At 40.6% G+C, this 43,266-nt stretch carries 42 protein-coding genes (1 of these 42 cut by a window edge); 22 read left to right on the forward strand and 20 right to left on the reverse strand.

Features of this window, described 5'->3' with window-relative positions:
• From IWX76_RS17770 to IWX76_RS17800, 7 genes are all read right to left on the reverse strand, one after another.
• A protein-coding gene (locus IWX76_RS17770) for a 3-keto-disaccharide hydrolase (RefSeq protein ID WP_196861383.1) crosses the window boundary here: on the reverse strand, positions 1-524 show its 5' portion. 169 nt of this gene lie to the left of the window's left edge; only the first 524 of its 693 coding nucleotides appear in the window; it begins with the start codon at positions 522-524; its stop codon lies off the left edge, out of view.
• 10 nt (positions 525-534) lie between these two features.
• The gene (locus IWX76_RS17775; protein WP_196861384.1) at positions 535-1,992 is read right to left on the reverse strand and encodes a Gfo/Idh/MocA family protein; all 1,458 of its coding nucleotides are present in this window, start codon (positions 1,990-1,992) and stop codon (positions 535-537) included.
• A 35-nt stretch (positions 1,993-2,027) separates the two neighbouring features.
• Entirely contained in the window at positions 2,028-2,417 is a 390-nt protein-coding gene (locus IWX76_RS17780) for a c-type cytochrome (protein WP_196861385.1), read from the reverse strand.
• A 72-nt stretch (positions 2,418-2,489) separates the two neighbouring features.
• A complete protein-coding gene (locus IWX76_RS17785; RefSeq protein ID WP_196861386.1) occupies positions 2,490-3,548 on the reverse strand; it encodes a sugar phosphate isomerase/epimerase family protein in 1,059 nt (352 codons plus the stop codon).
• Between the two features lie 3 nt (positions 3,549-3,551).
• Positions 3,552-4,709, reverse strand: a complete 1,158-nt coding sequence (locus IWX76_RS17790; RefSeq protein WP_196861387.1) for a Gfo/Idh/MocA family protein — start codon at positions 4,707-4,709, stop codon at positions 3,552-3,554.
• On the reverse strand, positions 4,709-6,412 hold the full coding sequence (locus tag IWX76_RS17795) for a GMC oxidoreductase (RefSeq protein ID WP_196861388.1): 1,704 nt from the start codon (positions 6,410-6,412) through the stop codon (positions 4,709-4,711). Before IWX76_RS17795 ends, IWX76_RS17790 begins: the two co-directional genes overlap by 1 nt.
• 17 nt (positions 6,413-6,429) lie before the next feature.
• Positions 6,430-7,098 carry a gluconate 2-dehydrogenase subunit 3 family protein gene (locus IWX76_RS17800; protein WP_196861389.1) on the reverse strand — a complete coding sequence of 223 codons (669 nt, stop codon included), beginning with the start codon at positions 7,096-7,098 and terminating at the stop codon, positions 6,430-6,432.
• A gap of 170 nt (positions 7,099-7,268) precedes the next feature.
• Between IWX76_RS17800 and IWX76_RS17805 the strand changes: the two genes are divergently transcribed.
• On the forward strand, positions 7,269-8,219 hold the full coding sequence (locus IWX76_RS17805) for an NAD-dependent epimerase/dehydratase family protein (RefSeq protein ID WP_196861390.1): 951 nt from the start codon (positions 7,269-7,271) through the stop codon (positions 8,217-8,219).
• A gap of 17 nt (positions 8,220-8,236) precedes the next feature.
• The gene (locus tag IWX76_RS17810) at positions 8,237-8,962 is read left to right on the forward strand and encodes a YebC/PmpR family DNA-binding transcriptional regulator (protein ID WP_196861391.1); all 726 of its coding nucleotides are present in this window, start codon (positions 8,237-8,239) and stop codon (positions 8,960-8,962) included.
• A 5-nt stretch (positions 8,963-8,967) separates the two neighbouring features.
• On the opposite strand, the gene IWX76_RS17815 is transcribed toward IWX76_RS17810, so the two are convergent.
• Together IWX76_RS17815 and IWX76_RS17820 are read right to left on the reverse strand one after the other, a co-directional pair.
• Positions 8,968-9,750 carry an alpha/beta hydrolase-fold protein gene (locus tag IWX76_RS17815; protein WP_196861392.1) on the reverse strand — a complete coding sequence of 261 codons (783 nt, stop codon included), beginning with the start codon at positions 9,748-9,750 and terminating at the stop codon, positions 8,968-8,970.
• A 110-nt stretch (positions 9,751-9,860) separates the two neighbouring features.
• On the reverse strand, positions 9,861-10,520 hold the full coding sequence (locus IWX76_RS17820; protein ID WP_196861393.1) for a GDSL-type esterase/lipase family protein: 660 nt from the start codon (positions 10,518-10,520) through the stop codon (positions 9,861-9,863).
• Between the two features lie 156 nt (positions 10,521-10,676).
• Between IWX76_RS17820 and IWX76_RS17825 the strand changes: the two genes are divergently transcribed.
• The gene (locus IWX76_RS17825; protein ID WP_196861394.1) at positions 10,677-11,528 is read left to right on the forward strand and encodes an alpha/beta fold hydrolase; all 852 of its coding nucleotides are present in this window, start codon (positions 10,677-10,679) and stop codon (positions 11,526-11,528) included.
• 165 nt (positions 11,529-11,693) lie between these two features.
• Here the strand turns inward: IWX76_RS17825 and trhO are convergent, their stop codons facing one another.
• Both trhO and IWX76_RS17835 read right to left on the reverse strand, forming a co-directional pair.
• Positions 11,694-12,626, reverse strand: a complete 933-nt coding sequence (gene trhO / locus IWX76_RS17830) for an oxygen-dependent tRNA uridine(34) hydroxylase TrhO (RefSeq protein WP_196861395.1) — start codon at positions 12,624-12,626, stop codon at positions 11,694-11,696.
• 78 nt (positions 12,627-12,704) lie between these two features.
• Positions 12,705-15,149: a DUF5686 and carboxypeptidase regulatory-like domain-containing protein gene (locus tag IWX76_RS17835; RefSeq protein WP_196861396.1), complete on the reverse strand. Its 2,445-nt coding sequence runs from the start codon at positions 15,147-15,149 to the stop codon at positions 12,705-12,707.
• A 96-nt stretch (positions 15,150-15,245) separates the two neighbouring features.
• On the opposite strand from IWX76_RS17835, the gene kbl reads away from it, so the two are divergent.
• The 6 genes from kbl (at position 15,246) to IWX76_RS17865 (ending at position 20,596) form a co-directional block, all read left to right on the forward strand.
• On the forward strand, positions 15,246-16,433 hold the full coding sequence (kbl, locus tag IWX76_RS17840) for a glycine C-acetyltransferase (RefSeq protein WP_196861397.1): 1,188 nt from the start codon (positions 15,246-15,248) through the stop codon (positions 16,431-16,433).
• A 15-nt stretch (positions 16,434-16,448) separates the two neighbouring features.
• A complete protein-coding gene (gene pheS, locus IWX76_RS17845) occupies positions 16,449-17,486 on the forward strand; it encodes a phenylalanine--tRNA ligase subunit alpha (protein WP_196861398.1) in 1,038 nt (345 codons plus the stop codon).
• Entirely contained in the window at positions 17,486-17,890 is a 405-nt protein-coding gene (locus IWX76_RS17850) for a hypothetical protein (RefSeq protein ID WP_196861399.1), read from the forward strand. Before pheS ends, IWX76_RS17850 begins: the two co-directional genes overlap by 1 nt.
• A complete protein-coding gene (locus tag IWX76_RS17855) occupies positions 17,890-18,465 on the forward strand; it encodes a TetR/AcrR family transcriptional regulator (RefSeq protein WP_196861400.1) in 576 nt (191 codons plus the stop codon). Before IWX76_RS17850 ends, IWX76_RS17855 begins: the two co-directional genes overlap by 1 nt.
• 311 nt (positions 18,466-18,776) lie before the next feature.
• Positions 18,777-20,195 carry a 23S rRNA (uracil(1939)-C(5))-methyltransferase RlmD gene (rlmD, locus tag IWX76_RS17860; RefSeq protein WP_196861401.1) on the forward strand — a complete coding sequence of 473 codons (1,419 nt, stop codon included), beginning with the start codon at positions 18,777-18,779 and terminating at the stop codon, positions 20,193-20,195.
• A 2-nt stretch (positions 20,196-20,197) separates the two neighbouring features.
• Entirely contained in the window at positions 20,198-20,596 is a 399-nt protein-coding gene (locus IWX76_RS17865; protein WP_196861402.1) for a hypothetical protein, read from the forward strand.
• Positions 20,597-20,650: 54 nt separating this feature from the next.
• Here IWX76_RS17865 and IWX76_RS17870 read toward each other — a convergent pair whose 3' ends face one another.
• Positions 20,651-21,361, reverse strand: coding sequence for a head GIN domain-containing protein (locus tag IWX76_RS17870; protein ID WP_196861403.1), 711 nt, complete (start codon positions 21,359-21,361; stop codon positions 20,651-20,653).
• A 125-nt stretch (positions 21,362-21,486) separates the two neighbouring features.
• Here IWX76_RS17870 and IWX76_RS17875 point away from each other — a divergent pair, with 125 nt between their 5' ends.
• The 4 genes from IWX76_RS17875 to hemH are packed head-to-tail and all read left to right on the forward strand — an operon-like array spanning position 21,487 to position 26,323.
• The gene (locus tag IWX76_RS17875) at positions 21,487-21,996 is read left to right on the forward strand and encodes a phosphoribosyltransferase family protein (RefSeq protein ID WP_196861426.1); all 510 of its coding nucleotides are present in this window, start codon (positions 21,487-21,489) and stop codon (positions 21,994-21,996) included.
• 55 nt (positions 21,997-22,051) lie between these two features.
• Positions 22,052-22,900, forward strand: a complete 849-nt coding sequence (locus IWX76_RS17880; RefSeq protein WP_196861404.1) for a 4-hydroxy-3-methylbut-2-enyl diphosphate reductase — start codon at positions 22,052-22,054, stop codon at positions 22,898-22,900.
• A 16-nt stretch (positions 22,901-22,916) separates the two neighbouring features.
• Positions 22,917-25,298 carry a TonB-dependent receptor gene (locus tag IWX76_RS17885; RefSeq protein ID WP_196861405.1) on the forward strand — a complete coding sequence of 794 codons (2,382 nt, stop codon included), beginning with the start codon at positions 22,917-22,919 and terminating at the stop codon, positions 25,296-25,298.
• A 2-nt stretch (positions 25,299-25,300) separates the two neighbouring features.
• A complete protein-coding gene (gene hemH, locus IWX76_RS17890) occupies positions 25,301-26,323 on the forward strand; it encodes a ferrochelatase (RefSeq protein WP_196861406.1) in 1,023 nt (340 codons plus the stop codon).
• Here hemH and IWX76_RS17895 read toward each other — a convergent pair.
• On the reverse strand, positions 26,311-27,528 hold the full coding sequence (locus IWX76_RS17895; RefSeq protein ID WP_196861407.1) for a 3-deoxy-D-manno-octulosonic acid transferase: 1,218 nt from the start codon (positions 27,526-27,528) through the stop codon (positions 26,311-26,313). The two genes, hemH and IWX76_RS17895, sit on opposite strands and share 13 nt — an antisense overlap.
• A gap of 142 nt (positions 27,529-27,670) precedes the next feature.
• On the opposite strand from IWX76_RS17895, the gene IWX76_RS17900 reads away from it, so the two are divergent.
• From IWX76_RS17900 to rfbB, 5 genes are read left to right on the forward strand one after another with little or no spacing between them, the layout of a single operon-like run.
• Positions 27,671-28,981 (forward strand): UDP-glucose dehydrogenase family protein, encoded by a 1,311-nt coding sequence (locus IWX76_RS17900; protein WP_196861408.1) that lies wholly within the window; start codon positions 27,671-27,673, stop codon positions 28,979-28,981.
• Positions 28,981-29,970: a UDP-glucuronic acid decarboxylase family protein gene (locus IWX76_RS17905; RefSeq protein WP_196861409.1), complete on the forward strand. Its 990-nt coding sequence runs from the start codon at positions 28,981-28,983 to the stop codon at positions 29,968-29,970. The genes IWX76_RS17900 and IWX76_RS17905 overlap by 1 nt, the downstream gene beginning before the upstream one ends.
• A 2-nt stretch (positions 29,971-29,972) precedes the next feature.
• A complete protein-coding gene (gene galE / locus IWX76_RS17910) occupies positions 29,973-30,995 on the forward strand; it encodes a UDP-glucose 4-epimerase GalE (protein ID WP_196861410.1) in 1,023 nt (340 codons plus the stop codon).
• The gene (locus tag IWX76_RS17915; RefSeq protein ID WP_196861411.1) at positions 30,996-31,568 is read left to right on the forward strand and encodes a hypothetical protein; all 573 of its coding nucleotides are present in this window, start codon (positions 30,996-30,998) and stop codon (positions 31,566-31,568) included.
• Positions 31,565-32,617, forward strand: coding sequence for a dTDP-glucose 4,6-dehydratase (rfbB, locus tag IWX76_RS17920; protein WP_196861412.1), 1,053 nt, complete (start codon positions 31,565-31,567; stop codon positions 32,615-32,617). The genes IWX76_RS17915 and rfbB overlap by 4 nt, the downstream gene beginning before the upstream one ends.
• Positions 32,618-32,680: 63 nt before the next feature.
• Here the strand turns inward: rfbB and IWX76_RS17925 are convergent, their stop codons facing one another.
• Both IWX76_RS17925 and IWX76_RS17930 read right to left on the reverse strand, forming a co-directional pair.
• Positions 32,681-33,913, reverse strand: coding sequence for an ABC transporter permease (locus tag IWX76_RS17925; protein ID WP_196861413.1), 1,233 nt, complete (start codon positions 33,911-33,913; stop codon positions 32,681-32,683).
• A 99-nt stretch (positions 33,914-34,012) separates the two neighbouring features.
• The gene (locus tag IWX76_RS17930) at positions 34,013-34,366 is read right to left on the reverse strand and encodes a HesB/IscA family protein (RefSeq protein ID WP_196861414.1); all 354 of its coding nucleotides are present in this window, start codon (positions 34,364-34,366) and stop codon (positions 34,013-34,015) included.
• A gap of 118 nt (positions 34,367-34,484) precedes the next feature.
• Here IWX76_RS17930 and IWX76_RS17935 point away from each other — a divergent pair, with 118 nt between their 5' ends.
• Together IWX76_RS17935 and dnaA are read left to right on the forward strand one after the other, a co-directional pair.
• Positions 34,485-36,035, forward strand: a complete 1,551-nt coding sequence (locus IWX76_RS17935; RefSeq protein WP_334642144.1) for an acyl-CoA mutase large subunit family protein — start codon at positions 34,485-34,487, stop codon at positions 36,033-36,035.
• A gap of 194 nt (positions 36,036-36,229) precedes the next feature.
• On the forward strand, positions 36,230-37,660 hold the full coding sequence (gene dnaA, locus IWX76_RS17940; RefSeq protein WP_196861415.1) for a chromosomal replication initiator protein DnaA: 1,431 nt from the start codon (positions 36,230-36,232) through the stop codon (positions 37,658-37,660).
• An 8-nt stretch (positions 37,661-37,668) separates the two neighbouring features.
• Here dnaA and IWX76_RS17945 read toward each other — a convergent pair whose 3' ends face one another.
• From IWX76_RS17945 to IWX76_RS17960, 4 genes are all read right to left on the reverse strand, one after another.
• Positions 37,669-38,217: an NUDIX hydrolase gene (locus IWX76_RS17945; protein ID WP_196861416.1), complete on the reverse strand. Its 549-nt coding sequence runs from the start codon at positions 38,215-38,217 to the stop codon at positions 37,669-37,671.
• Positions 38,217-38,999: a TPM domain-containing protein gene (locus IWX76_RS17950; RefSeq protein WP_196861417.1), complete on the reverse strand. Its 783-nt coding sequence runs from the start codon at positions 38,997-38,999 to the stop codon at positions 38,217-38,219. Before IWX76_RS17950 ends, IWX76_RS17945 begins: the two co-directional genes overlap by 1 nt.
• The gene (locus tag IWX76_RS17955; RefSeq protein ID WP_196861418.1) at positions 38,999-39,445 is read right to left on the reverse strand and encodes a TPM domain-containing protein; all 447 of its coding nucleotides are present in this window, start codon (positions 39,443-39,445) and stop codon (positions 38,999-39,001) included. The genes IWX76_RS17950 and IWX76_RS17955 overlap by 1 nt, the downstream gene beginning before the upstream one ends.
• A 75-nt stretch (positions 39,446-39,520) precedes the next feature.
• Positions 39,521-40,102 (reverse strand): LemA family protein, encoded by a 582-nt coding sequence (locus IWX76_RS17960; protein WP_196861419.1) that lies wholly within the window; start codon positions 40,100-40,102, stop codon positions 39,521-39,523.
• Between the two features lie 86 nt (positions 40,103-40,188).
• Between IWX76_RS17960 and IWX76_RS17965 the strand changes: the two genes are divergently transcribed.
• Both IWX76_RS17965 and IWX76_RS17970 read left to right on the forward strand, forming a co-directional pair.
• Positions 40,189-41,730, forward strand: a complete 1,542-nt coding sequence (locus tag IWX76_RS17965) for an NAD(P)/FAD-dependent oxidoreductase (RefSeq protein WP_196861420.1) — start codon at positions 40,189-40,191, stop codon at positions 41,728-41,730.
• 112 nt (positions 41,731-41,842) lie between these two features.
• Complete coding sequence (locus tag IWX76_RS17970; RefSeq protein WP_196861421.1) at positions 41,843-42,202, forward strand: CoA-binding protein; 360 nt, start codon at positions 41,843-41,845, stop codon at positions 42,200-42,202.
• An 839-nt stretch (positions 42,203-43,041) separates the two neighbouring features.
• On the opposite strand, the gene IWX76_RS18110 is transcribed toward IWX76_RS17970, so the two are convergent.
• On the reverse strand, positions 43,042-43,266 hold a 225-nt coding region (locus tag IWX76_RS18110), incomplete at its 5' end, for a hypothetical protein (protein ID WP_334642145.1).

Genomic DNA, 43,266 nt, shown 5'->3' on the forward strand with positions numbered 1-43,266 from the left:
TCGTTCAGTCTGAATTCCAACTGACCATTGTTACTGATCACGTCAACCTTATTCCATTCGCCTACAGGTTTTACCGGTTCGCTGCTGCTTTTGATCAAATCATATAAATCGCCTGAGCGGTGTTTGTTAATTTGACCATCTTTATGACCTTCATTATCCAATACCTGCATTTCTAGTCCGGTACTGTATGGCTGGTTATACTTTTTAGCATCTTCATGTACAAAAAGCAGTATTCCACTGTTGGCTTTTGGCGCTACTTTCCATTCCAGCTTTAAGTGGAAATTACTGTACTCTTTATCAGTTACAAGGTCACCATCGTCATTTTGTTTAGCTGTTGGATCTAGATGTAGGGCACCATCTTCCACTTTCCAGCCGGCACCAACGGTAGTTTTACCGTAGCTGTGCCAACCTGTAGTTGTTTTTCCATCAAAAAGTTTCGTCCAGCCTTTGTCGTTTTGTTGTGCTCTTGTCGAACAACCGCTAACTACAGTTAGTATAAGTGCTGAAAATATATAATTCTTCATTTTATTTTGGTTAAGCCCCTAAAGTCCATCCTTTACGGTATTCACGTTTAACATACTGGTTAACATCATCAAGATTCGTAATTCTCATGTTGTCGTTATCCCACAATAGTTTAATGTTTCTGCCTGGATAAGTAATTTTACCCGATTGATCCTTACGCTGTACATCAACACCCCTTATAGCCAGGTTGGCCATCAATAATGCTTCTGTTAAAGGACCGGCAATTTCAAAAGGAGAGCTTAGTTGTTGTTTGCCAAAACCGGCAATACTGGCTTCTACCCATTGTGCATAATGGCCATCGGCTCCGCCTTTAACCCTTGCCAATCTTTCCGGAACTTTAATGTCGTTATTGCGGCTCAAAGGAAGTAAACGTGGGTTAGCACTATAAGTACTCGCCATCATTTTCCCTTTTGTACCGATAAATAAAGTGCCATTTCCACCGTCGCCGAAAACTTCATTTGCTTCCAGTTCTTCTGGTCTTTCCGGCTGTATACCTCCATCCATCCAGTGTACGACTACATCTCCCTGGGTTTTATCTGTTTTTGGGAATTTTAAAGTTACATGACTAGAAGGAGGACAACTATCCGGGAAATAACCTCGTTTAAATTCATCAACATATACAGAACCTACACTAGCCTCCACTTCACTGGCATATTTTAGGTTTAACACACTGAAAGGTGCCTCTAGCAAGTGACATCCCATATCGCCTAATGCTCCGGTTCCATAATCCCACCAGCCTCGCCAGTTGAAAGGAACCAATTTATCTACATAATCTTTATAGGGTGCTGTACCTAACCAAAGGTCCCAGTCTAATTCTTTCGGTACAGGTGCTTTGTTGGCAGACCATGGAATTCCTTGTGGCCATACGGGTCTGTCGGTCCATGCATAAACTGTATGAACGTCACCGATCAAACCTGCATCATACCATTCCCTCATTTGGCGGGGTCCATCGTTTGATGCACCTTGGTTTCCCATTTGGGTAACTACTTTATATTTTTGAGCTGCGGCTGTTAAAGCCCTGGCCTCATAAATATCATGGGTAAGTGGTTTTTGAACATATACATGTTTACCCAATTGCATGGCTGCAAGGGTAGTAATAGCATGGTTATGATCTGGTGTAGATACAGAAACCGCATCAAAGTTCTTACTTTCCTTATCAAACATTTCACGCCAGTCTTTATAAAACTTAGCTTTAGGAAATGCTTTTACAGAAGCTGCCGCCCTGCGGGTATCCACATCACAAAGAAACCCAATGTCTGCTTTTCCACTTTTAAAGAAACTTGCAATATCAGACTGCCCTTTTCCGCCGACACCAACGCCTGCAACTATCAAGCGATCACTAGGTGCTAAAAATCCTTTTCCGCCTAAAACATGACGGGGTACAATCATAAATGCTGCCGAAGCAACGGCCGCAGATTTAATAAAAGATCTTCTGCTTGCTGCGTTTTTATCTATACCTGGTTTTTCCATAACTTATATTTGGTTTAAGTTGATTAATCAGTGATTTATTCTTTAAGTGATAAAATGTATCTTGCCATTTCTTTGGCATCATCTGGAGCTATAGTCGGGTGGGGTGTCATAGGAACTTCTCCCCATACGCCTTGTCCACCACTAATGATTTTATCGGCCAGGTAATCCACGTTTTTGTCGTTCATTTCGTATTTCTTTGCCACTTCGACATACGCTGGGCCAACAACTTTCTGTGTTTTATTATGGCAACCAATACAGTCAGAAGTAGCTATTAATTTCTCTCCTGGCAACATTGGGGTGCTTGAAGCAGCTGGAGTTGTAGATTCTGTTGCTGCGCTGCTATCTTCGTTGGTTTTTGAGGAATCCCCTCCACACGAAGCCATCGCTAATGTTAAGCAGCTTAATATTAATAATGTCTTTTTCATTTTTATGTTGTTTTTTTAACGGTAATGAAGCTTTAAGATCAACAATCGTTGCAACCACTTCATTACCCTGTTTTAATTTGTTATGCCTAAAATGGTATTGTTAAAATCGTCATTTCCACCCGAAGCGGCAAAGTCGTCAAAAGCACGTGCTGTAACCGGAATAATGTGGTTTTTTATAAATTCCACACCTTCTTTTGCGCCCGTATTGGAATCTTTTATGCAGCATTCCCATTCCATTACTGCCCATCCTTTAAAATCATACTGGCTTAATTTGCTGAAGATCGTTTTAAAATCTACCTGCCCATCACCAGGTGAGCGATAGCGACCAGCGCGGTTGGCCCAGCTTTGGTAACCACCAAATGTTCCTTGTTTACCTGTTGGGTTAAATTCAGCATCCTTTACATGGAAAGCCTTGATGCGCTCATGATAAAAATCTATATATTGTATATAGTCTAATTGTTGTAGTACAAAATGCGAAGGGTCATAAAGCAGACAAGCACGAGGGTGGTTATTTACTTTTTCCAGGAACATCTCGTAAGTTTCACCGTCAAATAGATCTTCTCCCGGGTGGATTTCATAACACACGTCAACACCATTGGCGTCAAACTCGTTCAAGATTGGTAACCAGCGTTTTGCAAGTTCAGTAAAACCTGCTTCAACTAGTCCTTCCGGACGTTGTGGCCAAGGGTGGAACATATGCCAAAGTAAGGAACCACTAAAAGTAGCATGTGCATTTAAACCTAAGTTTTTAGAAGCCTGAGCGGCATATTTCATTTGTTGAACGGCCCATTCTGTTCTAGCCTTTGGGTTGTTGCGGTAAGCCTCTGGTGCAAAAGCATCAAAAGCAAGGTCGTATGCCGGGTTAACGGCAACAAGCTGTCCTTGTAAATGGGTAGAAAGTTCTGTGATTTCCAATCCAAACGATGCTACTTTTCCTTTCAGTTCTTCAGCGTAGGTTACGCTTTCTGCTGCTTGTTTAAGGTCGATAAAACGACTATCCGTTGTAGGCACTTGGATGCCTTTAAAACCCAGGTCGGCAGCCCACTGGCAAATCCCTTCCAGTGTGTTGAAAGGGGCCTCATCATTAATAAATTGCGCTAAAAATACTGCTGGTCCTTTGATTGTCGTCATTTGTTATATTTTAAAGTCAAACCACTTCTGATCTGATTGGCCTGAAGCCACTACATTTTCAATAAAAGCCATTCCCCTAACTCCATCACTGACGTCTGGAAAATCCAGCATTTCGGCAGTAGGTGTCTCGCCGGTTAAACGTGCATTTAAAGTTAAAGCAAAGTTTCTGTAAATATTAGCAAAAGCTTCCAAATATCCTTCCGGGTGACCGGCAGGCGTTCTGCTGTTATGCGATGCAAAAGAAGATAAATAGCCGTTTCCAGTTCTGTAGATTTGTGAAGGAGCATCATGCCATTTCACAATTAAGGTATTAGGCTCTTCCTGGTGCCATTCCAGTCCACCGGTTTCGCCATATACTTTAATGGTTAACGCATTTTCTTCTCCGGCTGCAATTTGCGAGGCCATCAAGATACCATTTGCTCCATTGTTAAACTTTAACAACACGTTGCCATCATCATCTAACTGGCGGCCATCTACCACCCGATTTAGATCTGCACATAGTTGTGTGATTTCCAGTGAAGAAATATATTCGGCAAGTTGAGCAGCATGAGTGCCAATATCACCCATACAACCGCTAATCCCACTTTTGCTCGGGTCTGTTCTCCAGGCCGCTTGTTGGTTACCTTCATTTTCTGAAGGCTGACAAAGCCAGCCCTGTGGATATTCAACACAGACCTTTCTAATTTTACCAAATTTACCTTCTTTTACCATTTGACGAGCCTGTTTTACCATCGGGTAGCCAGAGTAGGTATGTGTTAAACATACCATCAAACCGGTTTCTTTGGCTTTAGCTTCCAGTTTCTTAGCTTCTTCAAGTGTCAAGGTCATAGGCTTATCGATCACTACGTGAAAGCCATTTTCGAGTGCCAGCATGGCTGGTTCGAAATGTGCAAAGTTGGGCGTAACAATACTAACAAAATGCATACGCTTTTCGGCAGGTAAGTTACGTTCGGCTTCAATCATTTCTTGATAACTTCCATAGGCCCTGTCTTCAGGTAAAAACAAGTCGCGGCCAGATGCCTTAGCCGTTTCCGGATTAGAACTCAAAGCGCCACAGCTAAGTTCTATGAGTCCATCAATATTTGCTGCAATACGATGAACGGCGCCGATGAAAGCATTCCTTCCACCGCCGATCATGCCCATCCTAATTTTTTCTACCATTAAATGTTTTGTTTTTTTAACTCACTTACTGCGAAATCACATGCTCTGGCTGTAAGGGCCATATAAGTTAATGAAGGATTTTGACAAGCTGCAGACGGCATACAAGAACCATCTGTAACGAATACGTTTTTAACTTCATGCATTTGGTTCCATTTGTTTAACACCGAGTTTTTAGGATCGTTACCCATTCTGGCTGTACCCATCTCGTGGATCGCCATTCCTGGAGTTGAACCATTATCATAAGTATATACGTCTTTTATGCCTGCTGCCTCCAACATTTCTGCTGCATCGTTCATCATGTCGACGCGCATTTTTTGCTCATTATCTTTAAACTCACAATCAATGGCTAAAACATGTTGACCCCATTTATCTTTTTTAGTCTTGTCTATATAAACACGGTTTTCGTAATAAGGTAAAGATTCACCAAACCCACCTAATCCCATGTTCCATGCTCCCGGAACGGTCATTTGATCTTTAAATTCGCCTCCAAAAGCCATCTCTGCAACATCAGCATGCCAATTTCCTCTGCTTGCACCGCCTTGGTACCCGAATCCTCTTACATAATCACGTTTATCGTTACCTATATTTCTATATCTTGGTACATATATACCATTGGCTCTTTTGCCGTAAACATATTTATCATCAAAACCTTCAGCTCTGCCTGAAGCACCGCAACGGAAATGGTGATCCATTAAGTTATGACCAAGTTGTCCGCTTCCATTTCCTAAACCATCAGGAAACTCATCTGAAGTAGAGTTTAACAATAAGAAAGTTGAACCTAATGTAGAACCGTTTACGAAAACTATTTTAGCATAGAACTCAATGTTTTCATTAGTTTCTGAATCGATAACCAATACACCTGTTGCTTTCTGGCTTTCCTTATCATATAATATCTGATTAACCAAAGAGAAAGGACGTACAGTTAAGTTTCCTGTAGCCATAGCAGCAGGTAGGGTAGAAGACTGTGTGCTGAAATATGCGCCAAAAGGACAACCTCTGCTACACAAGTTACGGTATTGGCATTTTCCACGACCACCGTGCGCAACAGTTAAATTAGCGGTACGGCCCATGGTGATCAGGCGTGATCGGTTCCATTTTTCTTCTACACGCTTCTTAACCGATTTTTCAACACAGTTCATCTCCATTGCAGGTAGGAAATGTCCATCAGGAAAGTGTGGAAAGTTTTCTACAGACCCACTAATTCCTGCAAACTTCTCTACATAGTCATACCATGGCTCTATTTCTTTATATCGGATTGGCCAGTCGTTACCATGTCCATCTTTTAAATTTTCTTCAAAGTTCAAATCACTTAAGCGGTAGCTTTGACGGCCCCACATCAATGATTTTCCACCTACATGAAATCCACGATACCAGTCAAAACGTTTTACCTCGGTGTATGGGCAATCTATATCATCTACCCAAAAGCTTTCATTGTACTCTTGATAAGGATAATCCCTTTTTTGAACAGGGTGTCTTTCTTTTTGCGCTTCCGTCAAGCGGCCGCGGTGTTCAAACTCCCATGGCTTTTTCATTGCCGTGGTATAGTCTTTTATATGCTCAACGTTTCTGCCTCTTTCCAGCATTAAAACCTTCAGGCCTTTTTCAGTCAATTCTTTTGCAGCCCAGCCTCCACTAATCCCTGATCCGATAACGATGGCATCATATGTATTCTGTGCTGTTGCTTTAGTATTTAAGTTACTCATGTTTCTTTTCTAATTAATTATGCCCAAACTTTCTGACCTGGTTTCAAATCTACACAACCGTCATAACGACCGGGTATGTCAACATATGCATAGGCTTTTGTCTGGCCAGTTTCTGAGGTAAAATAACCCAATAAAGTTAAATCGCGCATGATGGCGAAAAAGTAAGGTTTGCTTGGTTTTGCTTCCTTAGCATTCATTGGCCTGCCTGCTTCTTCTTTTTCAGATTTTTTTACAATCTTATTTTCTTCCGCAATACGTGTTGCTTCAATTTCATCCCGCTCTTTTTTCTGGGCCGCAACGGTTTCATCCCTTACTTTTCCAAGTAATTGTTCGCGTTCTTTTACGCTCATTTCCAGAAATGATTTATTGAATTCTTTCTTAGAACGATCTTCTAAATCATCAAGTCCTTTAACAAATGCTTTTTGTGCATCTTCAGGATAACAGTCTTTCACCATCATCGGAATCCAAGGTCCCACTCCGGCAGCTTTTGCTCCTGGCGTAGAGGTAGTTGGGACGATAATATCGGCGATTTCAGTAATTAATTTTTCGTGATGGGATGAAAATAAGTTCTTGTTGTCTTTGTTGCCAGAAGAACTACATCCTTCCAGAAACACACCAATTGTGGTGGCAGAAAGTGCTCCTCCAAGTAAAAAAGCAACACTTTTGACTGCATCTCTTCTGTCCATATAAGTTAAATTTGGGGTTTTATATTGGGTGTTAATATTGTTTTAATCTTCTAAAATAATAAAAAGCCATTGCAAAGTGTACAATTCACACAAAATGATTTCAATTTATATTGATTTTGTTACCTAAAAAAATATCCCTCATTTTTTTACCTTTGGCAAAATCTATTTAAATGACGGAAAGAATTGTAGTATTAGGGTCTAACGGGCAAATTGGTACAGAACTAGTTACTGCTTTAAGAAGATCATATGGTGAAAATAATGTGGTGGCCTGTGATATTAGAAGACCAGATTATGATATTAAAAATGCAGGGCCCTTTGAATTTGTCAATGTACTCGAAAAAGACACCCTAAACACCATTTTTAAAAAATATAAGCCCACACAGGTTTATCTACTCGCCGCTTTATTATCGGCAACTGGCGAACAAAACCCAAAATTAGCCTGGGATTTAAATATGAATGGGCTGTTAAATATTCTGGATTTAGCGTTAGTCTATAAAACGGCCAAAGTTTACTGGCCAAGCTCTATTGCAGTATTTGGACCAGGCTCTCCGAAAGAACATACGCCGCAATTTTGTGTGATGGATCCAAACACCGTATACGGTATCAGTAAACTTGCAGGTGAGCGCTGGTGTGAGTACTACCATCAAAAATACGGCTTGGATGTTCGTAGTATTCGTTACCCAGGCATAATAAGCTGGAAAGCAGCACCAGGTGGAGGTACGACAGACTATGCCATTCACATTTTTCACGAAGCGCTGAAAAAACAAAGTTACTCGTCTTTTTTAAGTGCAGATACAGAACTGCCTATGATGTATATGGATGATGCCGTACGCGGTACCATTGAATTAATGGATGCTGAATCCAGTAAACTGAATATTCGTTCCAGTTATAATTTTGCAGGCGTTAGTTTTACTCCAGAAGTGCTTGCTGCGGAAATCAAGAAACATATTCCAGATTTTAAATTATCTTACACGGAGCATGACCCGCGTCAAAATATTGCTAATGGCTGGCCAAAATCGATCGACGACAGCTATGCGGTAAACGATTGGGCTTGGAAGCCAAAGTTTGATCTGGCTACGATGACTGCAGATATGCTGGAGAATTTAAAAAATACAAAGTAATATAACTTTATACCACAATGGGAAGAGCATTTGAGTTTAGAAAAGAAAGAAAGTTTAAACGTTGGGCTAAAATGGCCGTTCAGTTTACTCGTATCGGTAAAGAAATTGTAATGGCTGTGAAGGACGGTGGTCCTCACCCGGAAACAAATTCGCGACTACGTACTGCTATTCAAAACGGTAAGGCAGTTAATATGCCTAAAGACCGTATTGACGCGGCCATAAAAAGGGCAGCCAATAAAGATGAGAATGGTTATGAGGAGTTCGTTTATGAAGGTTACGCTCAACACGGTGTTGCTGTTTTAATAGAAACTGCTACCGATAATACCAACAGAACGGTGGCTAACGTACGTAGTTATTTCAATAAAACAGGCGGTACATTAGGGAAAACAGGCTCTTTAGATTTTATCTTCAACAGGAAATCGATCTTTAGGTTTTTACCTGGAGAAAGAGACCTGGAAGAATTGGAGTTTGACCTGATTGATGCCGGGCTGGAAGAACTGTACCTGGAAGCAGATGAAGAAGGACACGATATTGCGGTGGTACAAACAGCATTCGAAGATTTTGGGAAAATGCAAAAAGCCCTGGAAGATCTTGGGGTAGAAGTAAAAAGTGCGAAACTAGAACGCATATCTTTATCGACTAAATCGGTAACAGAAGAAGAGGCGGCGGATGTGTTTAAACTTATAGATAAATTAGAGGAAGATGATGATGTACAAGCTGTATATCATAATATGGAAGACTAAATTGGTTATTTCCTGTGAGAAAATAACCAAGGTAATAACTGTGGTTCAGCGAAAGCTGAATCCCAGCTATTATGATTGTCTTCTGCATACAAGGTAAACTTTACCTCTTTACCAATGATCTTTAAATGGTCTGCAATTTCCTTAGATAATTCCGGACTTACCACATCATCTTTCCCACCATGGAAAATCCAAAGAGGTACATGTCTGTATTTTTTTACGTTTCCAATATTATCACCTCCGCAGATGGCAAAAGCAGCTGCAAATGTTTTCGGCCTGCGTCGTAATAGGTCATAAGTTCCCATGCCTCCCATCGATAAACCACCCACATATACCTGTTTACGGTCAACATAAGACTTCTTTAAAAAACTATTTGTCATACCGATTAAGGCTTGCATAGCAACAGTAGGTTTACTTCCCTTTTTAAAGGCAAAACTGTTTTTGCCAGTCTGACCAGGAACACGCTCCACAGCTGTCCAGCGATCTTCTGGCGGACATTGCGGAAAGATCACAATAGCAGGGAATTTACTACGTACTGCAGCTTCTAAAAACAATTTTCCACCATGGTCAAGTTGTTTTTCGTTATCTGTACCGCGTTCACCACTGCCATGTAGAAAAATCAATAAGGGGTACTTTTGGTTCTCATCAAAGTTTTCAGGCAGGAGTACTCGATAGCTGATACTGTCTTTGCCTTTCACAAAAACTCCTTTATCATATTTGCTTAAATCCTGGGCATGTACTTGAGCACCAGCGATCAGTAGTGTGATGATAATAAATTGCAAATACTTCATTTTTTTTGCTTACTAATAGGTCGTGTTAGAAAGGAAAGCTAAATAATATTTATGATATATTGTTAAATAAAGTCACATTCACAAAAAAATATTTCGTGAAGGGTGTTTGATTATTTTAATAAATGAGGCGTAATTTCCTTAATCCAAATGTCGTAACCTGCCTGATTCATATGTAACATGTCTTCTAAAAAAAGTTCTGGTCGGGGTTGTCCATTACGTAACATTTTGCGGTTTACATCAACAAATTGAGTGTTGGAATAGGCAGAAAGAAACTCTTTAATCAAGATGTTGGCATGCAATACTGTTTCTGCGTGCTGCATGCGCGATGGGCTCTGCTTCATAGAAACATAAAGTATAGCAGTTTTTGGGTATTTATTCCTGATGCTGGTAAAAAAAGTGGCAAACCTGTTCAGCGTTTCCAATGCACTTATCTGATCAGTTGCAATGTCATTTTCTCCGCTGTAAATTACCACTTGGCGCGGTTGGTAGGGGTAAATCAAGTCGGCGACATAATGGTTAGCCTGGGCTAAGGTTGATCCACCAAACCCCCGGTTTAAGGCGCCATAACTATTGTAAACTTTTTCTAATGCTGTCCAATTTGTAAATGACGAGCTGCCTACAAACACGATCCCGTTTTTGGCTGGTGTGTTCAGGCTGTCCTTTTGTTTAAAACGTTGAATATCATCCCAAAATGCAGGCTTGTTTTGTGCACTAGTCTGCTGGGCAAGGAGGCCGTTTACGATAATTAATAAGTAAAAAATCTTTTTCATGGTGCGTTGTAGGTTAATCAATGCTGGCAAAGATAAAATATGCGGCCAGCTGTTTGGAAAAATAATTGAGTATTTTTGAAGAGTGAGCGTGCTTAGTCAGCGTTTTTGTATTATTATTAACTTCCTATTTCTAGCTCACCACAACCTATAAGAACATTGAAGACATATAAACAAAGGTTACAGCAGGTAAAACAATCGGAAGGCCATCAAGAACTGATGTCTGCGTTATGGAATTACATTTCTTTCCCCATACGCTTACCCAATCGGCCTCACCAGAGAGAACTGCTGGAGCAGGCAACCCGCTTCAGCATGCAGGTACATGATCCCTATTTTGCTAAAAAAGAATTAACTTTTAATGGTTATGTATGGGGAAGCGGCAGCAAGAAAATCCTGCTTACTCATGGCTGGAGTTCAAAAGCAACTGATTTCGCAGAGATCATCGCTGCTTTATTGGAACTTGACGATGTGCAAGTCATTGCCTTTGATGCCCTGGGTAACGGAAGTTCCGAAGGTGAATTAAGTAACCTCATGTTATATGTAAGACCTTTGGAGGCGATCATCAATGCCTATGGCATGCCTGATATTGTGATTGGTCACTCACTTGGTGCGATGGCAAACATAGTAGCGCTGAAAGCTTTTGAAGCATCACCAAACCTACTCATCAGCATAACCCCGGTGGTAGAACTTCAACAAAATTTTACCGGAATGATGAATTACGCAGAAGTATCACCAGAAAACCAACACCGCTGGTTTGCCGCTTTTGAAGAGAATTACAAACTGCCTGTGACTTATTTTGATATGAAGACGCTTTATGAACTTGACTCATCAACCAAACACCTGATGTTTTATGACAAAGACGATGAGTTACTACCTTATGCACAGCTCAGCGAATTTCTAAATGGTCAACCTCAAATTGTCACACAGGAATTTAACGGTACAGGGCATTATAAAATTCTGAAGGAACCTTTTTTATTAGCTGCCATTAAAGAGGTGGTGAAAGCGCATTAGGTTCTACTCAGACTTCTCCCAAGTCCGGGCCAGAAACGTACAAAGTCCGTATCAATGCGTCTCAACTGTGGACCAGGCAAAAAGCAAAGTATAAATAATATAAAGAAAAATACCTGAATAACAAAAAAGGAAATTGATCGCTTCATTAGATCAATTTCCTTTTTCTTATTTAGCCAGTATCGGCTGTGGAACTTTCACGTAATAACCGGTTCCATCGTAAGTACGCCTGCGTGGATTTGTCATGCAGGGTGCTGAACAGCAGCCAAGCAATTCATCGCCACAATCGTCACATTGTGTAATGTGCTCATTACACTCTGGGTTTGCACAATTGATCATCTTTGGCGTTACTTTTCCACAACTGTAGCAGGTAGATACAATGGTAGGGTTTACACTGTTTACATCGACAGCAATGCGGTTATCGAATACATAACATTTACCTTCGAAATCTTTACCACCTGCTTCTTTACCATACTTGATAATGCCACCATGTAATTGGTATACATCTTCGAAGCCATGTTGCAATAGCAAAGCCGATGCCTTTTCACATTTAATACCACCTGTGCAATAGGTTAATACTTTCTTGTTTTTATATTTTGCCAGCTCGTTGATCTTGTTTGGAAAGTCCCTGAAGTTTTCGATATCTAAGGTTACTGCATTTTTAAAGCGACCCAGGTTATGCTCATAATTGGAACGTACATCAAGAATGACGACGTCTTCCTGGTCAATCATTTTTTGAAAATCTGCTGGTTCCAGGTGTTTGCCTGTTTCTTTATTAGGGTCAATCACATTAGGGTCCCTTAAACCAGAATGCACAATCTCTGATTTGTAACGGCAATGCATTTTAATAAAAGAAGGTTCAGCAACGTCGTCTACCTTAAAATCAGTTTTGGTAAAACGTTCGTCGGCTTTTATAGCTGCCATATAAGCCTCGCAAGCTTTTTGGGTGCCCGAAACGGTACCATTTAAACCTTCTTCAGCTACGATAATTCGGCCTACTAGGCCTAAAGATTTACAAAAGGTTAGGTGCTCGGCAGCAAATAATTCTGCATCAGCTATCGGACTATAACAATAGTAGAGTAGGGTCTGGAATTTTTTCATAGATATTGATACCGTTGCATACGGCGTTTAATGCTGCAAAAGTACAACTTTACCCCATTGCTTACAAGGCACCAGGCCTTAAAATCCATACGATATCCTGAATCCTTGCTGTACTTTTTTATTTCCGTCGTAAGCAAAACCATAGGTAGCCCGGAAAATTAAGCGCTGCAAACCGAAGTAAAACTCTTTGTAGTTTTTCTTGTTCGGCTGTGTAAGGTAACTTCCACCAATCACCTCCTCCAGTTTTATTTTACGCAATAATGGCACTTTATTCATAATAAGACCCGCAAAATTATGTTCCAGGTGTGCCTCTACATAGTGACGGTTTGTGCTGTACTGATAAAAATCAAGGAAAGAAAATTTACGTAAATCAGGCAGGGACGTTAATGAGTTATTACCCCTAAAATGTTTACTGTCTGGGTAATAAACAGTATTGTTATTTAGAAAACTACCTGCACCTACCACAAAAGAAAAATACCCCCAAAGACCAGCACTTATTCTTTCTTTAGTCAGTTCCAAGGCAACCAGGTCGTAATCTGCATCGCTACCAAACATATTTTTGATACCCTTTCTATAAGAGAAGTCTATGCGCGGGTATTTTGACTCCTGATAAAAGGTGCCATCTGGCCGCGTAATATAATCCTGTTTGATGTTGTACGATAATAATACGTTAGCCGTTAATGCTTGGTAATTAGGGAATAATGGCGTCTCTACCAATGGTGAAAAGGGGTTATTGGAAGTAAACTCATTGTCTTTTTTAAACGAATAGGTAGTGTTATTCACCAAATTTCTGTTATTGGCATATTCCAGAGAAACCGTTCCCTGCAAGCCTCTAGCCAGAAGTCTGGATGTTCCGCCGTTAATGTATATTTTTTGGTAAAACTTAGGGAAGTTTTTACCAAAGAGAAGGCTGTTTAAAGAGTTTGACAACAGGTTCATGGTGCCAAACTGGTTAAGGTCATATATGCCTGAACCAAAGGATAGACTTACATCTGCCTTTTTAACCGGGTCGTAAATGTAGTTACCACTAAGGTTTCCTGTTAAGATGTTGTTGGCAAAACCATACCTAACTTCTGGCCTGATGCTGTATTTACGTTCGTTTTCAAATTCCTGAGTATAAGTAATTCCGTATTTAAAGCCAAAGCCCTCTACTGTATTATAAAAAAGGCTTCGTAAAATTGGATCAAGTTTTACTGATCGTTGCGCATACCTGTTGTTGAAGGTGTAATGGGTAAGCAGTAGCTTAGCTGGTGTAATGTTATTATTAGCCTTTTCTAGTGAATCCAGGTAATATTTCGATTCCTTTCGTTTGGCAATGCTGTCCTTACGGATATAGTTTCGTTTTTCCTCTAATGTGAGTGGTATCGGACGTACTGCCGCCCAATACGTCGAATCTTTATCATTCACATTTTCGCCAACTTTTAAGATTTCGCCATTGAAATAGTTGTCAGGAAAGTTCGGGTTTAAATTATAATTGCTATAAACCCCTAAATAATAACCATCAAATTTAAAGCCCATTACATTACCATTAAAGGTGAAATTTATGTTAGATGGCATATAAAAATCCTGAACCTTAATAAATTGTTGTGTAATGTTTAAGGTGTCAATTAAATTAATACCTGTATTTTTCGTTAGGTATAATTCTGTCCCCTGGATTCTCCAGCTGTCGTCGGCAATATAAATGATACCCCTAAATACAGGATCATGCTTGCGTCGTGGGATAACTTCAATTTTATTAATCATCACCCCATTGTCCATCGTTACGCCCAACAATTTATAACGATAGTAAAACATGGCCCTGTCGGCTATAGGTGATACAAATCCCCGGGAACTTAATACGTTCTCCAGCATAATATTGTTATAAAAGTTGATCTCTAAATCTGATGCTTTGTTAAAACTGAAAGCATTATTTCTACCTGCTACCTTTGAAGCGATCATTTCTTCGTGAATGTGATTAGGGCGGCGGCAATTGTAGATAGAGCGGGATTCGGATTGGTATAAGATACCTCTTCGGTTAGTATCGAGGTCTAAAGTCCGCTGAATATCTTTTCCAAAGAATTTTTTAGGTGCGCCAACTAGTTTTTGTACACCTTTAATGTATACATCACAGCTAAATTCTTTGACTTCATTTAAGTGTTTTTTTCTATTACTGATGGCCTGTCTAATAATTTCATAAGCCGGATCTTTAGCGTTGGCGCTAATGGTTACATCATTCAGGGTGTAGGATTCTGGCGCCAGTACCACATTCTGTGTATGGTTGCCAAGTATGGTTAATACTTTTTCAATGCTTTTATATCCAATGTTACGGAAGGTAATGGTATAGGTGCCTTTGGATAAAGCTAATTTATATACACCATCTACATTTGCTGAGGTACCTATAGTGGTGTTTTTAACATAGACAGAAGTAAAAGGAATAGTTTCCCCATCCTGATCTTTAATTTGGCCTGTTAAAGTGTAGTCCTGGGCGTACGCACTATTTACAAAACCTACAAGGATTATAAGTGAGTAGTAGATGTTTTTCATATGTAAACTAAATATATAATTTTTTCCCCATACTTATTTTGTTTAGGGTGATCGTTGATATTTTCCTAACTTTGAATGCAATAATTGATCAAAAAGATGTATAAAACACTACAACCGCTACTTAAACAAGAACTAGACCAAATAGAAAAAGATGGCTTATTTAAAAAGGAAAGAATTATTGTCAGTCCTCAAGGTGCCGATATTAAAGTAAGTACAGGGCAGGAAGTTATCAACTTCTGTGCAAATAATTATTTAGGACTTGCTTCAGACCCCCGGGTAATTGACGCTGCTAAACAGGCTTTAGATAAATATGGTTATGGAATGTCTTCAGTAAGGTTTATCTGTGGTACACAAGATATACATAAAGAACTGGAGCAGAAGTTATCTGCCTTTTTAGGTACCGAAGACACTATTTTATATGCTGCTGCTTTTGATGCTAATGGTGGTGTTTTTGAACCTCTTTTTAATGATCAGGATGCCATCATTTCCGATGAATTAAACCACGCTTCGATTATCGACGGGGTGCGTTTGTGTAAAGCAGGCCGCTACCGCTATAAACACAATGATATGGCCGATCTGGAAGTACAGCTTCAAGCGGCATCGGGTGCCAGACACCGAATTATTGTAACTGATGGTGCTTTCTCTATGGATGGAACGATTGCCCAGCTTGATAAGATATGTGACCTTGCCGATAAATATGAAGCCTTAGTGATGATCGATGAGTCGCATTGTTCTGGTTTTATGGGTAGAACCGGTAGGGGAACTCACGAACATTGTGGCGTGATTGACCGTGTAGATATCATTACTGGTACCTTGGGTAAAGCCCTAGGAGGCGCATCTGGTGGTTTTACCGCTGGTAAAAAGGAAATTATCGACATGCTTCGCCAAAGATCCCGTCCTTATCTATTCTCTAATACCCTGGCGCCTGCTATTGCTGGTGCGTCTGTGGCCGTATTGGATATGTTAAGTGAAACGACCGCCCTGCGCGATAAACTGGAAAACAATACCATGTATTTCCGCGAAAAAATGACTGCCGCAGGTTTTGATATCAAGGAAGGTGTACATCCAATTGTACCAGTGATGTTATATGATGCAAAGCTGGCACAAACTTTTGCCGCAAAAATGCTTGAAGAAGGGATATATGTAATCGGATTTTATTATCCGGTGGTTCCTCAAGGAAAAGCAAGGATAAGAGTGCAGCTTTCTGCAGCTCATGAGCAACATCATCTGGATAAAGCCATCACAGCATTTACAAAGGTTGGTAAGGAACTGGGGGTTATTTAGCGTATATTTGCCATCATGTTACAAGAGAAGATAACACAATATACTGCCGAAATTAATGCATTTTCAACAGCAAATGCAGATGAACTGGAGCAGTTCCGAATCAAGTTTTTAGGAACAAAAGGAATTATTAAAGACATATTTGATGAGTTCAAAGCAGTTTCGCCTGAAGAGAAAAGAACTTTAGGTAAGGTGCTGAATGAGTTTAAACAACTGGCTGAAGTCAAATACCAGGATTTAAAGGATCAGGAAGTATCCCAGGAGGTTGGTAAAGATGCAGGTTTAGATCTTAGTCTTCCAGGTGAGGGTTTTGAAATTGGTGCCCGTCATCCTTTAGCCTTAGTGAGAAGAGAGATTATTGATATTTTTAGCAAACTAGGTTTTATTGTAGCCGAAGGGCCTGAAATTGAAGATGACTGGCATATTTTCTCGGCCTTAAATTTCCCTGAGGAACACCCGGCACGTGATATGCAGGATACCTTTTTTATCAAAAAAGGCGGTGAGAAAGGCGACATTGCCTTGCGTACACATACATCATCGGTACAGGTTCGTATGATGGAAGCTGGTAAACCACCTTTCCGTGCCATAATGCCAGGGCGTGTATACCGTAATGAAGCCATCTCCGCACGTGCACATTGTTTTTTTCACCAGGTGGAAGGACTTTATGTTGACGAGAATGTATCCTTTGCCGACTTAAAACAAACCTTGTTTTATTTTGTTCAGGAATTGTATGGCGAAGGTACTAAGGTGCGTTTCCGCCCTTCTTATTTCCCGTTTACAGAGCCTTCAGCAGAAATGGATATTTCATGCACTATCTGTAAAGGTGACGGTTGTCAGTTGTGTAAACACAGTGGTTGGGTAGAAATACTTGGCTGCGGTATGGTTGATCCTAATGTATTGGAAAACTGTAATATCGATAGTAAAAAATACAGTGGCTTCGCCTTTGGGATGGGCCTGGAACGTATCGCCAATTTAAAATACGAAATTAAGGATTTGCGCTTGTTCTCAGAAAATGATGTGCGTTTCTTGAAGCAATATAAAACGTCATTAATTTAATGATAAAATGTAAAACTGCTTTTTACTTTTTACCACTGTTATGGATAAGTTGTGCAAAGGAGGGGACTTTCCTTCCCGATGTACCGGTTAACTATTTTATTACCGAACAGGAATTTAAAATTAAAGCAGTAAATAATGTATTACTGGTGCCCAATCAAGGTGTAGCTGGTTTACTCTTAGTCTCCACTGCATTCGGTTATAAAGCTTATGACCGGTGCAGTACTGTTAATCCAGAGGCAAGGTGTAAAATTACACCCGATGAAGGTAGCATTACCGCCACAGATCCTTGTACTGGAGCTAAATTTCTTCTTACTGACGGAAGCCCTGCAAAGGCGCCAGCAGTGCGGAATTTAAAAGCTTACTACATCACTTTTCAAGGTCAGGGACTACACATAACAAATTAATGGAACCAGAGAAAATTAAAGAAAGTATACTTAGGGCGTCGAAGGAATTATTCAGGAAATATGGATACCATAAAACCAGTGTGAATGAGATTGCTAAAAAAGCACGTATTGCCAAAGCCACTATTTATAAATACTTCGATAGCAAAGAGCATGTGCTCGATTGCATTCTGATGGACTATCTTGACCTCAACCTTCGTGAGATCCTGAAAAACAAAGCACAGTTTGCCGATGAAGAGGAACACCTGAAAGCCTTAGTGATGAAAACCTGCCGTTTAACTTACACCGTATGTAATGAGTTCATCGGGTGGGATTTTGTACGTGAAAATGCCAATTCGCAGGAGTTTCTTAAACACCTCTCTGATCAGCTTGAATCCTTGTTGCTTGCCGCATACCTGGAACTGGATCATTTTAAAAACCACCCATCGCGTAAAGAAGGCCTGGCATTTTTACTAAAAGCCAGTAAAAGTATTGTGTTCTCTTTTGCATTTACCTCAGTCAGCGATTCTGACGTTCGTAAAAACTTTGTAAGTTTTCAGAAAGAGCTTTTGCCCTTCCTGGTCAAAGCCGCCTTATAATACACTTTCAACCTGATGATTTAATGATTTCTTAATGTATACCGTTTTGGTATATGGTATAAAAACACGTATATTAGCGAATATTCGTTATATCATGAGCAAAGAGACTTTAGAATTTTCAGTAATGGTGGACGAGAAGTTTGATGTGAATTTTAACTTAGTGCAAGGTTTTTTTGGGTTTATACTAAGAATCTTTGGCAAGTAGAAAATAATATCAGATTTCTATTCCTTAGGCATTCCCAATGTCGGGAAACCCTTGTGTCAAAAATTATCCTGAAATGGATGAAAAAAACCTGTAAATTTGCCGCATAATGAGTAGAAACAGAAAATCTGGGATGGTTACTATCCTTCCTAATTTGGAAATCATCGATATTGCTGAAGAGGGTAAAGGGGTAGCTAAAGCTGATGAATTAGTCGTATTTGTAGATAAGGCGGTCCCGGGCGACGTGGTGGATGTTCGCCTGATCAAAAAGAAGAAAAACTTTGCTGAGGCTGTTATCGAAGAATTGCATACGGCTTCGCCTTTTAGAACAGATCCGTTTTGTCAGCATTTTGGTGTTTGTGGTGGTTGTAAATGGCAACATATGCAATATGAAGCACAGCTAAATTTTAAATACAAAAACGTAGAGGCTGCACTGCAGCGTTTAGCAAAAGTAGATACCACGTCAATGGAACCCATTTTAGGTTCTGCCGAAAATAAATACTACCGTAATAAACTCGAATATACTTTCTCCAACAAACGCTGGCTGGATAAAGCAGATATGGGCGATCAGGATGACCTGGAGCTGAATGCTTTAGGATTCCACGTTCCCGGACGTTTCGATAAAATACTTGATATACAACATTGTTACCTGCAGGCAGAACCGTCCAATACCTTAAGAAACCAGGTTAGGGGTTATGCATTGAGAACAGGCCTAACTTTTTATGACCTGAGGGCACATGAAGGTAACTTACGTAACCTGATCATTCGCACCTCTTCTACAGGCGAAGTGATGGTGGCCGTCATATTTGCTTATGTAGAACAGCGCGAAATTGATGGCTTAATGGAATACCTGAAGCTGAACTTCCCTGAGATTACTTCTTTGCAATACATTGTAAATCAGAAAAAGAACGATACCATTTTTGATCAGGATGTAATTACCTATGCGGGAAGAGACCATATTTTCGAGGAAATGGATGGCCTGAAGTTTAAAATCGGTATCAAGTCGTTCTACCAGACCAATTCTGAACAAGCACACGAACTTTATAAAATCACCAGAGATTTTGCTGGTTTTACTGGCAATGAGCTGGTTTATGATTTGTATACCGGTGCAGGTACAATTGCCAACTTTGTGGCGCGTAATGTGAAACAGGTGGTAGGAATTGAGTATGTTCCAACGGCCATTGAAGATGCGAAGTTCAATTCAGCGATGAACAACATAGACAATACTGTTTTCTATGCCGGCGATATGAAGGACATCCTAACGGCCGATTTCATTACTGAACATGGTAAACCTGATGTGGTCATTACCGATCCACCAAGAGCAGGTATGCATGAAGCGGTTGTTAAGCGCTTGCTGGAAATGGAAGCAGAGAAAATTGTTTACGTAAGTTGTAATGCAGCTACTCAAGCACGTGACCTTGCTTTATTAAAAGAGAAATACCAGGTGGCACGTATTAAACCTGTGGATATGTTTCCGCATACCCAACACGTAGAAAATGTGGTTTTATTAACCTTGATTAAAGAATAGCTATGGATATCGAAGAATTAATGCCACAGCCAGAAGGCAAAAAAGATGATCAAAAGAAAAGTCCGCTGGTAAGCCTGGAAAAAGATTTGACCTTATATGCTGACTCCATTAAAGAAGTGGCACTTGAAATTTTGTTGGAAGGGGTATCTACTCATCCTATTTTTATAGCGCATCAGCATACAGTTAGTATAGGTGAGATGATTCTGGATCGCGAAGAACTGCATACCGACTGGACTATACAGGCATCTACAATAGAAGAATTTGTTCAAAAAGGGATTATTAATCCCGACAAAAAAGCCATGTTTTTGAAGGCCTATAAAAAGCCAGAAGACTATATGTGTGTATTTGTAATTGTTCCTGAAGGTGCTAATTTCATTTATTACCCCTACCGGAAACGGTAAAAGAAAAATCCCTGCCAGGGAGGGGGTCCAGGGCAGGGATAAAAACTAAATGTATTATCTTATTTTCGATACACTTCCGCTCTTAGAAGAGTGGTCGTTTACCGATGGATTTCCTTTATAACTTACGTCACTTCCACCGCTTGCCGTTACATCTAATGCTTTGGTTACGTAAATGTCAACATCAGCCCCACCACTAGAATTTACCCTGGCGTTTTCTACAGCAAATTCTTTGGCATCAACGTCACTACCTCCACTTGATGTTATGTTTAGGTTGGTTGCTCTACCTGTTAAGCTAACATCAGACCCACCACTTGAAGTGATCGACAAGTTATTGGTGATTAAGTTAAGCTCAATGTCCGACCCGCCCGAAGAAGTAATAGAAAGTCGTGGTACTTTAATGGTTTGCTGGCTGTTCACATCGCTTCCGCCACTGGCAGACAAGGCCTGCAAGGTTTTAAAGTTCACATATACTTTTATCTCCCGGTCTTTAAACATACCGCTCCAGTTGTTTTTAGTGCCGTAACTGATGTTTAACCTGGTACCGTTTTTTTCTACAACAACCTTGTTCAGGAGCTCATTGCTCGTCACTATCTTAAGACTTTCAGAATTTCCCTGGGTTAAATATAAGTCGATACCACTCGATACGGTGATCTCATTAAAATTGTTTATGGCAACAGTTTTTGTTTGTTGTGCTAAACTGCTTAATGCCGGCAGACTACAAACTAATAATAGGGTGGCTGCTTTAAAAGGCTGTGGAATTTTCATGTCGCTTCTTTTATAAGATTTAGACGCCTAAATGTCTAAAACGTTGCAGAGAATCTAATTTATTTTTCAAATATTTGATTATGAACCTTAAAATGGTTCTTTTTGTAAATAATTTAAGCACACAAATGGCGGATTCTCAACTGGTAATTCTAGATAAAACACAAATTCAACAAAAGATCAATCGCATTGCTTATCAGATTCTGGAAGACAACCTTGATGAACAAGAGATTGTGTTGGCCGGAATATGGGATAGGGGTTACAAACTTGCCATCCGTTTACGTGAGGTATTACTTAATATATCTGAACTGAATGTGTTGTTGTTAAGAATTGACCTGGAAAAGGACAATAGCAAACTCATTGCCTCCACCGATCTGGAAGAGGATAAATGGAAAAATCAGGTAATCATTCTAGTAGACGATGTGTTAAATAGTGGGAAGACTTTGGCATATGGTTTGGGTGTATTTTTAAATACACCGCATAAAAAAATACGTACCGTAGTATTGGTTGATAGAAGTCATAAAATATTTCCTATTGCCACAGATTTTGTGGGGTTAGAAATGTCGACCGTACTAAAAGAACATGTAGATGTTATTCTGGATGTTGAAGGACGGGAAGATTGTGTTTATTTGAGCTAATCGGGTAAAATAATTGTGTATTTTTGTACAGCTTAGCTAACAAAGGAAACTGAAGATGACATATGATTTAGCGGTAACGATTGATAAGGCGTCGGGATTTTGTTTCGGTGTGGTGTACGCCATTGAAATGGCTGAAGACATCTTAGACCATGAGGATTATTTATATTGCTTAGGCGATATTGTACATAACGACGAAGAAGTCAAACGTCTTACTGATAAAGGCCTTCGTATTATTGAACATGAGCAATTAAAAGACCTCCACCATGAAAAAGTCCTGATCAGGGCGCATGGTGAAGCACCATCTACGTATGAACTGGCGCTAAATAATAACCTTACACTGATCGATGCATCTTGTCCGGTAGTATTGAAACTGCAAAACAGGATTAAAAACTCCCATGATGATGATGAGCAGATTCTGATCTTTGGTAAACATGGGCATGCAGAAGTTATTGGCCTACAGGGGCAAACTGACGGCAAGGCTATTGTTTTTCAAGACCTTCAAGAGCTTGATGCCGTTGAACTCCCTTCTAAATTCACTTTATACAGTCAAACTACTAAAAGCACAGATAAATTTTATCAAATTAAAGATGAGTTGCTTAACCGTGGTTACGATGTGAAAGCAAATGATACCATTTGCAGGCAAGTTTCCAGCCGTTATGAAGACCTCGAAAAGTTTGTAGTTAATTTCAACAAGATCATCTTCGTATCGGGCAAGAAATCATCAAATGGAAAAGTTTTGTATGATGTTTGCAAAAAATATAATAACGACGCTTATTTTATTTCAAATGTAGATGAACTGGATTTATCCTGGTTTAACCCGATGGATAAAGTCGGGATCTGCGGCGCTACCTCAACTCCAATGTGGTTAATGGAAGAAGTAAAAGCAAAACTAGAATCTTTTTAACCTCTCAGTCTTCTTTATGCATGATGCAAGGAAAATAATAACCTTAGTCCTTATTCTCACCTTATGGGCCTCCTTATCCTTTGCTCAAAATGGAATACTTAAAGGTAAAATCACTGATGCATTTACCAATGTGCCACTTAGTGGGGTCACTGTGTTTATGCAAGGCAATACTCAAACTGTACAGAGTGACAGTCTTGGAATTTACACCTTTACTGGTTTAAATCCGGGGGTTTATAACCTCACATATGCCTTTATCGGTTATAAACGGCGGTCTGTATTTGATATCACCGTGAGCAATGCAACACCCGCAATTTTAGATGTAACCCTGGAATCAAGTTCAAGCGAATTGAATGAAGTGGTTATTGAATCACCGAAATTTACTAAACCACTGGAAAGCCCCTTGTCTTTAAGAACAATCGGGGCCACGGAGATCAAAAGAAATCCGGGGGGTAATCGCGATATTTCTAAAGTGATACAATCTTTACCGGGAGTTTCTGCACCTGTAAGTTTCAGAAATGACATCATCATCCGTGGGGGTGCACCTAATGAAAATAGATTTTATATTGATGGGGTAGAAATACCTAATATTAACCACTTCACTACCCAGGGTTCTTCTGGTGGGCCAGTAGGTCTGATCAATGTTGATTTTATTAAAGAAGTAGATTTCTATTCTGGAGCTTTTCCGGCATCCAGAGGCAACACGCTGAGTTCAGTATTTGAATTTAAACAGAAAGATGGTAATCCGGATAGTTTGAGAGCGTCGCTCACCTTAGGTTCCAGCGATTTTGCCACTACGCTGGAAGGACCACTCAGTAAAAAAACTACTTATATTGCATCTTACCGCTTGTCCTATTTGCAGGGCCTGTTCAAGTTAATCGGTTTGCCTTTTTTACCTTCCTATCAAGATTTCCAGTTCAAGTTGAAAACCAGGTTCAATACCAGCCATGAACTTAGTATTCTCGGCCTTGGTGCCCTGGATAAGTCAAAGCTTAACTTTGGTGCAGAAAATTCTGAGAGTAACCAGTACCTATTAGCCAACCTGCCAGAAAATAACCAGGAGAATTATACCGTTGGGGCTGTTTATAAAAACTATCGCGACAAAGGTTTCTCTACCATCGTACTCAGTAGAAATTACCTGAATAATCGCGCCGATAAGTTTAAAGATAATAATGAGAATGATATAAAAACCCTGGATTATGGGTCCACAGAAACTGAGAACAAACTTCGCTTTGAAAATTCTTCCAAAGAAGGTAGTTATAGCCTAAATTTCGGTGTAGGGGTTGAACAGGCAAATTACCAAACCTCCACACTTCAATATGTGCCAGGAGGACTTGATCAGTATAGCTCTGAACTCGATCTATTAAAATACGGCTTGTTTGCACAAGTAAGTGCACCTTATTTTCAAGACCGGTTAAACCTGTCTTTAGGCGTACGTTTCGATGGCAGCGACTTTGCCCCGAACATGAATAATCCATTGAAAACCTTTTCACCAAGGTTTTCTGCTTCCTATAACTTTAATGACAACATCAGTTTTAACTTTAATACCGGCATTTACTACCAATTACCAGCCTATACCGTATTAGGTTATCGGGTTAATGCCAATGCGCCCCTGGCAAATAAAGGGGTAGACTATATCAAATCAGTACAGTTGGTTGCCGGTTTTGAGTATAATACACTTAAAAACACCAAGTTTACGGTAGAAGGCTTCTATAAACATTATTCCCGCTACCCAATGATACAGGTGTTGGGTGATACTATTCCTTTAGCTAACCTGGGTGCTGATTTTGGGGTAGTAGGCAACAGGCCTGTAACCGGTGTTACAGATGGAAGGAGCTATGGCCTTGAGTTTTTTGCACAACAACGTTTAAACAAGGGTTTCTACGGTATATTCGCTTTAACCTTATACAGAAGCGAATTTCAGGACAAAACGGGGGAGTATGTACAGTCGAGCTGGAACAACCGTTACATCCTGAGTATGACCGCTGGAAAGATTTTGCCACGCAACTGGGAAATAGGCGCTAAGCTACGTTATACAGGCGGAGGACCATACACGCCATATGACATTCCATATTCATCATTAAAAAGTAATTATTCCGTTTACCCTCAGGGTATTCAGGATTATGACCGATTGAATGTCAGTACGTTAAAAGATTTTTATCAAGTAGATGTCAGGGTTGACAAGAAGTATCCTTTCAAGAAATTTAACCTTAATGTATATTTGGACATCCAAAATATTACCTATAACCAATACGAAACACAACCGCAATTGGTGCTAGACAGAGATGTAAATGGAAACGCACAGGATATCCCTGGCGATCCGGCAAGTTATAAGACCAAACTGCTTGATAATACCAGTGGGAACATTCTTCCTTCACTTGGTGTTATCTTTGAATTTTAAATATGAGAAAAAAGGGTATACTCTTAGTAAATTTAGGAACACCGGATAGCCCGGAAGTACCTGACGTTCGTAAATATCTTGATGAGTTTTTGATGGATGAGCGTGTGATCGACATCCCGGCTTTAAACAGAGCCTTGCTGGTTAAAGGAATTATTGTTCCTTTCCGCAGCCCTAAAACTGCCAAGCTTTATAAAGAAATATGGGATGAGAATGGTTCGCCATTACTTTATTTCAGTAAAATACAAGCTGCCCTGCTTCAGGAACAACTTGGCGACGCGTATCATGTTGAACTGGCCATGCGTTACCAAAGTCCGTCCATCGCTTCGGCCCTGGCAAACCTAAAGGCTGGCTTAGTGGATAGCATCCAGGTGATCCCTTTGTTTCCTCAATATGCCTCTGCCAGCAATGGTTCAGTAATGCAGAAGGTGATGGAGCTTGTAGGTAAATGGCAAACCATTCCAAAGACCACCTTCATGAGTTCTTTCCATGATAATAAATTGATGATTGAGGCTTTTGCCGATAACGCGAAAAAATACCAGCCAGAAACCTATGATCAGATTTTGTTCAGTTTCCATGGATTGCCCGAGCGTCAGCTGATTAAATGCGACCATACCGGCCAGCATTGTTTGAAAAAAGACAATTGCTGCCACACCTTTACAGATGTAAATAAATACTGCTACTCAGCACAATGCCATGATACTGCACGGTTAATTGCGGCAGAACTAAATATTCCTGCAGAGAAATACTCGGTTTGTTTCCAGTCGCGTTTGGGTAAAGAACCTTGGGTTCAGCCTTACACCTCTGATGTGCTAAAAGACTTGGCCGCTAAAGGCAAAAAAAGGTTATTGGTTTTTTGCCCAGCCTTTGTAGCCGACTGCCTGGAAACACTTTATGAAGTAAGTGTGGAGTACCAGGAAGAATTTAAAGCACTAGGTGGCGAAGAAGTTCAATTGGTAGCCAGTCTTAACGAACACCCCAAATGGATACAAGCCTTGGTGGGAATGGTTAAAGGTCAGGAAATATAACGTGTTATTTCATGTAATATTCCGGCAGTAGCGCCTGTTTTTTGCATCACATATGTTCTTGCTTTTTCGCCATGAATTTTATGTTGACTGAAGGTTTGGAAAGCGTTTTCCAGACCTTCATTATTTTTAATGCTTCTTGCAGCACCTAGTTCAACTAAATCTTTTGCTTCCTGGAACTTCTCATAACGCGGTCCAAATATGACAGGAATGCCAAATGCTGCAGCCTCCAACGTGTTGTGTATGCCTGCGCCAAACCCTCCCCCTATATAAGCAATGTCTCCATATTGATAGAGCGCAGATAACATGCCTATGTTATCGATAATTAATACTTGCGCTTCCTGCTGCGGATTATTTTGCATACCAGAGAATTTAATGGCCTTTGGAAATAAACTGGAAATCTGATTGATGTGCGAATTACCGATTTCATGTGGCGCTAGGATCATTTTCCAGTTGGGGTGTTCCAGTGCCAATGTGGCGAGTAAAGCCTCGTCCTGTGGCCAGGTGCTTCCCGCTACCACCACAGGTGATGTACCCACAAAGCTGGCCACAAGAGGTAATGACTGAATAGCAGAAGTGTTTTCCGCAACCCGGTCAAAGCGGGTGTCGCCACTTAAGCTTACCTGATTGACGTTAATGTCTAGCAGCAAACGTTTACTTTCTTCGTTTTGAACAAAAAAGTGCGTTACACAGCGTAACATGCTGCGGTTAAAACTGCCATACCATTTAAAGAAAGGCTGGCTTGGGCGGAATATACCTGATATCAGAAATAAGGGAATGTTTTTCTTTTTCAAGGCATGGAAGTAATGGTACCAAAACTCATATTTGGTGAATATGGCGATCTCTGGATTAATTAAATCGATGAATCGCCTTGCATTTGCAGCGGTATCTAAGGGAAGGTAAAAAACACCTTCCACCGGATAATTCTTACGGATCTCATAACCCGATGGCGAGAAGAATGTGACCACCATCTTTTTAGCAGGATAGGCTTGTTTTAATTTCTCTAAAACGGGGCGGCCTTGTTCAAATTCACCAAGAGAAGCAAAGTGAAACCAAATGTGTTTTTCATTAGCATTTATTTTTTCTTCTACCAGAGAAAAAAGATCTTGTCTGCCTTGGATAAATAACTTAGCTTTAGCATTAAATGGAGAAAACACCCTGACAAGTAGGCTGTAAAAGAAAATACCAATATTATATAGGCAAAGCATTTTGCATGTTTATTTGTTATCTTCGCCCAAGATACTTTATTAAATTAAAACTCTACTCAAATATGAGCAACACTCGTCCTGAAACCAATTATTTTAGCTCGTGCTGTACCCGCTTTATACCACTCAAAACCCCCTTTATTTTATGAAAATTGCTGTAATCGGAACAGGATATGTCGGTTTAGTTACTGGAACATGCCTTGCTGAAACAGGTAACGATGTTATCTGTGTAGATATCGACAAAGCCAAAGTGCAGAATATGCAGAATGGCATTATTCCCATCTACGAACCAGGCCTGGATGTTTTATTTTTAAGAAACATCGCTCAAAAACGTTTAACTTTTACTACTGACCTGGCCTTGGCGGTTAAAGAAGCTCAAATCATTTTTATGGCATTACCAACGCCTCCTGGTGGCGATGGGGCAGCCGATCTTTCCTATATTTTAGGTGCAGCCAAAGATATTTCTAAATTAGTTACTGAATATAAAGTGATCGTCAATAAATCTACAGTTCCTGTAGGTACTGCCGACAAGGTGCAGGCCGTTTTTACAGAAAACACTGATGTCGAAATTGATGTAGTTTCTAATCCTGAGTTCTTACGCGAAGGGGTAGCGGTAGACGACTTTATGAAACCTGATCGGGTGGTTATTGGAACCAGAAGTGAAAAAGCACAAAAACTCATGGCCGAATTGTACGGTCCTTACGTCCGCCAGGGTAACCCCATCTTGTTTATGGATGAGCGTTCTTCTGAGCTGACAAAATATGCAGCCAACTCTTTTTTGGCCACAAAGATTACCTTCATGAATGAAGTAGCCAATTTATGCGAAATTGTAGGTGCAGATGTTGATGCCGTGCGCAGAGGGATCGGTTCTGATGCCCGCATTGGTAAAAGGTTCCTGTTTCCAGGTATCGGATATGGTGGAAGCTGTTTTCCAAAAGATGTACAGGCCTTAGCCAAATCTGCAGAAGAGAATCAATATGATTTCCAATTGCTTAAAGCAGTGATGGATGTGAATGAGAAACAGAAAATAGTACTGATAGATAAAGTATTAAAATATTATAAAGGCGACTTAAAGGGTAAACATTTTGCGCTTTGGGGATTGGCCTTTAAACCAGAAACTGATGATATACGTGAGGCGCCAGCTTTATATATTATCGATCACCTGGTTAAACAAGGGGCTACCGTTACCGCTTTTGATCCGGAAGGCATGGCTAATGTGAAAAAAATTATTGGTGATAAAATTAAATATGCCGAAAATCAATATGATGCTTTAGCAGGTGCAGATGCCTTACTCATTGCTACCGAATGGTCTGTATTCAGAAATCCTAACTTTGAAAAGATGGAAGAAGCACTGAGCAATAAAGTGATTTTCGACGGACGTAACTTATACGATTTACAAAAAATGATTGAACTGGGTTATTATTACAATAGCATCGGTCGTAAACTAATAGACTAATGGAACGCAAAAGAGTATTAATAACCGGTGCAGCAGGATTTTTAGGTTCACACCTGTGTGATCGTTTTATCAAAGAAGGTTACCATGTTATTGGCATGGACAACCTCATTACAGGCGATCTGCATAATATCGAACACCTGTTTAAACTGGAGAACTTTGAGTTCTATCACCATGATGTGTCAACATTTGTATATGTGCCAGGTAAGCTGGATTATATCCTGCATTTCGCATCACCGGCCAGCCCAATTGATTATTTAAAAATCCCTATTCAAACTTTAAAGGTTGGCTCATTAGGTACCCATAATTTATTAGGAGTAGCTAAGGCCAAAGGTGCCCGCATGATTATTGCCTCCACTTCTGAAGTGTATGGTGATCCGAATGTAAACCCTCAACCAGAAGAATATTGGGGTAATGTAAATCCTGTTGGACCACGTGGTGTTTACGACGAAGCGAAACGTTTCCAGGAAGCCATGACCATGGCATACCATACTTTCCATGGATTGGAAACCCGTATTGTAAGAATATTTAACACTTACGGACCAAGAATGCGCCTGAATGACGGAAGGGTATTACCTGCTTTCATCGGTCAGGCCTTAAGGGGAGAAGACCTTACCGTATTCGGCGACGGCTCTCAAACCCGCTCGTTTTGTTATGTTGATGATTTAGTGGAAGGCATATACCGTTTACTGTTGAGCGATTATGCGCAACCGATGAATATCGGAAACCCAGACGAAATCACGATCAAACAATTTGGTGAGGAAATTATCAAATTAACCGGCACCAACCAGAAACTGGTATTGCGTGATCTTCCGGTAGATGATCCTAAACAACGCCGTCCAGATATTACTAAGGCCAGAGAAATTCTAGGCTGGGAACCTAAGGTTAGTCGCGCAGAAGGACTTAAAATTACTTACGAGTATTTTAAATCTTTACCTGAAGAAGCCTTGTTTAACAAAGACCATAAAGATTTTAAAACTTATAACAAATAACCATGGCAAAGATATTAGTAACCGGAGGTACCGGATTTATTGGATCTCATACGGTAGTAGAATTACACCAGGCAGGTTATGAAGTAGTCATTGTTGATAACTTCTCGAACTCCAACCCAAAAATATTAACACAACTGAAGGAGATTACTGGCAAACAGTTTGATTTCTATGAGTTGGATCTTTGCGATGAAGCCAAAGTAAAAGCATTTGTGGCCAGTCAGCCTGACATTACTGGTGTAATACATTTTGCGGCCTTTAAAGCAGTAGGTGAGTCGGTACAACAACCTTTAAAATATTACAGGAATAATTTTTATTCACTGATTAACGTCATCAATGCATTTGATGAAAAGGTAGACCTGGTATTTTCTTCTTCCTGCACCGTTTATGGTCAACCAGATGAATTACCGGTAACCGAAGCGGCGCCAGTTAAAAAAGCAGAATCGCCTTACGGAAATACAAAACAGATTGCGGAAGAAATTTTACAGGAATCCTGTGCTGTTTCTCCAGATTTAAGGGTTATCTCCCTAAGGTATTTCAACCCGGTAGGGGCACACCATACCGCTTTAATTGGTGAGTTGCCTATTGGCGTTCCACAGAACCTCGTGCCTTTTATCACGCAGTCGGCCATAGGAAAACGTGGCCCAATTACCGTATACGGCAATGATTACCCTACAGCAGACGGTAGCGCAATTCGCGATTATATTCACGTGGTTGATTTAGCTAAAGCTCATGTTGCTGCCATCAAAAGAATGGAAAGTAAAGAAGCGACCAGCAATTATGAGGTGTTTAACCTGGGGACTGGCAAAGGTTCTTCTGTATTAGAAATAATTCAGGCCTTTGAGCAATCAACGGGAGAGAAATTAAATTATACAATCGGTCCGAGAAGAGAGGGTGATATTGAACAGGTTTGGGGCGATGTAACCAAGTCTGCAACGGTATTAGGCTGGAAAGCAGAACTCCATGTAAACGAAATGATGAGCTCTGCCTGGAAATGGGAAAAATATTTAAAGGATAACCCATTTTAAATGTTATTAAAAGAGCATAAAGATTTAAAGCAGGCTATTGTCGACATTCCGCCTAAGGAAAAGGACAAGTTACTGCTTCGGCTTATTGCGAAAGACAAAGTGTTAACAGAACACCTGCACTTTAAATTGCTCGAAAACGAGCAGGATTTAAATGCCAGGCATCTTGCTTTAAAATCAGAGATTGATGGCGCGATGGAACTGTTAAATATGGACAAGCGATTATCTTCTAAAGATACCTTAACGGTTTTTAGAAAGTTAAATGGACAAATTAATCACCATTATAAAGTAACAAAGGCTGTTAACAGCGAAGTGGAGCTGAGAATTTATTTGCTGCATCAAATACCGCTGGTATTTAATGAAAACGTGTTTTCCTCCTTGTATAAATACCAGGATAAACTGAGTACTTATTACCTGAGGACTACATTGTCTATGATGAACAAATATAAAAAACTGCATGAAGACTGGCAGTTTGACCTTAGTGGCGATGTTGATAACCTGTTAAATAGAATATATACAAGTAAATTGGCACATGCTGCCGCAGAATTAGGTTTACCTAAAGAACTAACATCATGAAGAAAATATTAATAACAGGAGGCGCCGGCTTTATAGGCTCTCACGTGGTACGTCGCTTTGTGACAAAATATCCGGATTACCAGATTGTTAACTTAGATAAGTTAACTTATGCAGGAAACCTGGCTAATTTAAAAGATATTGAGGACCTACCAAACTACAGATTTGTAAAAGCGGACATCACTGATGCCGTAGAAATGAATACCCTTTTTCAAAAAGAAAACTTTGATGCGGTCATTCACCTGGCTGCAGAATCGCATGTGGATCGCTCCATCACTGATCCTACTGCCTTTGTGATGACCAATGTTATTGGTACGGTTAACCTGTTAAATGCAGTGAGGGAATACTGGAAAGGTGATTATGCCACTAAACGTTTCTACCATGTATCAACCGATGAGGTATACGGTGCGCTAGGCGAAACTGGTATGTTTACCGAAACTACAGGTTACGATCCACACAGTCCGTATTCGGCTTCCAAAGCCAGTTCAGACCATTTTGTACGCGCTTACCATGATACTTATGGTTTAGATATCGTCATCTCTAATTGTTCAAATAATTACGGCTCGCATCATTTTCCTGAGAAATTGATTCCTTTAGCTATTAATAACCTTAAAAATGGCAAACCTGTTCCTGTTTATGGAAAAGGAGAGAATGTAAGAGACTGGTTATGGGTAGAAGATCATGCGCGTGCTATAGATGTGATCTTTCACGAGGCCACAACTGGTGAAACCTATAACATTGGCGGACATAACGAATGGAAGAACATCGATTTGATCCATTTGCTTTGTAACATCATGGACAAGAAACTAGGTAGGGAAGCCGGCGAATCAGCAAAACTGATTACCTATGTAACCGACCGTGCAGGGCACGACTTGCGTTACGCCATTGACTCGACCAAGTTACAGGAGAAATTAGGTTGGGTTCCAAGCTTGCAATTTGAAGAAGGTTTAGAAAAAACCGTAGACTGGTATTTAGAGAATGAAGAATGGTTAAATAATGTGACTTCTGGTAACTACCAGGCTTATTATGAAACACAATACGTAGGCAGGTAACAAAACCTGTTAAACTAAAAATGCCCCGGCAGCCATTGGTTGCCGGGGCATTTTTAGTAGCGCTTACTCATACCTTAAGGCTTCTACAGGATCGAGTTTTGATGCTTTTTTTGCGGGGTAGTAGCCAGATACTACACCCACTAACACACAAAGTCCGAATCCGCCGATGATAAAAAACCATGGGATAATAAAGGCCCCGCCCATCATCAGTGATATGGCATTACCTAACAGGATGCCGAGAAATATTCCTAAGGCTCCTCCCATTAAACAAATGACCACGGCTTCAATTAAAAACTGTTTCCTGATTACACTTGGATTGGCACCAATGGCCTTTCTGATGCCAATTTCACGCGTCCTTTCCGTTACTGACACCAACATAATATTCATCAAACCAATAGAAGCCCCAATCAGGGTAATTACCCCAATAGCAACTCCACCAATGGCCACAAAAGCCAGGTTTTCGAATAAAGTTTGTGCAACAGCGTCGCTTTTAGTAATTTCAAAATTATCTGTTTCAGCAATTTTTAATTTTCTGATATTCCGGAATTCCGCGGTGCTTTCTCCAATGATATTTTCCATCTGGTCGTTATTCGTCACCATTACTGTAATGGTATAGGAAGGATCGCTGCTCGAATTAATCTGTTTAGCTTTTAACAAAGGCACATAAACCGCCCTGTCGCCGCTAAAGCCCATACTTGATCCTTTGGAAACCAATACCCCTATAACTTTAAATCGGTTATTTCCCACGTTGATCACTTTGTCAAGTGCAGAACCGCCGTTAAACAAGGTCTTGCTGATCTCACTTCCGATAATACAGACATCTCCTCCTGTAGAAACCTCCATCGGGCTAAAGTTTCTGCCTAGCTCAAGGTCTAAACCCTGCGATACCAGTCCGTTTTCATCTACCCCCTGTACACTAATATTAGGATTGGTTTTGATGGTGCCGAATTTCACCGTTGCCCCACCACTTGCACGTACACTCACCGCAACCGTGGCAGGCGTATTTAAGCGGTTTTTAAACTCCACCGCTTCCTCATAACGTATGGATTCAAAAGGTTTAGGTCTTTCGCCAGGGTTACCTACCCTGATTCCAGTCCCCCGGTTTCTAATGGTAAAGGAATTAGCCCCCATGCTGGAAAAAGCTTCGGTCATACTTTTCTTCACCGCATCAAGCGTGGTTAGAATTCCTACCAATGCAGACAAGCCTATGGCAATGATCAATGCGGTAAGCATTGTTCTTAAACGGTTACTCTTAATAGATTGGAGGGCTAGTCTGACGTTTTCGGTATAGGTCATTTTCCAGGTTTATGTACTTGAAGGGATAAAAATAAAAAGTCCCGTTGTTAAGACAACAGGACTTCCCTAAATGTTACAATAATTTTGCTCAAATGCAAGTTAAACCGAGAAACTTGTGCCACATCCACATGAACTGGCTGCATTTGGGTTACTAAAGGTAAAACCCCTCGAATTTAAACCGTCTTGCCAATCTACCTGCATGCCCATCAAATACATCTGGTGTGCTTTATGCATATATACTTTGATGCCATCAATGATAAATTCCTGATCGCCATCTTTCTTTTGGTCAAAGCCTAAAACATAACTCATTCCAGAGCAGCCGCCACCTTCAACGCCCACCCTCAATCCGAAATCTTCAGCAATCTCCTGTTGGTCCTTTAACTTAAAAAGTTCCTTCACGGCGTTTTCTGTAAATGTTACGGGTGCAAATGCTGTATCTACTGTATTACTCATGTTATTTAAAATTAGGAATAACAAATATAAATAATAATGTACATTTTTGCCTCTGCAGTGCGCTAATTATTACTGTATTCAAACAATCCACCGCCTTTAGGGAGGTAACCTGAACATGATGATGAACGATAAAAAAATCACCACTACATCTGGCATTGAAATAAAAGAACTTTACACCACGGCTAAGCCGGTTTTAGATGCACCCGGAGAATTTCCCTTTACCCGCGGCATTCAAAAAGATATGTACCGAGGCCGTTTGTGGACAATGCGTCAATACGCAGGTTTCTCCACGGCAGAAGAATCCAATAAACGTTACCATTACCTGCTAAATCAGGGCACTACAGGTTTATCTGTTGCCTTTGATTTACCAACACAAATCGGCTATGATTCAGACCACGATATGTCTGAAGGAGAAGTGGGTAAAGTAGGAGTGGCCATTGATTCCTTAAAAGACATCGAACTGCTTTTCGATGGTATCTCTTTAGAGAAAGTAACCACTTCCATGACCATCAATGCCTCTGCTTCCATTTTATTAGCCATGTATATTGCCCTGGCTAAAAAACAAGGGGCAGACCTAAAGAAAATTTCAGGAACCATACAAAATGATATTCTGAAAGAATATGCGGCCCGGGGTACTTACATCTACCCGCCGAAACCATCGATGAGGATTATTACTGATATTTTTGAATACTGCAGTAAGGAAGTTCCTAAATGGAACACCATATCCATTTCGGGTTACCACATCAGGGAAGCGGGGTCTACAGCGGTACAAGAATTGGCCTTTACGCTGGCCAATGGAAAAGCTTACTTGCAGGCAGCCATAGAAAAAGGACTTGACATAAACATCTTTGCTAAACGCTTATCTTTCTTCTTCAACTGCCACAATAATTTCTTCGAAGAGATAGCCAAATTCAGGGCTGCCAGAAGAATGTGGGCCAACATGACCAAATCAATGGGGGCAACGGATGTGAAGGCGCAAATGCTACGTTTTCATACCCAAACAGGTGGCTCTACACTTACTGCCCAACAGCCTTTAAATAATGTAGTCAGGGTAACCAACCAGGCGCTTGCTGCGGTCTTAGGCGGCACACAATCCTTACACACAAATGGATACGACGAAGCCTTGTCCCTGCCAACCGAAGCAGCGGCTAAAATAGCTTTGCGTACCCAACAAGTTATTGCCTTTGAAAGTGGGGTAACTGACACAGTAGATCCACTGGCGGGATCTTACTTTGTGGAAAACCTGACCGATGAAATTGAGGCGGCAGCACAGGTGTATATCGATCAGATCGATGCCATGGGCGGATCGGTAACGGCCATAGAAAATGGCTATATCCAGGGTGAAATTGCCAAAGCCGCCTATGAATACCAGTTGGAAGTAGAAGCAGGCACCCGGGTTATTGTGGGCGTTAACCAGTTTACCCAGGAAAAAGAAGGCATTACGGAGGTCATGAATATTGATGAGTCTATCCGTACTATTCAAACCGCTAAGCTGGATGCCTTAAAACTGCAACGTAATAACGAAGCCGTAGCCAAGGCATTAGCCCAATTGAAATTAGCAGCCGAAGGTACCGACAATTTAATGCCACATATTTTAGTGGCCGTGGAGGCCTATGCCACCCTGGGCGAGATAGCCGATACCCTGCGGAATGTATTTGGTGAGTATTAATAATTTGTTAACAAATAGTTATCCACACAAAAAATTAAGGTTAGCGCTAGTATCCTTCTCGTACTTAGCGACTTACTAAATACTTCAAATTTAAGTTCCAAATGTTGATAATTTTTTGAATATTCGATATGTCAAAAACGCCTGTGAATAAGGCGCTTACCGTAGCTGTAAACCAACTTATTATCAATTAAAACATGGAAAAAACTTGTACTGAAGTGTGGAATAACTGCCTCCATATCATAAAGGATAACATTCCAAGCCAGAGTTTTAAGACATGGTTTGAGCCGATATCTGCTTTAAAGTTGGAAGGAACAGTGTTAACTATACAAGTACCCAGTTTATTCTTTTATGAATGGTTGGAAGAACACTATGTTGGCTTGCTGCGGAAGACAGTTAAAAAACAATTAGGTGATGATGGCCGCCTCGAATATAACATCGTGGTTGACCGGTCATCCAATAGCGGATCACCTTATACCACCAATATGCCATCCAACGGCAATGGGGCAGAAGCTAAACTACAATCCATGCCTATTCCCATTTCTATTAATAAAGATATCAAGAACCCTTTCATTATACCCGGACTGAAGAAACTTATTGTAAACCCCCAGTTGAACTCTAATTATACTTTTGATAGTTATATCGAGGGTGATTGTAATCGCCTGGCCAGATCGGCTGGATTCGCTGTAGCCGCAAAACCTGGTGGCACCTCCTTTAATCCATTACTTATTTATGGTGGGGTAGGCCTGGGTAAAACTCACCTTGCACAAGCCATTGGTAACGAGATTAAAAGTAGTCTGCCCGATAAACTGGTGATCTATGTATCCTGTGAAAAATTCTGTCAGCAATTTGTAGACTCGCTGAAGAACAATACCATAAACGATTTTGTGAACTTCTACCAGGCCATGGATGTCATCATTATGGATGATGTACATAACTTTGCAGGCAAAGAAAAAACCCAGGACATCTTCTTTCATATCTTTAACCACCTGCACCAATCTGGTAAACAGGTCATCCTGACTTCAGACAGGGCACCGAAAGATTTAGCTGGTCTGGAAGAGCGCTTGTTAAGTCGGTTTAAATGGGGTTTGTCGGCAGATTTGCAGATACCAGATTTTGAAACCCGCATCGCCATCCTTAAGAAAAAGATGTATGCAGACGGCATTGAGCTGCCTGTAGAAGTGGTGGAATATGTAGCCCACAACATTGACAATAATGTGAGGGAGCTAGAGGGCGCCATGGTGTCCTTGCTGGCGCAATCTACCTTAAATAAGAAGGAAATTGATTTATCGCTGGCCAAACAAATGTTGAAAAACTTCATTAAAAATACCACGAAGGAAATCTCGATAGAGTTTATCCAGCAGTTGGTGTGTGATTATTTTGAAGTTCCACTGGAAATGGTGAAGTCGCCAACCCGTAAAAGGGAAATTGTGCAGGCGCGACAAATATCCATGTACCTGGCCAAAAGTCATACCAAATCGTCATTAAAAACCATTGGTGCCTATTTTGGCGGTAGAGATCACTCTACGGTTATTTATGCTTGTCAAACCGTAGAGGACCTTATTGATACCGATAAAAAGTTTAAAGGATATGTCAATGATATCCAGAAGAAACTGGTGATGGGCTAAAGCGCTCTTTAAAAAGCGTCTAGCTTTAATAAGCCATAAAATAGCGCTGATGCGTGTAAAGCCTGATCAATCTTGTTGTCTTTCAACAATTGTTTGACCTCTTCTATGCTATATTCTTCCACATTCAAAATTTCGTGTTCATCTAAATGCTGCTCATGCGTTTTATGCCCACCTGTTAAGAGGTAGGTATAGGTAACATTAGTCGATGTTGCCGGATTAGGATACAGTGTGGCTATCAGTTCCGCGTGGTCAAAAGAATAACCTGTTTCTTCCAGTAACTCCCGTTTAACGGCATCCTCTGGCGCTTCGTCGCCGTCCATAACACCACCAGGAACTTCCAGCGAAATAATATCGGCTGCATGGCGGTACTGCCTTACCAGGATAATCTTGTTCTCCCGCGTCAGGGTAATTGCGTTTACCCAGTTTGGATATTCAAGTACGTAATAGTCGTCTTTAATAACGCCAGTCTGTAATTTAACGGTGTCTACCCTTAAGGTAGCCCATTTTTCTTTCACCAAATACCTTGTTGAAAGTTTTTGCCATTTTAAAATCTCCATTACCAACTGCCGCTGCTACCGCCTCCGCCGAAACTACCTCCGCCAAAGCCACCGAAACCGCCGCCTCCGCCGCTTCCGCCGCCAAAGCCACCGCCAAATCCACTTCCGCCCGATCGTCCTCCACTAAGGCCACCTAATAGCATGCCCCAGAATAGTGCGTCAGAACCACCGCGACTGCCAATAACCTGGCTGCCGCCACCACCTTTACCACCTTTTCTGATGATTAGAATGATCACTACAATGATGATAATGATAATTGGAATTGCCGATGTTTTATTACGCGTTGCATTTTTAGGTTTGTCGCTTTTATACTCCCCTTTGGTATAACTGATGATGGCATTTGTACCAGATTCTAAACCGCCATAATAATCGCCCGATTTAAAATAAGGCTTAATGTCGTTCTCTATAATTCTTTTGGTATACACATCAGGCAAGGCGCCTTCTAGTCCGTAACCTGTTTGCATAGAAATCTTGCGGTCGCCAAGGCCTACCACAATCATAATTCCCGTATTCTTTTTGCTGCCTACGCCCCATTTACGTCCCAACTCAAGGGTGTACTCGTTAATGTCATAATCGCCAACCGACTTTACAATCGCAATGGCAATCTGAATAGAGGTTGAATCATCAAAAGCAACCAGTTTATTTTCTAGCTGCTGGGCTTGTGCAGCAGATAAAGTGCCCGTATAATCGTTTACTAGTTTGGAAGGCTTAGCTGGAAAGTCTTGCGCAAAACCTGCGCCCGCAAATAAAACTAATAAAAAAAGCAGGATAGATCTCTTCATTAGTTTTTTGGTTTATGGTTGTCCATGTAAATAATATCGTTTGGTATTTCATTAATGTCATCATGATTGCTAGGAAAAAAGATGGCTAATTTTTCACCAACCAGGCTGATGCCGGCAATGAGGCCTTCTGCAATATTGCCGCCCGAAAAATGCGCTTTCATGGCTACTTGTGTAGTTTCCCAGAAATCTGACGGTACCACGTTATTAATACCTTTATCGCCTATGATGGCAAATTTATGATCTTCATAAGCCAGATATATTAAAACACCGTTATGCAAGCTGGTTTTATCCATACCCAGTTTTTTGAAATAACTTTGTGCCATTTCCATGGCATCACCTGTACAATGTTTATCTATGGCGATCCTGATCTCTCCTGAAGTCAGCTTTTCAGCTTCCTCAATCGTTGTCGCAATCAGGTCTTGTTCTTGTTCATTAAAAAGTGTCATAAATTTCTTGATATAAATAAGGGTAATGGGTTTGTTTAAACACGCATTACCCTTTAAATGTTGTTGTCCTTATTTTTAAAATGCTACCGTAGGTGCATTTTGTGAGCCAGCATCAGCTTTAAAGCCTGCTTTCTGACTAAATCCAAAAATGCCTGCAGTCAGGTTGTTTGGGAATGAACGAACTTTAGTATTATAAATTTGTACGGAATCGTTAAAATCTTTACGTGCTACCGCAATGCGGTTCTCTGTACCTTCCAATTGTGCAGAAAGGTCGCTAAACTGTTGTGTAGCCTGCAATTGAGGGTAGTTTTCTGTAAGTACCATTAATTTACCTAAAGCCTGCGTAACCTGTCCTTGTGCAGCCTGGAACTTTGCAATATTTTCCTCTGTTAATTTATCAGGATCAATGGTAATTTGAGTTGCTTTAGAACGCGCCTCAATTACGTTAGTTAAGGTTTCGTTCTCAAACTTAGCAGCGCCTTTGACAGTGCTTACCAGGTTTGGTATCAGGTCGGCCCGGCGTTGGTATTGTGTTTCCACCTGGTTCCATTTGGTCTTTACATCTTCATCAAGTTTTACCATGCTATTATAGCCACAACCGCTAAAAGCGACAACTGCGACAAATAGACCTACTACGATCAAAACTATTTTTTTCATACTTTTTTGTTTAACGGTTAATTTACACAATAGATTGCAATTTCTGTACCTTTGTTACAATTCAGGATAAAAACCTGACAAGTTTTATGCAAAAAGACATTGAAATCAAGGTTTTGCCCGAGGAAGTAGGGCAGGAAAATATAATTATAAAAATCCTTTCTACCGCACTAAGTGTTGATAGCAAGCGCATTCAAGGCTTTAAAATCCTCAAACGCTCTATCGATGCCCGATCAAAACAAGTAATCTACCGCTTGCAAGTAAAAGTTTTCATCGACGAGCCATTTCTGGCAGAAAAACCAAACATACACTATCAAAATGTCAGTAATCAAAAAACAGTAATCATTGTCGGCGCTGGCCCTGCTGGTTTATTTGCTGCTTTACAATGTGTCGAGAATGGTTTAAAACCCATTATTCTGGAGCGTGGTAAAGATGTAAAACAACGTCGGCGAGATCTGGCAACCATCAATAAAGATGGGATTGTGAATACCGAATCTAATTATTGTTTTGGAGAAGGGGGGGCGGGTACTTACTCAGACGGTAAACTGTACACTCGATCCAATAAACGTGGTGATATTAACAAAGTGTTGGAAGCTTTTGTACAACATGGCGCCACTGAAGATATTTTAGTCGATGCCAGGCCTCACATTGGAACTAATAAATTGCCTCAAATTATTACCGCCATTCGCGAAACCTTGTTAAATGCGGGTGCTGAAGTACGTTTTGATCAGAAGATGACCGATATGCTGGTTGAATTTGGCAAAATAAAAGGTGTGGTGGTTAATGGAGAGGAGAAGATCATGGCCGATGCCGTAATTTTAGCTACAGGCCATTCTGCAAGGGATGTCTACGAATTGCTGCACCATAAAAATATACTGGTCAAACCTAAACCTTTCGCACTGGGGGTGCGGATTGAACATCCACAGGCCATTATCGATGCCGCCCAATACCATTGTCCGGTGCGCAGTGAATTTTTGCCGCCAGCTTATTACAGCCTGGTCGAACAAGTGGGTAGTAGGGGCGTTTTTTCGTTTTGCATGTGCCCGGGTGGAATCATTGCACCTTGTGCAACTTATGAGAACGAGATTGTGGTCAACGGCTGGTCGCCATCTAAGCGAAACAATCCTTTCGCCAATTCAGGCACGGTGGTTCAGGTTACCCTTGACGATGTGAAAGGTGACCATCCCTTAAGGATGATGCATTTTCAGGCCGCTATTGAAAAACAAGCTTTTGCCCTTGGTGGTGGAAATCTGGTAGCACCCGGACAAAGAATGGTTGATTTTGTGGAAAAAAGACTTTCTGTCGACCTGCCCAAAAACTCTTACCTGCCTGGTACTAAAAGTGCCCTATTGGATGAAACGCTGCCGGCCTTCGTGGCGGAGAGTTTAAGAGGTGCATTGCCACAATTTGGCAAAAAGATCCGAGGCTATTATACCAACGAAGCCATTTTAGTAGGGGTAGAAAGTCGCAGTTCATCGCCGGTTCGTATCCCCCGGGATAAAGAAACTTACCAGCATCCACAGGTTGCGGGTTTATTTCCTTGTGCAGAAGGAGCAGGTTACGCCGGTGGTATTGTGTCAGCAGCCATAGATGGCGTCAATTGCGCCAATGCCGTGTTGAAATTCTTGTAAGCAAACTTTTTCTTATCAGTAATGTTTGTTGAATGTTGGTTTTGCAGTACGCTGCGGTGGTTTAGCGGTGGCGATGCTGTTCAGACAGATGGTTAAATTTAAAACTTTACAGATGAAGCGTACATTAATTATTGGTGCATCCACAAATCCAATGCGTTATGCCTATAAAGCAGCGCACATGCTAAAGGGAAAAGGGCACGAGATTATCAATATAGGCATAAAGAAAGGTCCGGTGGCAGGAGTAGAGATTGAATTGCCAGGTAAAATATACGATGATGTGCACACGATCACCTTATATATTGGTCCACCTTTGCAAAAGGGCTATTACGATTATATCCTGCAGACCAACCCAAAAAGGGTTGTATTTAATCCGGGTACCGAAAACGACGAGCTTGAATTGTTGTTAAAGGAGAATGGCATTGAAGCTGAGGAGGCCTGTACGCTGGTGATGTTGTCTACGGGACAATACTAAGCGATCGAGGGCGGCTTGATGGTAGCCTTCAATGACTACTGTAGCTTATTCTATTTTCAGATCATTAACATGCATTAAAGATTTTAGCAGCGTAATTCCGATGGGATTACCCTTTTTTTATTTTGGTCGTTTTAAACTATGAAAATTCTGTGTTCTATACCTAAATTATTAAGGGTGTCGAAGGTCCTGGTCATCTTTACGCTTCTTCAACTCCCCCAATTAGACACGTAATGGTAAATCCATATTTCGCCTAAATTTGGTCGATATGGGGTACACCTGAGTCCATAATGAATGCGACATGAATCCGTGTTGAATCCGTGTTTTTCTAGAATAACACGGATTCATTACAGATTCAACTTAGAATCAACCTTTATTCATTTAGAATCAATCTTCTGCCGCATTAAAACCATAATTGGTTTTAATGCATTTGTACTCAATATTTTAGGTGGTTTTTACGATAAATTCGAACTAAATTTTAAAGTGTCTGCTTGTTCATAAGCAAGCGGTAGGCACCTCTTAGCTAAAGAATTAAACTGAAATGCAAAGTTCAATTTTGGTGAATAAGGGTGATTTGCCCAAAGAATAGGCCATTGGTCAATCTGTATATATAAGGTTGCCTATATTAGATTGCTGCTAAGCATACTTAAATATTGGGATTCTTAGCTATTATATATATAGCCTTATTGATGATGACCAGTGTGGGGTATCTATTTGACTAAGTTCGACATTATTAATGCCAGTTTTTTGCACTTTAAGCTTGGTGTAGGAGTTACACGAAGCCCTGTATAAATCATTACCCTTGTAAACCATGTAGTTAGCGGTTTTAATCAAAAACTTGGCTATAATAGTTTTGAGAAAGTAAATATTTTCCTACTTTTGCATCCCGCTTCGGAGGAAGGGAAACAGTGAAAAGGATAGAGAGAAGGTTGATTTGAAGAGCTAAAAGTAGTAATGTTGTCCTTTAAGGATTTGGTTTTCGGACTAAAGAAATTAAAAGAAAAAAGTTTAAATAAAAGCTTGACAATGTTAAAAAGATTACTACCTTTGCCATCCCAAACAACACG

Origin of the sequence: Pedobacter sp. CAN_A7, assembly GCF_015752175.1 — a bacterium.
Taxonomy (GTDB): Bacteria; Bacteroidota; Bacteroidia; order Sphingobacteriales; family Sphingobacteriaceae; genus Pedobacter.

Bases quoted from the DNA above. Each gene is read 5' to 3' on its own strand.
- IWX76_RS17775 (WP_196861384.1), bottom strand. From the start codon at position 1,992: ATGGAAAAACCAGGTATAGATAAAAACGCAGCAAGCAGAAGATCTTTT.
- IWX76_RS17780 (WP_196861385.1), bottom strand. From the start codon at position 2,417: ATGAAAAAGACATTATTAATATTAAGCTGCTTAACATTAGCGATGGCT.
- IWX76_RS17785 (WP_196861386.1), bottom strand. From the start codon at position 3,548: ATGACGACAATCAAAGGACCAGCAGTATTTTTAGCGCAATTTATTAAT.
- IWX76_RS17790 (WP_196861387.1), bottom strand. From the start codon at position 4,709: ATGGTAGAAAAAATTAGGATGGGCATGATCGGCGGTGGAAGGAATGCT.
- IWX76_RS17795 (WP_196861388.1), bottom strand. From the start codon at position 6,412: ATGAGTAACTTAAATACTAAAGCAACAGCACAGAATACATATGATGCC.
- IWX76_RS17800 (WP_196861389.1), bottom strand. From the start codon at position 7,098: ATGGACAGAAGAGATGCAGTCAAAAGTGTTGCTTTTTTACTTGGAGGA.
- IWX76_RS17805 (WP_196861390.1), top strand. From the start codon at position 7,269: ATGACGGAAAGAATTGTAGTATTAGGGTCTAACGGGCAAATTGGTACA.
- IWX76_RS17810 (WP_196861391.1), top strand. From the start codon at position 8,237: ATGGGAAGAGCATTTGAGTTTAGAAAAGAAAGAAAGTTTAAACGTTGG.
- IWX76_RS17815 (WP_196861392.1), bottom strand. From the start codon at position 9,750: ATGAAGTATTTGCAATTTATTATCATCACACTACTGATCGCTGGTGCT.
- IWX76_RS17820 (WP_196861393.1), bottom strand. From the start codon at position 10,520: ATGAAAAAGATTTTTTACTTATTAATTATCGTAAACGGCCTCCTTGCC.
- trhO (WP_196861395.1), bottom strand. From the start codon at position 12,626: ATGAAAAAATTCCAGACCCTACTCTACTATTGTTATAGTCCGATAGCT.
- IWX76_RS17835 (WP_196861396.1), bottom strand. From the start codon at position 15,149: ATGAAAAACATCTACTACTCACTTATAATCCTTGTAGGTTTTGTAAAT.
- kbl (WP_196861397.1), top strand. From the start codon at position 15,246: ATGTATAAAACACTACAACCGCTACTTAAACAAGAACTAGACCAAATA.
- pheS (WP_196861398.1), top strand. From the start codon at position 16,449: ATGTTACAAGAGAAGATAACACAATATACTGCCGAAATTAATGCATTT.
- IWX76_RS17850 (WP_196861399.1), top strand. From the start codon at position 17,486: ATGATAAAATGTAAAACTGCTTTTTACTTTTTACCACTGTTATGGATA.
- IWX76_RS17855 (WP_196861400.1), top strand. From the start codon at position 17,890: ATGGAACCAGAGAAAATTAAAGAAAGTATACTTAGGGCGTCGAAGGAA.
- rlmD (WP_196861401.1), top strand. From the start codon at position 18,777: ATGAGTAGAAACAGAAAATCTGGGATGGTTACTATCCTTCCTAATTTG.
- IWX76_RS17865 (WP_196861402.1), top strand. From the start codon at position 20,198: ATGGATATCGAAGAATTAATGCCACAGCCAGAAGGCAAAAAAGATGAT.
- IWX76_RS17870 (WP_196861403.1), bottom strand. From the start codon at position 21,361: ATGAAAATTCCACAGCCTTTTAAAGCAGCCACCCTATTATTAGTTTGT.
- IWX76_RS17875 (WP_196861426.1), top strand. From the start codon at position 21,487: ATGGCGGATTCTCAACTGGTAATTCTAGATAAAACACAAATTCAACAA.
- IWX76_RS17880 (WP_196861404.1), top strand. From the start codon at position 22,052: ATGACATATGATTTAGCGGTAACGATTGATAAGGCGTCGGGATTTTGT.
- IWX76_RS17885 (WP_196861405.1), top strand. From the start codon at position 22,917: ATGCATGATGCAAGGAAAATAATAACCTTAGTCCTTATTCTCACCTTA.
- hemH (WP_196861406.1), top strand. From the start codon at position 25,301: ATGAGAAAAAAGGGTATACTCTTAGTAAATTTAGGAACACCGGATAGC.
- IWX76_RS17895 (WP_196861407.1), bottom strand. From the start codon at position 27,528: ATGCTTTGCCTATATAATATTGGTATTTTCTTTTACAGCCTACTTGTC.
- IWX76_RS17900 (WP_196861408.1), top strand. From the start codon at position 27,671: ATGAAAATTGCTGTAATCGGAACAGGATATGTCGGTTTAGTTACTGGA.
- IWX76_RS17905 (WP_196861409.1), top strand. From the start codon at position 28,981: ATGGAACGCAAAAGAGTATTAATAACCGGTGCAGCAGGATTTTTAGGT.
- galE (WP_196861410.1), top strand. From the start codon at position 29,973: ATGGCAAAGATATTAGTAACCGGAGGTACCGGATTTATTGGATCTCAT.
- IWX76_RS17915 (WP_196861411.1), top strand. From the start codon at position 30,996: ATGTTATTAAAAGAGCATAAAGATTTAAAGCAGGCTATTGTCGACATT.
- rfbB (WP_196861412.1), top strand. From the start codon at position 31,565: ATGAAGAAAATATTAATAACAGGAGGCGCCGGCTTTATAGGCTCTCAC.
- IWX76_RS17925 (WP_196861413.1), bottom strand. From the start codon at position 33,913: ATGACCTATACCGAAAACGTCAGACTAGCCCTCCAATCTATTAAGAGT.
- IWX76_RS17930 (WP_196861414.1), bottom strand. From the start codon at position 34,366: ATGAGTAATACAGTAGATACAGCATTTGCACCCGTAACATTTACAGAA.
- IWX76_RS17935 (WP_334642144.1), top strand. From the start codon at position 34,485: ATGATGAACGATAAAAAAATCACCACTACATCTGGCATTGAAATAAAA.
- dnaA (WP_196861415.1), top strand. From the start codon at position 36,230: ATGGAAAAAACTTGTACTGAAGTGTGGAATAACTGCCTCCATATCATA.
- IWX76_RS17945 (WP_196861416.1), bottom strand. From the start codon at position 38,217: ATGGAGATTTTAAAATGGCAAAAACTTTCAACAAGGTATTTGGTGAAA.
- IWX76_RS17950 (WP_196861417.1), bottom strand. From the start codon at position 38,999: ATGAAGAGATCTATCCTGCTTTTTTTATTAGTTTTATTTGCGGGCGCA.
- IWX76_RS17955 (WP_196861418.1), bottom strand. From the start codon at position 39,445: ATGACACTTTTTAATGAACAAGAACAAGACCTGATTGCGACAACGATT.
- IWX76_RS17960 (WP_196861419.1), bottom strand. From the start codon at position 40,102: ATGAAAAAAATAGTTTTGATCGTAGTAGGTCTATTTGTCGCAGTTGTC.
- IWX76_RS17965 (WP_196861420.1), top strand. From the start codon at position 40,189: ATGCAAAAAGACATTGAAATCAAGGTTTTGCCCGAGGAAGTAGGGCAG.
- IWX76_RS17970 (WP_196861421.1), top strand. From the start codon at position 41,843: ATGAAGCGTACATTAATTATTGGTGCATCCACAAATCCAATGCGTTAT.